We start from the raw sequence: 53853 nt of genomic DNA, 5'->3' as shown, positions 1-53853 counted from the left end.
AAGCCGCAAAGGCGATGGGAGCGAAAACAACCACGATTATTTTTAAAGTGCTCATTCCCGAATCACTGCCTGCCCTTGTTTCGGGGATTACGGTGACAGCGATCGCCCTTGTTGGTTATACGGCCATGGCAGGAGTTGTCGGCGCGGGCGGACTTGGAAACTTAGCGTATTTAGAAGGATTTCAACGCAACCATAACGATGTCACGTTCGTTGCGACTGTATTGATCTTAATCATTGTTTTTGTCATTCAGTTTGTAGGTGACTTTGTCACTTCCAAAATAGATAAACGATAATCAAGGAGGTTGGGAGATTATGAAAAAATGGTTTTCTCTTTTTGTAGCAGCAATGATTCTCGTTGCGCTTGCTGCGTGCGGTCAAAAAGAAAACGCAGAAGAAAAAACAAATAAGCTTGTCGTTGGAGCATCGAATGTACCGCATGCAGAAATTTTGGAACAAGCAAAACCGATTTTGAAAGAAAAAGGAATTGAATTGGAAATTGTCACATTCCAAGATTACGTATTGCCAAACAAAGCGTTAGCAGATAAAGAAATCGATGCAAACTACTTCCAGCACATTCCTTACTTAGAATCACAGAAAAAAGAGCATGGTTATGATTTTGTGAACGCTGGCGGCATTCACATCGAACCAATCGGGGTGTATTCAAAGAAATATAAAAGCCTTGAAGAGCTTCCAGAAGGCGCAAAAATCATTATGAGCAACTCTGTCGCCGATCATGGCCGCATTTTATCAATGCTTGAAGAAAAAGGACTTATTAAGTTAAAAGAAGGTGTTGATAAAACAAAAGCAACGATTGATGATATCGTTGAAAATCCAAAAAAACTTGTATTTGAAGCAGACGTTGAAGCTGGATTGCTTCCGCAAGTGTATAAAAACAACGAAGGAGATGCGGTGCTTATCAACGCCAACTATGCGCTTGATGCAGGATTAGATCCGGCGAAAGATCCGATTGCGATTGAGTCTCCAGAAAACAACCCATATGTCAACATCATCGCGGTGCGCAAAGGAGATGAAAATCGCAAAGAAATTAAAACACTTGTTGAGGTATTGCAATCAAAAGAAATCCAAGACTTTATTTTAGAAAAATATAATGGTGCTGTCATCCCAGCAGCGAAGTAAACGAAAAAGTGCCTCGATCACCGAGGCACTTTTATAATTTTACGCTTAACGATACATATTAATGATGAAATGCCGTTAAGCGAGGAGGGAATGGGATGCAAACATCGACTGAACAAGCGTTGCGTCATTATAAACAAGGATTAGGAACGTTTACGCAAAAATTACCGCAAGTCGCACAAGCCTTTAACGCGTTTACAGAGGCATGTTTTGACGAGGGAACACTGTCGAAAAAGGACAAACAATTGATTGCGCTTGGAATTAGTTTAGCGCAGCAAGACGAATATTGTACCATTTATCATACGAAAGGATGCCTTGATCAAGGGGCAACCGAGCAAGAAATTTTAGAAGCATGCGCGGTCGCGGCTGCGTTGGCAGGGGGAGCGACCATGAGCCAAGCGGTGACAATTGTTCAAGAATGCATTAACGAATTTCGGCCAATTCATTAGAAAAAGGATAGAAGTTTTTCTATCCTTTTTCATTATGTGTGATAATGATTACATACTTTTTAAACAAAAATGTATACAAATGTTTGTAAATGGTTGCTAATACTTTTCATTTGTTATAAGATTGTAATGAGAATAAAATGAGAATAGAATGCAAGTCCATAAGATAAACAAATTTTTTTGTAAAACTGGAGGTATTTTGCATGGCAGTGTTAACAATCAAAGATCTTCACGTATCGGTTGAAGGAAAAGAAATTTTAAAAGGGGTTAACCTTGAAATTAAAGGCGGCGAATTCCATGCCATTATGGGACCAAACGGAACAGGAAAATCAACGCTATCTGCTGCGATTATGGGGCATCCAAAATATGAAGTAACAAAAGGAAGCATCACGTTAGACGGACAAAACGTGTTAGAAATGGAAGTAGACGAACGCGCTCGCGCAGGTCTTTTCTTAGCGATGCAATATCCGAGCGAAATTAGCGGTGTGACAAATGCGGACTTTCTCCGTGCAGCGATCAACGCTCGTCGCGGTGAAGGAAACGAAATTTCATTAATGAAATTTATCCGTCAATTAGACGAAAAAATGGCGTTTCTTGAAATGAATCCAGATATGGCGCATCGTTACTTAAATGAAGGATTTTCTGGCGGTGAAAAGAAGCGCAACGAAATTCTTCAACTCATGATGTTGCAGCCAAAAATTGCAATTTTAGATGAAATTGACTCTGGTTTAGATATTGACGCATTAAAAATCGTGGCAAAAGGCGTCAATGAAATGCGCAGCAACGATTTTGGCTGTTTAATCATTACACACTATCAACGATTGCTCAATTACATTACTCCGGATTATGTTCATGTCATGATGCAAGGCCGAATCGTCAAATCTGGTGGACCAGAATTAGCACAGCGTTTAGAAGCAGAAGGATATGACTGGATTAAAAAAGAGTTAGGCATTGAAGATGAAGTCGTTGAGCAAGAAGCGTAAGCGTTAGGAGGATTAAACGATGATTGAAACGAAACTACCTTTTGACCAACAATATGTGCGTTCGTTTTCAACGGAACGCAACGAACCAGACTGGCTTTTAAACGTTCGCTTACAAGCTCTTGCGAAAGCAGAAGAGTTGCCATTGCCAAAGCCAGATAAAACGAAAATCGATCAATGGAATTTTACGCAGTTTACGAACCATGTTGTCGAAAGCGCTCCGCTTTCATCATTAGAAGAACTTCCAGAAGCGGTGAAAGCACTCATCAACCTAAATGAAGAGCAAAAAAACTTATACGTTCAGCGCGATAACACCCCAGCCTACCTTTCCTTATCAGAAGATTTAAAAGCAAAAGGCATTATTTTTACAGATATTTTTACGGCGGTACGAGAGCATAGCGACCTTGTGAAAAAATATTTTATGGATGGTGTGAAAGTGGATGAACACCGTCTTGCTGCTCTTCACGCTGCTCTTTTCAATGGCGGAGTGTTCGTCTACGTACCGAAACATGTTCAAGTCGATGTACCGCTTCAAGCCGTATATGTTCATGAACGTGCGGAAGCGTTGTTTAATCATGTTATCATCGTTGCAGATGAAGGAAGTAAAGTCACATACGTGGAAAACTACATTTCCACATGTGAAACAGCGAATTCGGTTGTTAACATTGTTGCTGAAGTGTTTGCCAATGACAATGCACACGTCTTTTTCGGCGCGGTAGATAGTTTAGCAAAAGGGGTCACTACTTATGTGAACCGCCGCGGAATCACAGGGCGTCACGGTCGAATTGAATGGGCGCTCGGCTTAATGAATGATGGAAATACGGTATCTGAAAATATTACTCGCCTGATCGGTGACGGTTCATACGGTGATACGAAAACGGTTGTTGTCGGCCGCGGTGAACAAATCCAAAACTTTACAACAAGCGTTATTCACTACGGAAAGCATACAGAAGGTTACATTTTAAAACATGGTGTTGTGAAAGATAAAGCTACATCGATTTTCAACGGAATTGGAAAAATTGAGCACGGCGCTTCCAAATCAAATGCGGAACAAGAATCGCGCGTGTTAATGCTAAGCCCTCACGCACGCGGAGATGCAAACCCAATTCTTTTAATCGACGAAGACGATGTTACTGCTGGACATGCCGCATCCGTTGGTCGTGTAGATCCGAACCAATTGTACTATTTAATGAGCCGAGGCATTCCAAAAGAAGAGGCAGAACGCTTAATCATTCATGGCTTCTTAGCGCCAGTCGTGAATGAAATCCCGATTGAAAGCGTGCAAAAACAATTAATCGAAGTGATCGAAAGGAAAGTTAAATGATGGACGTAAAAGAGCTTCGTAAACTGTTTCCGATTTTAGATCAAGAAGTGAACGGTAAGCCTTTAGTCTATTTGGATAGTGCAGCCACTTCTCAAAAGCCGCTTCCTGTTATTGAAGCGGTGAACAACTACTATCGCGAATACAATTCGAACGTCCATCGCGGCGTTCATACGCTTGGAACGAAGGCAACAGATGCTTATGAAGGGGCACGCGAGAAAGTGCGCCGTTTTATCGGGGCGAAATCGACGGAAGAAATCATTTTTACGCGCGGTACAACGACCGCAATAAACTTGGTGGCTGCAAGTTATGGCCGCGCGAATTTGCGCGAAGGCGATGAAATCGTCATTACGTATATGGAGCATCATAGCAACATCATTCCATGGCAACAGGTTGCGAAACAAACGGGAGCAACGCTGAAATACATTCCGCTTCAAGAAGATGGAACGATTCGTCTTGAAGATGTGGAAAATACCGTAACGCCGAATACGAAAATTGTTGCGGTTGTGCACGTTTCAAACGTGTTAGGAACGATTAATCCTGTGAAACAAATCGCGGAAATTGCTCACCGAAACGGTGCAGTGATCGTTGTCGATGGAGCGCAAAGCACGCCGCATATGAAAATTAACGTTCAAGAGTTGGATTGTGACTTTTTCGCGTTCTCAGGCCACAAAATGTGTGGACCGACTGGCATCGGCGTTTTATATGGAAAAAAAGCCTTGCTTGAAAAAATGGAACCTATTGAATTTGGCGGGGAAATGATCGATTTTGTCGGATTATACGAGTCTACATGGAAGGAACTTCCTTGGAAATTTGAAGGCGGTACTCCGATTATTGCAGGAGCGATTGGATTAGGTGCGGCGATCGATTTTCTTGAGGAAGTTGGATTAGATCAAATCGCTAAGCATGAACATAAACTAGCACAATACGCATTAGAGCAAATGTCGCAAATTGAAGGAATTACGATTTATGGTCCAAAAGAGCGGGCGGGACTCGTTACATTTAACCTCGATGACGTTCATCCGCATGATGTCGCAACGGTATTGGATGCGGAAGGAATTGCTGTCCGCGCAGGTCATCATTGCGCTCAACCGTTGATGAAATGGTTGAACGTTACGGCGACAGCCCGTGCAAGTTTTTATCTCTATAATACAGAAGAAGAAATTGACAAACTCGTCTTGGCATTAAAGAAAACAAAGGAGTATTTCAGCCATGTCTTTTAACAATCATTTAGACACGCTCTATCGTCAAGTGATTATGGATCATTATAAAAATCCGCGCAATCGCGGTGTGCTTGAAGATGAAAGTGTCGACATTAATCTGAATAACCCAACATGTGGCGACCGTATTCATTTAACGATGAAAGTGGAAGACGGCAAAATTGTCGATGCGAAATTCGAAGGGGAAGGCTGTTCCATTTCGATGTCTTCCGCTTCGATGATGACGGAAGCGATTAAAGGAAAAACGATCGAGGAAGCGTTACAGCTTTCGAAAGTTTTTTCCGATATGATGCAAGGAAAAGGTTACGACGATTCACTCGATTTAGGGGATATTGAAGCATTGCAGGGAGTATCGAAATTTCCTGCACGCATTAAATGTGCAACGTTAGCATGGAAAGCGATGGAAAAAGGATTGCGTACGGAAGAGTAGTGCATCAAAAGGAGGGAAACGAAATGGCGAAAAAAATGCCGGAAATTGGTGAATATAAATATGGTTTTGTCGATAAGGATGTGTCCATTTTCCGCGCCAAACGCGGATTAACGAGAGAAATCGTAGAAGAAATTTCTCGCATGAAAAATGAGCCACAGTGGATGTTAGAGTTTCGTTTAAAGGCATTGGATATTTTCTATAGCATGCCGATGCCGCAATGGGGTGGCGACTTATCTAGTTTAGATTTCGATGAAATTACGTACTATGTCAAACCAACGGAAAAGTCTGAGCGTTCGTGGGATGAAGTACCTGCTGAGATTAAAGCGACATTCGATAAACTTGGTATTCCAGAAGCGGAACAAAAATATTTAGCAGGTGTATCGGCCCAATACGAATCCGAAGTCGTTTATCACAACATGAAAGAAGATCTTGAAAAATTAGGGGTTATTTTTAAAGATACGGATTCAGCGTTGAAAGAAAACGAAGATCTGTTCCGTGAACATTGGGCAAAAGTGGTGCCGCCAACAGACAATAAGTTTGCCGCTCTAAACTCAGCCGTTTGGTCTGGCGGTTCGTTCATTTACGTTCCAAAAGGAGTCAAAGTTGATACGCCGCTGCAAGCGTATTTCCGTATTAACTCTGAAAACATGGGACAGTTTGAGCGCACGTTAATTATTGTCGATGAAGGAGCGCACGTTCATTACGTGGAAGGTTGTACGGCGCCGGTTTACACAACAAACTCACTGCATAGTGCCGTTGTTGAAATCATTGTTAAGAAAGGCGCTTACTGCCGCTATACAACGATTCAAAACTGGGCGAACAACGTCTACAACCTTGTTACGAAGCGTGCGGTTTGCGAAGAAAACGCAACGATGGAATGGATTGACGGAAACATCGGTTCGAAATTAACAATGAAATATCCAGCTGTGATCTTAAAAGGAGAAGGCGCACGCGGTCTCACGCTTTCAATCGCGATTGCCGGAAAAGGCCAGCATCAAGATGCTGGTGCGAAAATGATTCATCTTGCGCCAAATACGTCTTCGACGATCGTTTCTAAATCCATTTCGAAACAAGGCGGTAAAGTAACGTATCGCGGTATTGTTCATTTTGGCCGTAAAGCATCAGGTTCACGCTCAAACATTGAGTGCGATACGCTCATTATGGATAATCAATCCACTTCAGATACGATTCCATACAATGAAATTTTAAATGACAATATTTCATTAGAGCATGAAGCAAAAGTATCGAAAGTATCTGAAGAGCAATTGTTCTATCTCATGAGCCGCGGCATTTCTGAACAAGAAGCGACAGAAATGATCGTAATGGGCTTCATCGAGCCATTTACAAGAGAATTACCGATGGAATATGCAGTCGAAATGAACCGTCTGATCAAATTTGAGATGGAAGGTTCAATCGGATAATGAAGAAGCCGATTATTCGCAGGGAGCGGGTAATCGGCTTTTTATCATCACGTGCTCAAATTGTGATAAGATGGAAGTAGTAGGTGATAGCAATGATTTATGTTGGATTAACCGGATGGGGGGATCATCCTACCATTTATCCATCTGGCCTAGCGGCAAAAGATAAACTACAAGCATATGCGGCACATTTTCCGACAGTGGAAGTAGATTCCTATTTTTATGCGATTCAGCCGCGGAAAAACGTTGAGAAATGGGTGAAAGAAACGCCGCGTTCGTTTCAATTTATTGTGAAGGCTTATCAAGGAATGACAGGGCATCAGCGCGGTGAAATCCCATACGAAAGCAAAGAAGAAATGTTTGCTGAGTTTTTGGAATCCATTCAACCGTTTATGGAAGCGGGAAAACTAGCCATGGTTCTTTTCCAATTTCCGCCTTGGTTCGATTGCAAAAAAGACCATGTGCGTTACTTGCGCTGGTGTCGTGAAAAAATGGGCGACATTCCGGTTGCCCTTGAATTTCGGCATCGCTCTTGGTTTTCTCCATCATTTTATGAAAAAACGTTGAAGTTTATGGAAGAGGAGCGATGGATTCATAGCATTTGTGATGAACCGCAAGCGGGAGAAGGCTCCGTTCCAACGGTTCTTCATCCAACAGATCGTGAAAAAACGTTGGTCCGTTTGCATGGACGCAACGTATACGGCTGGAATAAGCGCGATGAAGAAAATTGGCGGTCTGTCCGCTATTTATATCGTTATAACGAAAAAGAATTGAGCGAATGGGTCGAACACGTGCAAACATTGCAGAAAACATGTAAACATATTTATGTGTTATTTAATAACAATTCTGGGGGAGACGCTGCTGATAATGCGAAGCAATTTTTACAGCTTTTAAACATTGAATATACAGAGCTTGCACCGCGACAATTAGATTTCTTTTCATAATGGGGGATTGTTTGAAATGGAATATGCACTATTGATCGTCATCGGTTTTTTAGCAGGTACCATTGGAAGCCTCGTCGGTTTAGGGGGAGGGGTCATTATTGTTCCATCGTTATTATTTTTAAGCGCTGCTCATATTTTGCCATCGATTTCTCCACAAGTGGCGGTTGGTACGTCGCTTGTTGTCATCATTTTTAATGGATTGTCTTCAACTTTAACGTACATGAAACATAAAATGGTTGATTATAAAAGCGGATTAGCATTTTTTATCGGCAGCGGCCCTGGAGGCATTTTTGGGGCATGGATCAATCAAAAGCTGCATCTTCATCATTTTTCGCTTTATTTCGGTCTATTTCTTATTTTTACATCTTTTTTGTTAATGATCAGATCGCGCTTATCTCCACTTCAGCGTCAGAAAGAATTTAAAGTAAAACGCACCTATATAACGAATGAAGGAGAAGAAATCGTTTATGGATATCATCCATGGATGGCGATTTCGATCGCATTTGCTGTTGGTTTTTTTGGGGGGGTATTTGGCATCGGCGGCGGTTCATTAATGGTTCCGGCGATGATCTTGCTGTTTTTATTCCCGCCGCATGTCGCTGTCGCTACGTCGATGTTGATCGTCTTTTTATCAGCGCTTGTTAGTTCGTTGACGCACATCGCGATGGGAAATGTCGCATGGTTATTTGCTTTCGCATTAATTCCGGGCGCATGGTTTGGCGCGAAATGCGGTGCATGGATTAACCGCAAATTAAAAGGAAACACCGTTGTAACTGTATTGCGAATCGTTTTAATTTTGCTTGGCGTTCGTTTAATTTATCAAGGAATCGTATCGTAACAGTGAAAGGTGTGTTACCAAAATTGAAGGAAATCGTTTATATTTATCATACCAACGACGTTCACAGTCATTTTAAACATTGGCCAAAAATCGCTCATTTGTTGCGTGAAAAACGAAAGGAACATACACAAAAAAATGAACATGTTCTCATTTTCGACATTGGCGATTTTGTCGATCGTGTTCATCCGATTACGGAAGCGACAAATGGAAAGGCGAATGTCCATTTGTTAAATGATATTCCGTATGATGCGGTAACGATCGGCAATAACGAAGGGATTACATTGCCTCACGAACATTTGAATACGTTATATGAACAAGCAACCTTTTCTGTTCTTGTTGCGAATTTGTTTTATCCAAACGGCGAACGTCCGCCGTGGTTAAAGCCGTACGTACTTTTTAAGCTTGGAAATGTTCGTCTCGCCGTGATTGGCTTAACGGTTCCATTCCAAAAATTTTACGAACTTCTCGGTTGGCGTGTGGAAGACCCTTTTGCAATATTGAAAGAAATCTTATCGGAACTTAAAGGAAAAGCGGATGTCATCGTTTTGCTTTCCCACCTCGGAATCAATGAAGATGAAAAAATTGCTCAATTATTTCCGGAAGTTTCGCTTATTCTTGGAGGACATACTCACCATCTTTTAGAAAATGGAAAAATGATCGGTTCCACTCTTTTATGCGGAGCGGGAAAATTCGGCCGTTACGTCGGCGGCGTCAAGCTTATGATTGATTCTGAACAGAAAAAAGTGGATAAGGAAGCGTTTGTCATTCCTGTTTCCAATTTAGTCGGTGAGTGTCAAGAAACAAAAAGAACATTGCGGCGTTTTAAGCAAGAAAGCGAGGTCATTCTTTCTGAACCAATCGTGTACTTGCCGCATGATTTAGCGCTTGACTGGTTTGCTCCATCTCCTTTTGCGAGTTTGCTTGCTGAGGCATTGAATGAATGGTGCGAAGGAGATGTAGCGATGGTCAATGCAGGGGTATTGTTAGAGCCGCTGCAAAAAGGAATCGTGACAAAAAAGGATTTACATCGCATTTGCCCTCATCCGATCAATCCGTGCAAAGTATATTTACGCGGCAGTGAATTAAAAGAAGTCGTTTTACAAGCGAATACGGAAAAAATGAAAAGATTAGAAATCAAAGGCTTTGGTTTTCGCGGCAAAGTGATGGGACAGATGGTATACGATCGTTTACAAATCGAAACAGAAATATTGAGTGACGGCTCGGAACATATTCGCCGCATTTTTGTCGATCATGAGCCTTTACAAGAACAAAAACTATATGCGGTCGCAACGATTGATATGTTTACATTTGGACATTTGTATCCAGAAATTTATCGGGCAGCGAAAAAAACGTATTACATGCCTGAAATGCTGCGCGATCTATTGGAGTGGAAACTGAAAAAACTGTATGGTTGCTAGGCACGCTTTTTTTCTCTATTCATACATTGAATAGAGGAAAGGAGCGTGATCAAATGATTCATATGACACCGCTGTTGATTGATGGAGAGTCGTTTACAGCCATTTCCGTACAACTTCCCAAAACGACGCTTCTCGCTGTTGCCAGTGAAAAAGGCTATATTATGTGCGGGGCATTAGATGTTGCGCTTTTAAATGAAAAATTAAAAGATCGCGGCATTGTTGCGGCGAGGGCGATCGGAGTAAGAACGATTGACCAGCTTCTTGAAGCGCCATTAGAATCGGTCACTGTTGCCGCTGAACAGTTAGGGATTTACCCAGGCATGAAAGGAAAAGATGCGCTGCTGCGCATGAAATAAGCCTAATAATTCCCCCCTTTACGGCATACATATAAACTGTAGAGGGGGGATTTCGATTGGCAACGTTTCGCGGTCGCTTATTGCGAAGAAGGCCTTTGCCGATTCGCTACGTATTTTTATTGACATTTATTTTTTTTATTTTATCGACGGCCGTTAGCCTTTGGGTGATTAATAGAGGAATTGAACCAACGTTAATGGCGATCGCGGAAAAGGAAACGAGGCGGTTAGCCAATTTAGTGATCACCAGTGCTATTAATCAACAAATTGCGGAAGACGATTTCGATGTTGAGAACTTTATTAAGGTTCAGCAAGATGAAAGTGGAAAAATTTCTTTTGTCGATTTTAATACCGCGGTTGTCAATCGAGTATTAGCAAAGACAACGAATCGAGTACAAAAGAATTTGAAAGCAGCAGCAGCAGGAAATTTAACAGAATTAGAATTTCCAGATGTACAAATTGAAACAAACCAAGCAAAAAACAAAGGAATTATTTATTATATTCCGCTTGGACAAGCAACAAATAATATTTTACTAGGAAACTTAGGACCGCGCATTCCTGTCCGTTTCTATGTCATTGGCGATGTAAATTCGGATGTGAAAAAAAATATACAGCCATTTGGAATCAATAATGCTTTAGTGGAAATATCTATTCATATTGAGGTGAATATCCAAATTATTATTCCGTTTGCGACGAAAACAGCAACGGTACAAAACGATATTCCAGTTGCTATACAAATTATCCCAGGAGAAGTTCCTGATTTTTACAATAATAATGATGGAGTCAATCCGTCATTTGAGGTCCCTTCAGAATAGAAAATTCTATTTGAAAATAAACAAACGGTTATACCTAGGGAGCAAATGGATGATGATTGTCGGAATGTTCATGATTTGGGGCGGGTTTATTGGCAGTGTTGCTCATGCTGTGAAAAAGAGCAAGGCAAAATCATCATAGATGAAAAAATGAGACCGAGCGAGGTCTCATTTTTTCTTTAAACGTTCTAACCGTTCCCAATGTTTTAAGTGAGGATATGGATCGAACGACCATTCTGTATATCCATTGTCTTTATACATTCCGTAATGAAGATGAGGTGGAAATTTCCCCGATGTGCCAGGAGGCCCATAGCCCGAGCTTCCAACGGAGCCAATGAGCATGCCGGGTTCCACCATTTGGCCTTCATGCAAGTCTTTCGAAAAGCCGTTTAAATGTCCAAAGTAGTGGTACGTATTATTAATATCACGAATGCCGACACGCCATCCTCCGTATTTGTTCCATCCTTTTAATTCAACGATCCCATAACAAGTTGAACGAACAGGCGTCCCATAATTCGCAAAAATATCTGTCCCTTCATGAATTCGGCGTCCTCCCCATCCGCGCGCATCACCCCATGTGTTTTTGTAACTATAGTTGAAGCGAATCGGAATTGGGAAGGCGTGACCCTCAAGATTCAACCGTCCGAAATGTTTATATATTTTTACTTTCCCTAAAATAATGTCGACGGTTTTGCTTCGCTCATAATAATTCCATAATGCGATTTTTAAGTCAGCGTGATCATTGCCGTAAGAGCGAAGAAAACGAGCGATAGAAAAAAGGATATCTTCATCATTATTTCGGTCGGCGATGCCATCGTCATTTCCGTCCGTCCCCATGCCGCCAAATTGGGAGATGGTAAATGGGTTTGTATCTTCTTTATTTTTGTTGAGCGGACCTGCCCAACGCTCTGGGGGAATGTAAATGCTTATGATTCCTTTGGCTTCAGGAAGATCCCGTCGCACTTGACGGATATTTCGCTCATACTGATCGATTGCTGCGAAATAATACCAAGGAATGAGCGAAACGGCTTCCGCTTTTTGATATAGCTCCATTCGTTTCGCGTATATATCCTCATTTTCTGCCGCAAATACTGGAAGAGGAAAGATGATGAGTAAAAAAATGAACAATAACTTTTTCACACGAGACGCTCCTTTCAACAAAGCTCATATCGTTAGTTTGAGGAAATTATTTGTTTTCATAAACAAAAAATGTTGGAAATGATGATGAAAAACAAACTTTTTTGTATTGTGTTTGTAGAATCCGTATAATGAAGATGTACATTAATCATTGGAGTGTGAAAAAGATGTCAACAAAAGAGCAACATATGCGTAAACCGGAATGGCTCAAAATAAAGTTAAATACAAACGAGAACTATATAGGCTTAAAAAAGATGATGCGCGAAAAAAAACTGCATACGGTATGTGAAGAAGCGCGTTGTCCAAATATTCATGAATGCTGGGCAGTAAGAAGAACGGCAACGTTTATGATTTTAGGGGATGTTTGCACACGCGCTTGCCGCTTTTGTGCAGTAAAGACAGGATTGCCGACGGAATTGGACTGGAAAGAGCCAGAGCGAGTCGCTGAATCTGTTCGTTTAATGAACTTAAAACATGTCGTCGTTACTGCCGTTGCGCGCGATGATTTAAAAGATGGCGGGGCAGCTGTGTTCGCTGAAACAATCCGCGCCATTCGCCGCAAAAATCCGTTTACAACGATCGAAGTTCTTCCTTCCGACATGGGCGGGGTATATGAAAATTTAAAAATTTTAATGGATGCTCGACCTGATATTTTAAACCACAACATCGAAACGGTGCGACGCTTAACGCCGCGCGTTCGCGCTCGCGCAACGTATGAACGTTCGCTTGAGTTTTTGCGCCGTGCGAAAGAATTGCAGCCTGATATCCCGACAAAGTCCAGTATCATGGTCGGTCTTGGCGAAACGAAAGAAGAGATTATTGAAGCGATGGATGATTTGCGTGCCAACCATGTGGATATTTTAACGATCGGTCAATATTTACAGCCAACGAAGAAGCATTTAAAAGTGGAAAAGTACTATCATCCACACGAGTTTATGGAACTGAAAGAAATCGCCCTCAGCAAAGGATTTAGCCACTGTGAGGCAGGGCCGCTTGTTCGCTCTTCGTATCATGCCGATGAACAAGTGCAGGCGGCAACGAAGCAATTGAACGGATAAGAAAAGCAGGTCCTAACCCACGTCAAAGGATTAGGACCTTTTTGTTATTGCGCTGTCCGATTGCGGAAATCGCGATCAAGTCGATCGTTCATTTCACCGATTGCTTCGCCGTTTTCATTTTCTCCTTTATTCAACTTACGCCCTTGCGGCGATTTTAACATTTCTTTAATCGTTGGATCGATGATTTGATCAATATTGCGGCTGTTGGAGTCTAGACGGCCATACCGCTCAATTTCTTGAAACATGCGCGGGTTATCCGAAACATACACATGATAGTATCTCGGAACGACGGAAATGGCCGTCTTTTTCACTTGATCTGCCGTTTCAAAACGATTCGTTGAATCGGTTTTGTAAACGATTAGCACCTCTTCATCGGTAACGAGCGTTCCAACATCATGAACGTTTGGCAATTGCGTGCACAGTTTGCTAATTAAGTCGGCGACATTTTCACGATTTAATGTTGGCATTGTTCCATATTGAGTCCTATTTCCAGGAATTGGACTTCCTTGGTGACGAACGTAGCCAAAATTGGTCAGACGAGAGTCCGTTCCATTACGCACTCCTTGTGTGTTATATAAATCATTTCGATCTCGAACATTAATCGTTGTTCCATTTCGCTCATACAATGATTTCGATTCATTCATTCCGTAAGCACAACCCGATAAAAGAGCGGCAAAACTTAAGCCAATCACCATCCATGTTTTTCGCAAATGAATCCCCCCTTATCTTTAGCATTCCTTATCTTCTTTCGCTCATAATAGTGATTGCTTGGGAATCGGACATGCTTTATGATAAAAGTGGAAAGAAGAGGTGAGAGCGATGATTTGGATTAATAATACGTGTTATGAATTGGTGGAAAATTTTAGAAATGGATTTAATGAAGAGGCATTTCGCGCTCGATATAGCGACATTTTAAATAAATATGATTACATCGTTGGAGACTGGGGATACAATCAATTGCGCTTGCGCGGTTTTTTTGACGATCATAATCAAAAAGCAACGTACGATACGAAAATTAGTACGCTTTCGGAATATTTGTATGAATATTGTAATTTTGGTTGCGCTTATTTTGTGTTGCGGAAAGTGAAAAAATAGGTCAGAGATTGCTCTGACCTATTTTTTATTCAATATGATCCGCTTTTTTCTTCATCGTCATGAACAGGATGGGATCCAGGATCTTGTCGCGGAATGTCTTGGTGAAGCGATTTATATTCATAGTTGAATGCGCTGTAATGCCGCTGTCCTTTTTGCCAAGGGGTGCTTTTATTTTGAACAGGTTCCTCTTTCCCGCGTGGTGCCCCGTATGGACCTTCTGGAAACGTTTCAGGAACAAGAAAATTTTTTATCTTTTCGACGGTGGAAAAATCGCTATATTTTTCTTCAGTCATGATGGTTCTTCCTCTCTTTTTTGCGTAGTTTTCCACCGATTCAAAAATTCATCCGACGATTTCGTAAAGAAATGAACGCAATTCATTCGCATCTTCTTCATTTAAGCCGTAAGCATGTTCAATATATCCAGGCTCATCGAGGTCGTCTGAACCGATAATCGCAAAGCGATTGCTTTGTAAATCAAGAACGAGTAATTTTCCATAAAAGCGATCGGTATGCAAAATGGCTAAGTCGAATCGCTGATTTTTTCCGACAAAGCTAACGAAGCGCGTTTTCGTATCAACCGTATCGTCATATAAAAATAGTCTTTCTTCCATTGAAATCCCTCCATTTGATGATGTTACCATTTTATCTTAACAAATTTCGAACGTATGTGTAAAAGAACGCCATATGGTAAAATGAAAACAAACGTGATAAAGGGGAGATCGGGATGTATTTTGTCGATCGGCGAAAAATAGAAGAAACATTACAGTATATGGAGAAAATGATGACCTATTTACAAAAAGAAACATCCTTTCAAACCGATCTGGAAAGATTGGCGTTAGAGCGATTGGCTCACGTCTTAATCGAAGCGATCATTGATGTTGGAAATGCGATGATCGATGGATTCATCATGCGTGATCCGGGAAGCTACGAAGATATTATTGACATTTTGACGGATGAAAAGGTCATTCGTCCGGAAGAAGCAAAACAATTGAAAGCGATTGTTCAGCATCGAAAAAATCTCGTTCAACAATATATTCATGTTTCGCACGAACAGCTGCTCAGCATATTGCGAGAAAATTTAGCTGCTCTTCAATCATTTCCAAATGCAGTACGAACGTATTTGCATAACGAATTAGGTCCTGTTTCCGCTTTTCGAAATTAATTTGTTTATAAATTGTCTCAATAGGGGAAATAGGATAAAATGGAAGAGGGTGAAAGCAATGAGAAAAAAGACCTCTTCCACAAAAGAGCAAATTTTAAAGATGTTAAAGGTGCAAAAGCGCTTAACGGTTAGTGAGATGGCCAAACAGCTGAACATTACAGAAATGGCTGTACGCCGTCATCTAAACGCATTAGAACGCGATGAGTTAGTACAAACAACGCTTGTTCGGCAACCGCTGGGGCGGCCGACAAACGTTTATGAATTGACCACTAAAGGAGAACAGCGCTTTCCACGCCATTATCAACAGACGATGATCGACTTTTTGGCAGATCTTGAGCAAATGGCTGGAAAGGAAATGGTTGATCAACTGTTTAAAAATCGACAAGAACGAATGAAGCGAATGTATGAAGCCAATTTTTTAAATAAATCATTTGCAGAAAAAGTAAAAGAGCTTGTCGATTTACAGAACGAGCATGGCTACATGACTGAATTGAAAAAAAAGTCGGATGATCTATTTGAATTAGTGGAACATAATTGTCCGATCGCTGAATTGGCTCAGGTTTATCCGATTGCATGCGAATGCGAGCGAGGATTGTTTGAAACGTTGATTCATGAAGCGGAGGTTGTGCCAAAAACGTGTTTAGCGGCCGGCGATGATGCGTGCCGTTACGATATTAAGCGAAAAAAATGAACAATCATTGAACACTCCCGTTCATTTTTTGACAACAAAGACGGTTTGCGCTAAAGTTTGAAACGTGCATGTTTTCAAAGGGAGTGTGGGTCGTGAAAACGTATAAAGGCTATTTAATTGACCTAGATGGAACAATGTATCGAGGCACAGAGCGAATTGAAGAGGCTTGTGCATTCGTTCAAGTACTTCATGAAAAAGGAATTCCTTATTTGTTCGTGACAAATAATTCGTCACGGACACCTGAACAAGTAGCAGAGAAATTGCGTAAGTTTGGCATCCCGGCAACAAAAGATCAAGTATTTACAACGAGCCAAGCAACAGCGAACTATATTTTTGAACGAAAGCCGGATGCTACGGTTTATGTGATCGGCGAAGACGGCATTCGCCAAGCGCTTAAAGAAAAAGGGTTTACGTTTGCCAATGAAGATGCCGAATTTGTTGTGATGGGAATTGACCGAAGCATTAACTATGAGAAATTGGCCATTGCTTGTTTAGCCGTTCGCAACGGTGCGACATTCATTTCAACCAATGGCGATATTGCGATTCCGACGGAGCGAGGATTGCTGCCAGGAAACGGTTCACTTACGTCTGTTGTGGCTGTGTCAACGCAAACAAAACCAATTTTTATCGGAAAACCAGAAAAGATTATTATGGAACAAGCGCTTGAAGTGCTTGGTGTACCAAAAGAAGAAACATTAATGATCGGCGATAATTATGACACGGATATTATGGCGGGCATGAATGCGGGAATTGATACGCTGCTCGTTCATACAGGTGTTACAACAAAAGAAATGTTAAAGACATATGAAAAGCAGCCAACCTATGTTGTAGATTCATTAAAAGAATGGATGGATCGAATTTAAAAAGGTGTCTCCAAAAGGAGACACCTTATTCTATATTTGCGGCGCGATGAGCGAGCCGGCTCGATGCAGCCGCTGCGATGGCACCGACGATATCATCTAAAAACGTATGGCATTTTCCGGTTGATTTATCGTTTAAGTATTTTAAAATGCCTGGTTTTTGTTTATCAATATATCCGTAGTTTGTAAATCCGATGGATCCGTACACATTGACGATTGATAAGGCTAAAATTTCATCGACCCCATATAATCCCTCATCCTTCGCGATAAATGATTGCAATGGTTCATGAAGCATTCCTTTTTCTGCTAAAAGATCAAGCTGAATGCCAGTGAATAGTGCATTTTGTACTTCACGCTTTGCGATGACGCGATTCACGTTATGAATACATTCTTCTTTTTGTAAATTCGGATGGTATTTTGACTGTAAATAATAGACTAAATCCGCAATATCCTCAATGGTCACACCGCGTTCGGCAAGCCATTGTCTTGCGATTTGCTCCATCTTGCCCATTTTTTCTTCCTTCATTCGCTTCACCTATTTCTTGTTATTTCATTCATTATACTTTCCATAGTTTAAGTTTATGTAAAAAAGATAAGAAACGTTCTCTTTTTTCATCTTTGCCTCTGAAAAGAACTTTATACAGATTTTTTATTTTTCTGTCATATACATGGGATAAAAGAGGGGGGAGAAAGGTGAACAAAGAGATTGAACAACAATATGGATTGCGCGTACGACAGATCGAAAACCGAGCACGCTATAGGACGTTTACTCAAGGCAATGCTTTATATATCATCGCACCAACAACAGAATCCGAAATGGAATTGCAGGAACTTTGGCAAATGGGAACGTATTTGCTTATGAAAGGAGATCATACCGTTGCTTCACTCTTGCCGACACGTTCAGGAAATATGGTAGGAAAGGTGAATGGAGAAACGGTCACGCTTTGGAAAGGATCTGTACATGAAAGAAATAAACAAATGGCTAAAGAGCTTGCGAAACTTCATCAACGCGGTCGAACCTATCCTTATCCCGTTCAGTTTCACAAGCGCATCGGGGAGTGGAAGGATTTATGGAGCCGTCGCTTAGATCAACTTGAACAGTTTTGGAAAAATAAAATGAAAAAACATCCAGAAAATGAGTTTGACAAACAGTTTTTTGAATCATTTCCATACTATTTAGGTCTAACAGAAAATGCCATTCAATATTTAGTCGATACAGAATTAGATGATTTCCCGCAACCTGTTGATTCAGCAACGATTTGTCACCATCGCTTTCGTTCTTCTATATGGGAAGACATGATTGTAAAAATTCCGCTTGATTGGGTATATGATCACTGCGCGCGCGATCTAAGCGAGTGGATTCGCGAGCAATGGCTGCATTCGAGCGATGAAGCAGAGATTCATTCGTTTTTGAGCGACTATGAACGAATCAGTCCGCTCAGTCGTTTTTCTTGGCGGTTAATCTATGCTCGTTTGCTATTTCCGCTTCATTATTTTGAATGTGTCGAAGGATACTACTTAGCAAAAGATGAAAGGGAACGGAAAAGATACGAAATCGAGCTTTATAACATCTTGGACAAAACAAATGAATACGAGCGTTGTTTAGGTCGTTTTCATGACTTGTTGAAACATCGTGCAATGAGCTTTCATCTTCCTACCATTCATTGGCTGAAAAACTAATGTAAGCGAAAAAAAGAAAAAATGAATCTTTTTATGGTAAAATTACATTGTGACATTTTTTGGTTGCGAAAGGGGTCGAAGCAATGAATCAACCATACGTCTTTATTACGAGAAAACTACCTGAAGAAGCAATCGCGCCACTACGGGAAAAGTATAACGTTCATATGTGGCCACATGAGGATATCGCTGTTCCTCGAGATGTGCTTTTGGAGGAAGCGAAAAAAGCGGATGCGTTACTAACGATGCTGTCGGATCGAATCGATCGCGAAGTAATAGAATCGAGCGAAACATTAAAAGTCATCGCCAATTTAGCGGTCGGCTTTGATAATATCGATATTCAAGCAGCAACAGAAAAAGGGATCGCCGTTTGCAATACGCCTGATGTGTTAACAGATACAACCGCTGATTTAACGTTTGCTCTTCTTTTGGCGACGGCAAGACGACTCATTGAAGCAGCAGAGTTTGTCAAAGCTGGAGAATGGAAAAGTTGGAGTCCGCTTCTTTTAGCCGGACATGACGTTCACCATAAAACGATTGGAATTGTAGGAATGGGAAAAATTGGTCAAGCCGTGGCGAAGCGGGCAAAAGGCTTTGATATGGAAATTTTATACCATAATCGTTCGCGAAACGTCGAGGCTGAACAGACATTGGGAGCTGTGTATTGTTCGTTTGAAGAGTTGTTAAAGCGCTCAGATTTCGTTGTATGTCTCACGCCGCTCACAAAAGAGACGTACCGAATGTTCGATCGAGAAGCGTTTCGAATGATGAAAAAATCCGCGATTTTTGTGAATGCTGCTCGCGGTGCGGTTGTCGATGAAGAAGCGCTGTATGAGGCGCTCGTTCACGGAGAAATTGCTGCTGCTGGATTGGATGTTTTCGTCCAAGAACCAATCGATCCAACCCATCCTTTATTAAAATTAAAAAATGTGGTGGCTTTGCCGCACATCGGCAGCGCAAGTACAGAAACGCGCTTGGCGATGATGGATTTATGCTGCCGGAATATTATGGCTGTTTTACAAGGAGAACATCCAGAAACACTCGTCAATGAGGAATGGAAATGGAGCCGTTAAGCGGCTCCATTTTTAATTTTTTAGAAAAATAAGACATAAAGAGCTTTCAAATGGTATGATAGTAAAAATGAGGATTGTAAAAACGATGGATATCCTCTATAATGTCTACTATACAAAAACAAATGTTTATTACAGATAAACACAAGGGGTGGAGAGGATGGCAAAGCACGTTTCAGTAGGACTTTTAGGATTAGGAACGGTTGGCAGCGGCGTCGTGAAAATTATTGAAAATCATCAAGATCAGCTCATTCACCAAGTGGGCTGCCCAGTGAAAATAAAAAAAGTATTAGTTAGAGATTTATATAAAAAGCGTGAAGTTCAATTGGATTCATCGTTGTTAACGACAGATGTCAATGAGGTCATTCAGGATCCTGATATCGATGTTGTTATCGAAGTTATGGGCGGAGTCGAAGAAACGCGTCAATATTTGTTGACAGCATTAAAAAACGGAAAACATGTTGTAACGGCAAACAAAGATTTAATGGCGCTATATGGAACCGAGTTGCTAGCCGTCGCATCGGAAAATGGCTGCGATTTATTTTATGAAGCGAGCGTGGCAGGAGGAATTCCAATTTTGCGCAGCCTTGTGGATGGATTAGCATCCGATCGCATTACAAAGATGATGGGAATTGTCAACGGAACAACCAACTACATTTTAACGAAAATGAGCAAGTACGGCCGTGCGTATGAAGAAGTATTGGCGGAGGCGCAAGCGCTCGGCTATGCGGAAGCGGACCCGACTTCCGATGTCGAAGGATTGGATGCGGCACGCAAAATGGCCATTTTGGCCCGCTTAGGTTTTTCGATGAATATCGATTTACAAGACGTGTATGTTAAAGGAATTACAGGGATTACGGAAGAAGATTTGAATTACAGCAAACGATTAGGCTATACAATGAAGCTCATCGGCATGGCTCATCGCGACGGCGAGAAAGTAGAAGTGAGCGTGCAGCCAACGTTATTGCCGGATTCACATCCGTTGGCCTCCGTGAATGATGAGTACAATGCGGTTTATGTTTACGGTGAAGCGGTTGGCGAGACGATGTTTTACGGGCCTGGGGCAGGCAGTTTGCCAACAGCGACGGCGGTCGTATCGGATTTAGTTGCTGTCATGAAAAATATGCGCCTTGGGGTAAATGGAAGAAGTGCCGTCATGCCGCAGTATAATAAGAAGTTAAAAACGAATAGCGAAATTTTCTCGAAATATTTTTTGCGCATTCATGTCAAAGATCAAGTCGGTGCCTTTGCCAAAATCACATCGCTCTTTTCTGAACGCGGGGTAAGTTTTGAGAAGATTTTACAATTGCCATTAAAAGAGAAGGATTTAGCAGAAATTGTACTCGTCACACATAAAGCGTCGCTCAAAGACTATGAAGAAGTATTGCAACAATTGCGTGATTTGGAAGTGGTTGCTGAAGTGAAAAGTTCGTATCGTGTGGAAGGGGACGGTGTTTTATAATGTGGAAAGGTCTTATTCATCATTATCGCGACTATTTGCCTGTGACGGACAATACGCCGCCTTTATCGCTAAATGAAGGGAATACGCCGCTTATTCCCCTTCCGCATCTGTCCGAGAAGCTCGGGATTGAGCTTTATGTTAAAACGGAAGGTGCCAATCCGACAGGTTCGTTCAAAGATCGCGGGATGGTCATGGCGGTCGCCAAAGCAAAAGAGGAAGGAAGCAACACGATTATTTGTGCTTCGACTGGAAATACCTCTGCTGCCGCAGCCGCTTATGCAGCGAGAGCAAAGATGCGATGCATCATCGTCATTCCAGATGGCAAGATCGCGTTGGGCAAGTTGGCACAAGCAGTGATGTACGGCGCAGAAATTTTTGCGATTCAAGGAAATTTTGATCACGCGTTAAAGATGGTGCGACGCTTAAGTGAAATCGCTCCAATCACGCTTGTAAACTCTGTTAATCCATATCGAATCGAAGGACAAAAAACAGCCGCTTTTGAAATTTGTGAACAGCTTGGGCAAGCACCGGATGTATTAGCGATTCCAGTCGGAAACGCTGGAAATATTACCGCTTATTGGAAAGGGTTTAAAGAATATCACGAAAAACACCGTACGGGGCTTCCGCAAATGCGCGGATTTGAAGCAGAAGGAGCGGCGGCAATCGTTCGGAATCAGGTCATTGAAAATCCTGAAACGATCGCAACGGCCATTCGCATCGGTAATCCAGCAAGCTGGGAACATGCGGTTCGCGCTGTCCATGAATCAAATGGGAAGATCGATGAAGTATCAGATGAAGAAATTTTAGAAGCGTATCGTTTGCTTGCGCGCGAAGAGGGCGTTTTTGCTGAACCCGCTTCATGCGCGTCGATTGCTGGAGTGATCAAACAACGGAAAAGTGGAGAAATTGCGAAAGGAAGTCGAGTGGTTGCCGTTTTAACGGGAAATGGCTTAAAAGATCCGACGGTGGCAATGGAGGCGACATCGATTCAGCCAATCGTGTTGCCAAATGATGAAAAAGTCGTGTTTTCCCACATTCAAGGGGTTGTTTTTCAGTGAGAGAAGGAGAGATGTTAAAAATCGTTGTTCCTGCTAGTACGGCGAATCTAGGCCCGGGATTCGATTCCATCGGTCTAGCTGTTTCACGTTATTTAACATTGGAAGTGATGTTGAGCAACAAGTGGGAGTTTGTTCCGAAAACAGACGAAGTGAAAGAGATTCCAACGGGAAAAGAAAATTTGATTTTCAAAGTGGCAGACAAGCTGGCGAAACAATACGACGTAGAGCTTCCTCCGTGTCTTGTTTATGTTTATAGCAATATTCCTTTTACACGCGGGCTTGGAAGCAGCGCAGCGGCGATCGTGGCAGGAATTGAGTTGGCGAATGAGCTTGGAGGTCTTTGCTTGTCACAGCAAGAGAAGCTAAGATTTGCTAGCGAGTATGAAGGGCATCCTGACAATGTTGGAGCATCGCTATATGGCGGGCTTGTGATCGGCAGCCACCGCCAAGATGAAACAGATGTTGTCCATGTTCCGATGATTGATTTAGATCTTGTTGTCGTGATCCCTCCTTATGAAATGGAGACAAAAAAAGCGCGAAATGTGCTACCAAATGAATTTTCTCGCTCTTATGCGGTTGAAGCAAGCGCTGTGAGCAACGTATTAGTCGCTGCGTTATTGATGGGAAATTGGGAGTTAGCAGGAAAAATGATGGATCTTGATTTGTTTCATCAACCTTATCGCTCTCCGCTTGTTCCTGAGCTTGACAGCGTTCGGGCAGTGGCAAAACAACATGGAGCGTTTGGAGTGGCGTTAAGTGGAGCAGGTCCAACGGTCATTTGCTTTGCGGAAAAAGGGAATGGTGCTCGTTTATATGAAAAGCTTGCAACGATGTTTCCAACTCACCAAGTTGAGCAGCTATCTGTTGAAACACAGGGAAGTCGATTATATAAAATGGCATTAGAAAAATAGGCTAGCTTTCCAAAGAAAGCTAGCCTATTTTTTAAAATACTTGCTCTACTTCAACGACGCCAGGCACTTCTTCTAACAACGCGCGCTCAATTCCAGCTTTGAGCGTAATGGTTGAGCTTGGGCAGCTTCCGCATGCGCCAAGAAGGCGAAGTTTGACAACGCCATCCTCAACATCGACTAATTCGCAATCTCCGCCGTCGCGAAGCAAAAATGGGCGAAGTTTGTCTAATACTTCTTGTACTTGTTGTTTGATATCTTGATCTGACATTTCAATCGACTCCTTTCGTTAACTTTATTATAATCATGATAAAGAAAAAAATCTATTGACACGGCTTAACTTTTTTCCAGCCATGGAAGGGGGATGAGGATGAAAACAATTGAAATATGTGTGTACGGTGCTGAAACCGTTTGCGCTTCTTGCGTTCAATTGCCGTCAGCAAAAGAAACATATGAATGGCTAGAAGCGGCTATTTCGCGAAAATATCCAAATCAATCGTTTCGCATTTCATACATCGATATTTTTAATCCACCAGAAGAGGAAGAGAAGAAACGGTTTGCTCAGAAGGTGATCGATGAAGATTTGTTTTATCCTGTTGTCGTCATTGAAGGAAAAATCGTCGGTGAAGGGAATCCGAAGTTAAAAACCATTTACGAAGAGATGGAGAAATATGGATATAAATCGTGAAAAGGGCGAGAAATCTTGCCCTTTTCTTGTTTAGCCTCAAACGAGCATTTTTCGCTTTCTTTGTGGACGTTTCCATACTTGTTGAATGATTCCTTCGCATTCACCAAGGATCATTAATAACCATTGTGATATTTATACATCCAAAGAACGCCCGATTTTAACAGTCGAGGAACGCGACCGGTCAACGGACGGTCAGCGACTAAGCCAAATCCATGTTTTTTGCCGAGAGAGCCAAGAATGCCTTTTAGTTTAATTGGCGGGAATTCGCTAGGAGGCTCTTCCCCTTTCCACCGCTTTTGAAGCACTTGAACGATTTGTTCGGCTTGGCCTTCTGCAAGTTGGGCGCTTGGTGCGTGCGGAAGACTTGCGCAGTCCCCGACAACGTATACGTTTTCATAACCAGGAATGTGATGACGAGGTGTTAAAACCACTCGTCCTTGTGCATCTTTTTCGACATTCATCTTACGAACAACTTTGTTTGGCTGAACGCCTGCGGTCCATACAATGGCATCGCAATGAATCGGTTGGCCATGGTTAAACACGGTATGTTCTTCCACTTTTGTGATGTTGGATTCCCGAATAATTTCGACGCCATGCGAATCAAACCAATTCTCGACATAATTGCTTAATCGTTCTGGAAACATGGATAAAATTCGTTTGCCGCGATCGAATAGTTTTACGTGTAAATCTGGCCGGCTTTCGACGAGCTCGCTTGCTAATTCGACACCGCTTAAGCCCGCTCCAACAATGCCAACGATGCTATTTGGCGGAAGATTGTTCAGCTTTTGATACGTTTCTCTTGCTTTATCAATGGTTTGGATGCTATAAGTAAAAACGTCTGCGCCTGGTATATTATGATACTTATCCTCGCAGCCTAAGCCGATGACTAAATCATCGTAAGAGATGCGAGTGCCATCTTGCAGATGAACAACCTTATGTTGTAAATCGATTTCAGTCACTTCGCCGAAAACGTATTGAAGGCGAGGATGTTCAGGAAAAGGAACACGAATATGCTGGTCGCTAATGGTTCCAGCAGCAAGCGCATAATATTCTGTTTTTAAACAGTGATAAGGAACACGATCAACAAGGGTAATTTGTACATTTTCTGGTAAATTGTTTGGAAGTAGGCGGAGCAAAATGCGCATATTTCCGTATCCGCCACCGAGCAGTACGAGGTTTCTCATGGAAGCTTTCCCCTTTTATTAAAATTCACTCAAATTCGCCATTAAAAGTATAGCGAAATTGTGACAAAATAACAACAATTTTTCGAAAAAGAGTGATAATAAACCGGGAAGATCTCAATAAATGTTACATATTGTTTTTGAAAAATGATATAATAATAAGATTGAGAAAATGATATAGAGGTGACGGTTTTGATTAAACCAATCGTTGAATTTTGTATAAGCAATTTAGCTAATGGATCTCAACGCGCTCTAGAAAAGCTCGAAAAAGATCCAAATTTAGATATTATCGAATACGGCTGTTTAGGATACTGCGGAAAATGTGCTCAATCGCTGTTTGCGTTGGTCAACGGGGATGTAGTGACTGCGGAAACAGCGGAGGAGTTAGTGGAGCGAGTGTACGAATATTTAGAAGAGAACCCAATGTTTTAAAGGGGCACACAGAAGCGTGCCCTTTTATTCTTGGCGAGCTTCGCGAATTTCTTGCCAACGCTCGTAAGCCATGTTGACAATTCCTTTTTCGATCGTTTCATTTCGTTTGCCGATGACTTTTGAAAAATACAAAATCGCCTGTTTTTCATTATTTAAGCGGCGATACAACTCTCCGATTAAATAAAGAAGGCGCACTTCAGACATATGTGTATGGGCGAAATCATCCGTTTGATAAGAGGCGAGGTATTCTTCTAACGCTAGGCGCATAAACCGCTCTTCTTCAGCTTTCATTTCTTTAGAACGGTATAACCAAGCGAGACGTATATATAATCCTGCGATTGTAATATGCTTTTCTTTTTTTAATGTAGCAGAATAGATGCCGAGTTTATATGTATTGGTTGCCTCTTGAAATGTTCGTTTTCCTCCGTAATTTTTCCCAGACCACTGGGCACAAATTTGCTTTTCAATCGTTTCTAGCGTCGTTGGCGGAAAATAAGGTGAAAATTCTTCCGTCGCTGCAAAGCCGCAATGCGGGCAAACATGAACATAATATAAAAGCGGATTGGTTTCTTCGCTTTCATAATAGGAACAAAAATCTGTATCGTGCCGAATGGGACGAATAAAACGAGAGCGTACTTTTTTTGTCGTATAGTTTTTTTTACAAACAAGACATGTTACGTTGCGGTCATATAAAACGTCCATCGTTCTCCTACCTCTTGATGTTGATTGTTTTTTTATTGTGATAATCCTGGTTCTATTATACTACTTTTTTGTGATAAACGTTCTATGACTTTTGGTTAATAACATACATTTTTCACAAAAAAACCCGCAAAAGCTTTTCAATGAAGAAGAAGCTTTTACGGTTTGGGGGATATATATATTGTCACCATGTTTTATTATCGGTATACTCAAAGCAAAAGAAAATGTTGGAGGCGCTTATGAGAAGTTTTGCGTTTACAAAAATGCATGGGTTAGGGAATAGTTATATTTATGTCAATATGTTTGAGGAGCAACTAGAAGAGGAGAAATTGTCTGAAATTGCGGTCAACGTGTCGAATGTTCACACAGGGATCGGCTCTGATGGATTAATCTTAATCTGTCCTTCTGATGTAGCACCGGTAAAAATGCGCATTTTTAATAGCGATGGATCCGAAGGAAAAAATTGCGGAAACGGACTTCGTTGTGTGGCTAAATATGCATATGAGCATGGAATCGTTAAAGACAAAACATTTTTCATTGAAACGTTATCTGGGCTCGTTCAGGCGGAAGTTTTTGTCGAGAATGGAAAAGTGACAAGTGTAACCGTTGATATGGGGGAACCTCGTTTATATCGTAAAGATTTGCCGATGGTTGGAAACGAGAATGATATGATTGTGAATGAAGAAATTGAATTTGCGGGGAAAACCTATCGAATGACAGGGGTATCAATGGGAAATCCGCATGCGATATTTTACGTAGAAAATATTGATCATGCTCCGGTGACCACGCTCGGCCCAATTGTTGAAAAGGATGAGCGTTTTCCAGAAGGAATTAATGTTGAATTTGTGGAAGTCGTGAGCGATGATGAGCTTCATTTTCGCGTTTGGGAGCGCGGTTCAGGAGTGACGCAAGCATGCGGAACAGGAGCTTGTGCAGCCGTGGTTGCTTCCGTTTTAAATGGAAAAACAAAACGGAATAAAGAAACCGTGGTCCATTTGGCTGGAGGCGATTTATATATCACTTGGACGGAAGAAGGAAATGTGCTTATGAGAGGACCAGCCGAAACGATTTGTACAGGAATTTATTATTATTAAACAAGGAGGAATCAAAATGAGCGAGATTGTAATTTTAACGGAATCAGCGGCATCACAAATTAAACAAATGATGAAAGAAAGCGGAGAGGAAAACGCTTATTTTCGAATCGGTGTTTACGGTGGAGGATGCAGCGGCCTTTCGTATGCGATGGGCTTTGATCATGAAAAAAGGGAAAAAGATCATGAATCGGTCCAACATGGCGTCCGCATTTTAGTCGATAACGAAAGCGCACTCGTTTTAAAAGGAACGGTTATTGACTATAAGGAGGCAGCAATGGGCGGCGGATTCACGATCAACAATCCGAACGCGATTGCTTCTTGCGGTTGCGGCTCCTCCTTTAGAACGGCAACGAATGCAGGGAAGCCGGAGGAATGTTAAACGGCGATATAATAGGCGATATAATATGTGTTCAAAAATGGGAGCCGAATCTTTCGGCTCCCATTTTGTGATCCATTCATTATTTACCGATAAACATTTGTGTCCAGTGTTTTCCAGTTTGTTCAAAACCTACTTCAATGTGAGTGAATTAGCGTTAAGGTGCTTGGAACGTTCGTGCACATAGGGGCGGGTGCGCAAGCTCATCGGCATAATTGGCGGTGCCCCCTTCGTGGAGCCGTGGATTGTAGTAACAATCGCGGTTGTGCAAGAGCCATCATAAGTCCGTCGGCCTTGACGTAAAGCCATAAAAAGACGCAAGTTGCAGACGGTTAATGATTATAGCGATTTCAGTGAATTGTTCTTTTAAATAGCGAAGTGCGTTAAGAGATTCAAGATCTTCTTTAACTTTTTCGGGCGGAAGCTTAGCTGCTTTAAGTTGATTGTGAATGAATGCAAGTATGTAAACGTCAAACGGATCATGAAGTACGTTCTTTCCTTCGCGCTTGAAACGGAAATACTCTGAATATGTTCCGTCAATCCAATCAGCAGATGCAGTTTGTGGACAACCCGTTGTTTTTATTAATTGGCTCCTTGTGATGGTGTATTGCACCGGTCTCATTCTCCCTTTTATTCCGACTTATATAGATTTTAGCGTTAACCGGAACGGCACTCAATCGAAAAATGTAGTTTGGTCTCATTTACCTCTATTTACATAATTTTCAAGATTGATTCGAAAGACATGATGACGGCAGCATCAGCGTGAGTTATTAATGGGTAAAGACGCGACTTCGCTTGCTAATTCCGAAGAACCTTATTCGGCATGTGTTCAAAAATGGGAGCCAAAGTATATTTTGGCTCCCATTTTGTGATCCATTCATTATTTACCGATAAACATTTGTGTCCAGTGTTTTCCAGCTTGTTCAAAACCTACTCCAATGTGAGTAAATTGTCTATTCAAAATGTTTGCTCTGTGACCAGGGCTATTCATCCAAGCTGTAACAACCTCTTGCGGAGTACGTTGGCCTTGGGCAATGTTTTCACCCGCTGTTTTGTAAGTAACCCCAAAGTTTCTCATCATATCAAATGGAGAACCATAAGTCGGGCTTGTATGTGAGAAATAATGGTTTTGTTGCATATCCTGGGATTTCCTTTGAGCCACAGCACTTAGCTGAGTATCCGCTCTTAAAGCAGGAAGGCCCGCTCGAGCTCTTTCTCTGTTCGTTAAGTCAATGACTTGTTGAGCATATTGACTGATCCCTGCGGAAGGCTGAGTTTGTTGTTGCTGAGTCGGTGCCTGCTGTCTAGGTTGAGTTGGTTGCTGTTGTATTGGCCTTTGCGTTTGTTGCTGTTGTGTTGGCGTTTGTATTTGATTTGGTGGCATTGTATATTGTCTTCTCTGCTGATTCAATTGTTGCTGAATTCTTGCTTGCCACTCAGCTGCTTGTCTAGGGTCTATTTGGACAAATTTGTACTTTGCATCTTGGACCAGTACGGCTCTTGTATAAGGATAGTTGTCGCTTGATAGCGATGTATACGAAGCTGAAATATCCATGTTTTCATTATCATCATTGTCATTACGGCCTGTATCCATTGCGTTGCACGCTGTAAGTCCCATTACTAGGAAAAAAGCTGCGAGAAAGCCAGTCATTTTCTTTATCAATCGTAACACCTCCTAAAGGTAGTATTTTTACACCCTTAGTTTTTATATTTTTGACAAAAATAAAGATGGGAATAACTGTGATAAATGGAAGGTGCGGAGAATAAAAATGAGTTACTTGTGGGCAAAGTACGGAGTCAAATGCAATTCAGTGGTTGATGATAGGAAAATCTGCTAAACATAACGGCGGATTCACGATCAACAATTCGAATGCGATTGCTTCTTGCGGTTGCGGATCCTCCTTTAGAACATTGAAAAAAAGGGTGCGCGTTGGCACCCTTTTTTATTCAAACATAGAAGTAGAGTGAAGCGGCTGTACTTTTGCGTTTGGATCGATGTATGCTTTGGCATTGTTGACAGCTGTTGGAGCTTCTCCAAAGCCGCAAGCGATTAGTTTTACTTTTCCTTCATATGTACAAATATCCCCTGCTGCGTACACACCAGGAATATTCGTTTCCATTTTTGAGTTGACCTTAATGGAGTTTTTCTCAATTTCCAAGCCCCATTCTTTAATTGGACCAAGCGAAGAAACGAATCCGTAGTTGACGATGACCGCATCGACATCGATCGTTTCGCGTTTTCCTGTTTTCACTTCCTCAAGTACAACTTGTTTAATACGATCTTCATCGCCGATGAGTTCAACTGGAACAAACGGTGTTTTCACTTCAACAGAGGATTTCATTAAGTTTTCAACGCTATGTTCATGAGCGCGGAATTTATCACGGCGGTGAACGATCGTTACTTTTTCAGCGATCGGCTCGAGCATAAGCGCCCAGTCAACCGCGGAATCTCCGCCGCCGCATACGAGCACTTTTTGTCCGGCGAATTTATTTAAGTTATCGACAAAATAGTGCAGATTTTTTCCTTCGTATTGCGCAGCGTTCTCTAATTCTAAACGACGCGGCTGAAATGCACCGTTTCCAGCGGTAATAATGACTGCTTTTGAATAGTGAATTTCTTTATTGGTTGTTAATTTAAATGTCCCGTCTTCTAACTTTTCAAGCTTCTCAACGGATTGTTCTAGACAAATCGTTGGGTTAAATTTCGACATTTGTTCTTTTAAATTGTCAATTAATTGTTGGGCGCGAATTTTCGGGAATCCTGCTACGTCATATATGTATTTTTCAGGATAAAGAGCAGATAATTGACCACCTAGCTGTGGAAGGCTTTCAATAATTTTGACGCTCGCTTGCCGCATGCCGCCGTAAAATGCTGTGAACATGCCTACTGGTCCACCGCCAATAATCGTAATATCATACACTTTTTGATCTTCTTTCACGTCTATTCCTCCTAAACAGGTAATTTTTCATACATTTATCATACCATAAAAATAAGAGAATATCGTCTCCTATTTCGAAAATTCGGACATGTCGTTTTGGGAAAAAGGAAGTTTAAAAAATGAGTTTTTCCTCTTGAAAAACATTAAAAAAAAGAATAAGATGTTAAAGTAGAAAGATTGTTAAGATTTTATGACAATTTTTTTACAAATTATTGTATTTTTTTGAGATTATTCGTGAATGAATTCACAAACTTTTGAAATGATAAAAAATTGCAAAGAGCAGAAGCTAAACAAACAAAAAATTAAGAAAAGGTGGAAGTGATTCACTTGAAGAAGCCAAATGTTGTTGTTCTAGGTGCTGGTTACGGTGGTCTTATGACGGTGACACGCCTACAAAAGATGGTGGGCGTCAATGAAGCAAACATTATTTTAGTGAACAAATATGATTACCATTACGAATCAACATGGTTACATGAAGCGGCAGCAGGTACGCTGCATCACGACCGTGTCCGTTATCCAATTGTGGATGTGATTGACCGCAACAAAGTTCAATTCATTCAAGATACGGTTGTCAAAATTGTTCCGCAAGAAAAGCGTGTGCTTTTGCAAGATAATGGCGAATTGACGTACGATTATTTAGTTGTTGCGCTTGGTTTTGAATCCGAGACGTTTGGAATTAAAGGTTTGAAAGAATATGCATTTGCGATCGCAAACGTCAATGCTGCTCGTCAAATTCGCGAGCACATTGAATATCAATTTGCGACGTATAGCACAGAAGAAGAAAAACGTGAGGAGCGCTTAACGATTGTTGTTGGTGGTGCTGGATTCACAGGTATTGAGTTCCTTGGCGAACTTGTAGACCGCGTTCCTGAACTTTGCCGTGAATATGATGTGGATCCAGATAAAGTGCGTATTATCTGTGTGGAAGCCGCTCCAACTGTGCTTCCTGGATTTGATCCTGAACTTGTTGAATATGCGGTAAATGTATTAGAGAAAAAAGGTGTCGAATTCAAAGTTGGTACAGCGATTAAAGAATGCACGCCAGAAGGAATTATCGTTGCGAAAGATGATCAAGTTGAGGAAATTAAAGCTGGTACGGTCGTTTGGGCAGCGGGTGTGCGCGGTAACCATGTCATTGACGAGTCTGGTTTTGAAGCGATGCGCGGTCGTGTAAAAGTCGACCCGTTCTTGCGCGCGCCAGGTTATGACGATGTATTTATTGTTGGTGACTGCGCGTTAATTATTAATGAAGAAACAAATCGTCCATATCCACCAACTGCGCAAATTGCGATGCAGCAAGGAGAAACATGTGCGAAGAACTTAGCTGTGCTCATTCGCGGACAAGGTGAACTTCAGCCGTTTAAACCAGATATCAAAGGAACTGTTTGTTCGCTTGGACACGATGATGCGATTGGCGTGGTATTCGGTAAGAAAATTTGGGGAACAAAAGCAAGCTTCATGAAGAAAATGATTGACAACCGTGCCCTATATTTAATTGGCGGTCCAACGCTTGTAGCGAAAAAAGGAAAATTCAATCTTCTCTAACTCTTTTAGAGCAAAGGCGTTTGTGCCTTTGCTCTTTTTTGTGTGATTATATATGATAAGCTTAATTTTTCGACATAAACAAGCTTTTCTGCCACTTCTCCGAACGAAAACGCCATCAGACAAATGAATTTGTCTGTCATGCGTTTTACGTTCGGAATCGGCATGCTTTTAGCATGCTGGGGCGGCAAGAGAAATCTTGCCGCCTATGGCAGAAAAGCGGTCTTCTATTCATGATGAGGTATGTCGGAAACTCAACTTGAATCTATATCAATAAATAATAAATTACATTGATTATGAAAGATGGAGGTTAAAAAAACGTATTGCATCATCATTGTTTTTTTGTTATATTTATCAGAAAATTAAGAAAAAAGAGGTGAATGATGATGCACGAAAGTAAACCGTGTGCTTATTGTTCCGGAAACGGATATGTGTACGTTGTTTTAGGAGGTTCAGAAACATGTTATTGTTGTAAAGGAACAGGGGTTGAACAGCAAAAAGTGGAAGCGGTCACGAAGTGAAGATTGACTCATTTTTTCCGATTCAGTACACTTAGATTGGTGTACTGGAGGTGATTCGGATGGAAATGAGCATTCCTGTTTTACTAATTTCGATGTTATTATTTTTCGTTTTGTTTTTTGGAATCGGCTTTTTGTTAAACATGATTTTGCGAACAACTTGGACAATGGCTGTTTTGAGTCCGTTTGTCTTTATTTTTTTTATTGACCAAATTCCATTTGTTGAATATTTCACCGCTCCTGTAGCTTCGTTTGGTCACGTGAAAGAACGAGTATTATCACTTGCTTTAGCTGATTTGCTCATTTTAAGCAGCGGATTTGTTGGAGCTGTTGCTTCAGGGCTCGTTATTCGAGCATTACGGGCAAAAGGATATCGAATGTTCTAAAGCTTTCACCGATGTTGGTGAAGGCTTTTTTATTTATTCTCCTAGCGGTTCATGTATATTTCTTTTCAATGTTGGAAAGAAATAGAACCGTGGGAGGAGTGAGGTAATGAGTTTTTTATGCATTTGGTTAAGACGAACGACGATGGTCGTATTGTTTGTTTTCGCTTTGTTGACGACTTTCCAATCACTATCAGGAGTTGAGGCGAAAGCACTTTCGGATTGGCTAGCGCATTCTCGCATTTCATTTTTTTCTCCTAAGTATATCTTTTCTTATGATTTATATGACCATGCGCTAGAGCGTTTTCAACGAAAACAGCAAGCAAAAACAAAAATTTCTTCTCAACAAACATTAAATGAATCATTGACGTTGGAAGAGGCCGTTGATTGGTCAAAATATCCATCAACAACGGTCGTTGCGACTGGATATACAGCTGGAGTGGAATCAACAGGAAAAACCCCAGATCACCCTAGCTATGGAATTACGTATTCAGGAGTGCGAGTGAAGCGAGATTTGTACTCGACGATCGCGGCTGATTTAAATGTATTTCCGATTGGAACCATTTTGTTTATTCCTGGATACGGCTACGGTGTTGTTGCTGATAAAGGTGGAGCGATTAAAGGAAACAAAATTGATTTGTATTATGAAACGGTTGAAGACGTCTATAGGTATTGGGGGAAAAAGAAGCTGGATGTGTATGTCGTGAAGCGAGGAGAAGGAACGTTGTCCGAGCAAGAGCTTATTCGTCTAAATGAAAATGAAGCGATGCAAGTGTTTCGTCAACAATACATTCGAAAAAAAGATGAAAATGGAGTAGGGCTATGAAACCTTACTCCGTTTTTTATATGAATGTAAATGTTTTGTTAAGTTTGTGTAAATTTTATTTCAACGAATTGTAAATTCGACAAAAGTTGATAAAATAGGACAGGGCGGCTCTAGAAAATTAAAAATGATGGGGGTTTTCATATGATTTTTTCGCCAAAAAAAGATGTATTTTTTGAACTTCTGTTTACCATTTCTGAAAATGTAAAAGAGGCAGCTCAATATTTTGTCGATTTCAAAATTAATAATTTAAGCGATTTGAAAGAATTTACAAGAGTGATGAAGGAATACGAAAAGAAAGGCGATTCGTATATCCACGAGCTGATCGTTGCTTTAAATAAAACGTTTATTACGCCAATTGAACGAGAAGATATTCATCAATTAGCGATGAAAATGGATGATGTGTTAGATGGATTTGAACAATTTGCTGCCCGTTTAGAAATGTTTTCATTTACCGATATTGATGAACATATGAAGAAGTTTTTTGACCAAACCTACAAAAGCACAATTGAAATTGCCAAAGCGTTGGAGTTGCTTGCGGATAAAAAATTATTAGACATGAGAACACACGCGATTCAAATTAAGGATTACGAGACAAAATGTGATGAAATTTTACGTGCTTCGATTAAAAATTTATTTGTGACTCAAAAAGATCCAATCAAAATTATTCAGTATAAAGAACTATACGAAATGTTGGAAAGCATCGCTGATAGCTGTGAAGATGTCGCAAATACAATCGAAACAATTATTATGCGCAATGCGTAAGGGGTCTTAGGAGATATGGATACAGTATTAATATTAACGATTTTAATTGTTATTTTTGCGCTAGCATTTGATTTTATTAACGGGTTTCATGATACGGCGAATGCCATTGCGACATCGGTTTCAACGCGGGCGATGTCACCGAGACAAGCCATCATATTAGCAGCGGTGATGAATTTCATCGGTGCTTTGACGTTTACTGGTGTAGCCAAAACCATTAGTAAAGATATTGTGGATCCATATACGCTTCACGATGGTTCAGTTGTCATCTTGGCAGCGTTGATTGCTGGAATTGCGTGGAACCTTATTACTTGGTATTATGGAATACCGAGCAGTTCTTCGCATGCACTGATTGGTTCGATTGCAGGTGCAGCGATTTCTGCTGCAGGGTTAGATATTTTAAATTACAAAGGATTTTTAAAAATTTTACAATCTCTTATTCTCTCGCCTTTTCTCGCATTTGGGGTCGGTTTCTTGGTGATGTTTATTTTTCGTTTCCTTTTCAAAAACTCCAACTTGTCCAAAACAAATAAAGGGTTTCGCTTATTTCAAATTGTAACGGCCGCTATGCAAGCCTATACACATGGTACGAATGATGCCCAAAAAGCAATGGGAATTATTACGATGGCATTAATTGCAGGAGGATATCACACTTCCACTGACATTCCGCTTTGGGTTCGTGTTTCCGCGGCTGTTGCGATGGGACTTGGAACGTCGGTTGGCGGTTGGAAAATTATCAAAACAGTCGGCGGAAAAATTATGAAAATCAAACCGATTAATGGTGCAGCAGCGGACTTATCATCGGCACTCATTATTTTTTCAGCTACGACGTTGCACTTACCTGTCAGCACCACACATGTTATTTCTTCAGCGATCATGGGGGTTGGTGCCGCACAGCGTGTTAGAGGAGTTAAATGGGGAGTCGCTCAACGTATTGTCATGACTTGGATTATTACATTACCAGCGTCTGCGATTATTGCTGGGGTTGTATATCAACTGCTTCATTTGTTCTTTTAAATAAGAGGTGCGCAGCGAATTGCGCACCTTTCTTCGTTTTCAGAATTCTAAACGAGATTCAAGCGGTTCGCTGTGAATAGGAAGAGCTTTTTTGTAATGCTGCATAAATGCGTGGAGAAATGACTCCGGCGATGATCGATAAAATGATGTCTTTTGGCAGCGGAACAAGCATCCAACTCCATACCATCGCGTACGAAAACCCTTCTGGAGCTTCTGCCCAAAAACGATACGCAACATACATCCAATTTGTACCGATCACATAGTTAATCGCCATTCCGACAAGCGTTGCAACGATAAAGCGAGCGACAGAAGGAGTGTCGTTGCTTTTTTCGATGATGAATCCTGTTACATAAGCAGCGATAATGAAAGACAAGATGAAACCGAATGTTGGCATCATCACGCTTGAAAATCCGCCATCAAGTCGCGCAAAAACAGGAGCGCCAAAAAGACCGATCAGCATGTAGACAGTCATTGCCAGTGCACCGATTCTTCGGCCGAGTAAAGCGCCAGCTAGAACGCAAAAAAAGGTTTGCAATGTAATCGGTACGCCACCGATGACAAGAAACGGAACCCACGAGGTGATGTTTGCGCCAATGGCCATTAGTGCCGCGAACATTCCAATGAAGGTAAGATCGATCGTACGAAATTTCGTTTTTGTCATTTGTAAACCCCCTGTGAATAGTAAGTTAACAAAATCGTAACGAATCGTGTAAAAAATGTCAATATATTCTTTTGTGTTCATACATAAACATTTTTTTATTGAACAAGATAAATAAAAAGTTCAATGAATGTGAGGAATTTGAATATGGTCAATGAACGTGATGAACAACAACTTATTCGCGCGAATCGTCTTGGGGCAAAAGAAGATATCATTCATATAAGCGAAATAGATGATGGCCATGATTTGCGCGATGCAGCTCAAATTGGTGAAAAGCAAATGTCATCTCCTAATTATCGCCAATAAAGGAGAAAGGTGAGTTGGCAACAAGCAAATTCCCCTTTTTTCGGCGACAACGTAACATGAATGGTATTTGGGTTGAATGAAACTTCCAGCTCCGATTGAATGCCGACGGAGCGAAGAAGACGTTTGACTTCATCTTTTTTTGATTGTTGAGCTGCAGACATCACTTGACGGGCAAACGATGGCGATGTCGCTAGCTTATTTGTAATCGAGGCAGCGTCTTTTAAAAGTTTTGGCATAGAAGTAGCCGATTTAGTAAACAACGTTGCATCTACTTCTGGATACAAATGGGATCACTCCTTTTTTCACAGTATATGTTGTGCAGAAAAAAAACGCTCAAGGCGAGCACGGCCCGCTTTGAGCGTTTTTTTACATTAAATAGCGAATGAAAATGTAGGCGTGAGAAATAAGCAAAGCAATGAAAGTAAGTGGCGCTCCTATTTTTAAGAAATCAAAATAGCTAAATCCGTGGCCTTCACGTGAAGCCATTCCCGCTACAATCACGTTCGCTGAAGCGCCGATTAATGTGCCGTTTCCGCCCAAGCATGCTCCGAGCGCTAATGACCACCATAATACGTCGATTTGAGGAGAATCCGGTGATAATCCCATTCCAACCGCCATATCTTGAATAAGCGGAATCATCGTCGCGACGAATGGAATATTATCAATGGTTGCTGAAGCGACCCCAGACACCCAGAGAATGAGATAAGATGCAACGGCGATATCGCCACCTGTTACCTCTAATGCTTTCTCCGCTAGGCTTTTAATTAAGCCGATATCGACTAAACCGCCGACTAACGTAAATAGTCCGGCGAAGAAGAAAATCGTCACCCATTCAACCGAAGCAAACACATCTTCTAAATCATGCTCTTTCACGCCGATTAACATGAGTATAATAGCGCCTGTCATGGCAATGACAGCAGCATCTACATGAATGAGCGAGTGAAGAATGAACCCTAAAATCGTCAATCCAAGCACGGAAACCGATTTCTTTAAGAGGACAGCGTCTTTAATGTACTGTTTTTCATCGAGTTTCATTAGTTGTTCAATAAGTTTTGCGTCTGTTTTTAACTGTTTACGGTAAATAAAATATAAAATGACGATGGTTACAGCCATAATCACTAAAACAATCGGTCCTAAATTAACTAAAAAATCATTAAAATCCAAATGTTTGTTAGCGGAACCGATCATGATATTTGGCGGGTCACCGATTAATGTGGCCGTTCCGCCAATATTCGAAAACAGCACTTCAGAAATTAAAAACGGAACCGGATTGACATGGAGCATGCGCGTAATTGAAAATGTCACCGGCACAATTAATAAAACGGTTGTGACGTTATCAAGGAATGCTGAAAGAAAAGCGGTAAGAAGCGATAAAATCACTAAAATGTTAATCGGATTTCCTTTCGCCATTTTCGCTGCTTTAACGGCTACATATTGGAAAAAACCCGACTTGCTCGTAATTCCAACAAGAATCATCATGCCGATTAAAAGTGTAATCGTTCCCCATTCAATATGATGGGTGTACGCTTTATGAAGATCAACAATACCGAAAATAATCATGAGTGCTGCGCCGAGTAAGGCGATGATGGCACGGTTCACTTTTTCAGAAATGATAATTGCGTAGGCCCCTAGGAAAATAGCGATTGCTAAGTAATACTGGAAGTTGCTTATTTCATGTGTGACAGATTCATGCAAGGTTTCTCATTCCTTTCTTTATTATGTTAAATCAGTGCTAGAACAATTAGGGCATTTTAGATGGCTTGTGTCAACATTTACATTGCGAATGTAGAAAGAAAAGCTACAATTTTGACACTGAATTTGCAATAGACGATCGATAAATAGCTTCGTTGATTTTTGTCCTGTTTTCTCTGTATCAATGACTTCAATATGAATATCTTCTCTCGATTCATCTTCAGCGAGGACAAATCCTTCCGTTTCCTCTTTTGTTCGCCATCCGTGGTTTAAAATGTGCTGCTCTAATTGGCTATGTGATGAATTTTGAAGCATAGTTTCCGCTAATGTCATAAGCTGTTCATATGTAAGCGATTCAAATGGGATTTGCTGCTTTTGTCGATTCCAATATCCCCTTAATTGTTCCTCTGTAAATACAAACGTAACCACTTTGTGAATAATGACGTTTTTCAATCTCCCTTACCCCCTTTTATAGTTTATGAATAAATTATATTGTTTTTTGCCAAAGGACACAATTCCATTTATCATATATAATTGATATAACAATCGATAGAGAGGTTGAGTTTATGATCAACGGTGTGTTAGGATTGTTTTTATATTTCCCCGAAGACAAAACCGAGTATATTCCAGCAGCCATTTCGTTTACGATTTTCTTTATTGCAGCTATTTTGACGATGCGACTGATTATTAAAGTTTCAAAACGTCAAGAGGAAAAAGCGAAGCAACTGGAGGAGCAACTAAAGAAAGAAAAGTGGTTGACGGATGAACATAAGCCGTTATAAACCTTCGCCAATTTGGAAACAATAAGCCTTAAAAATGTTTCGTTTTGGAGGGCTTATTGTGCGGAGAAGTGCGTTGATTGCAGTATCAAGCTTTTTTTTGCTTGGCGGCTGCGCTGAAGCAAAACCAACAAAAATAGATGTTAAGATTTTCAATCGCGTCGGCGATTCATTAGGAACGGCCAAATTATCACAACAATCAGAAGGAGTCAAAATTGAATTAGACCTTGAAGGGCTTCCGCCTGGAGAGCATGCGATTCACATTCATGAAAAAGGAAAATGTGATCCGCCTGACTTCACTTCAGCAGGAAACCATTTCAATCCTGAAGATAAAAAGCACGGACTTCTTCATCCGGAAGGTTCTCATGCAGGGGATTTGCCTAATTTAATTGTCAAAGATGATGGAACGGTTAAGGCAGAATTAATGGCACCAAAAGTGAGTTTAACGGAAGGGAAAGGAACATTATTGACTCGAGAAGGAACTTCTCTTGTCATTCACGAAGGAAAGGATGACGGAATGTCACAGCCGGCGGGAGATGCGGGAGATCGTATTGCCTGCGGAGTCATAAAGAAAAGCAAAGAATAGAAACAAGAGCGGGAAAAAGCAGGAGAAAGTAAAGCTGGCAAAGAAGAACAGAAGATCTGTTATTCATTATTTATATCTAAAACTCATAAGTAGCTTTCCTGCTGAAGTCAGCTAAGCGTTTTGCTTAGCTGACTGTATGAACCCGAACAGCAGAAAAGCATGAATCCCCGAGAAATCAACATTCGTGATCTACAACTCCCCCAGTGCTGTTGCTAACCTTTTTAATGCTTCTTGCAATGTTTCCCGAGTGCAAGCGACATTTAAACGAATAAAGCCGGTGCCGCCTTCACCAAATTTGTTTCCTGGTTCAACAGCAATTTTCCCTTTCTGTAAAAGAAGCTGTTTTAGTTCTTGATCGCTTTTTTGCAGCTCGCGGCAATCAATCCAAACAAGATAGGTGGCTTCCGGTTTGATTACCTTCAATTTTGGTAAGTGTTTTTCGATGAAGGAACAAGTGAATTCAACATTTTCCGCAAGATATTTCAATAAATCGTTAAGCCATTGGTTGCCGTGCCGGTAAGCTGCTTCTGTCCCGACGACTGCGAACGTATTGAGGGTGAAAAAACCTTGCCGCTGTTGAACGCTATCAAATTGTTTTTTTAATGTCCGGTTTGGAATAATCGAGATCGCGGATTGTAAACCAGCTAAATTAAATGTTTTTGTTGGAGCGATACAGGTGACGGATATTTGGGCAAACTCCTCGGAAATCGAAGCAAACGGTGTATGACGGGAACCGGAAAAAACTAAATCGGAATGAATTTCATCGGAAACGACAATGACATTGTGTTCCAAACATAACTCTCCCAACTTAGTCAACTCTTCTTTTGACCATACTCGTCCCCCGGGATTATGCGGACTGCAAAGCAACAACAATTTTGCTCCTTTTATCTTTTCTTTCAGGTCAGCGAAATCCATTTCATATTTTCCATTTATCAGCTGAAGCGGGTTTAGTACAAGTTCACGGTTGTTTTTCTCGACGAGCTGAAAAAACGGATAATAAACAGGAGTCTGTACGATCACTTTATCACCGGGAGAGGTAAACGCTTGAATCGCCGTTGCTAAAGCAGGTACAACTCCGGGAGAAAAGGAAAGCCATTTGCTGTCAATCTGCCATTCGTGCTTGTTGACCATCCAGTCGCAAACAGCTTGTTTTAGCGAAGCAGGAATGGAAGTATAGCCAAAAACGCCATGCTCCACTCTTTTTGCCAAAGCTTCAAGCACTTCCGCAGGAGCTTTAAAATCCATATCAGCTACCCACAACGGCAACACATCTTTTACACCAAAAATGCGCTCCGTTTCATCCCACTTGACAGAATAAGTGTTTCGCCGTTCAATAAAATCGTCAAACGAATACATCAAACATCTCTCCATTCTCATATGCTAAGGTGATGAAGATGAATATGAATATGCAAAAAATGAATATGATGCTATTAGACATGATTCAACACTGGGATCCGTTTGGTTACGGCAGCGACGCTTACGAAACAGAGGCGGTTGACGTTTTGCAAGCCGTTCATGAATACGATGAAATTAGACCATTAGCCGAAAAAATTCAAGCTATTTATGAATTTTCGTTTGAGGAAGTTATTCCTTTTGAAAAATGTGTAAAGATGGCTGAACAATTACTAAAAGCGAAAAATGAAGTAGAATGTGGGTTCTGACCTATAACTGATTTAAAGTAAGATGGGATGAATTATAGCAGAAAGTGATTGTATTTAACCCATGAGCAATGGCAAATTTTAAGCTGTTTTTATGAAAAAGACGGGCAAACACAAAATATATAGCAAATAAATATTGTGAAATTCACGTGGGGCTAGACAGGTGCTTATCGGCCAGTTTTATTTTATACATTATAATTTTATCATTAGCTGAAATCATTGAACAATGAGAGAGTAAAAAGCCAAAAGAGGCTGACCCAAAATTGTCAGACCCAGAGCACAATATATAGGGGATATATTGTGCATGCGTGAGGTCAGGCATATGGGTCAGTCCTTTTTTCATTTGTGCATCGTAAAACGGCTGCTTATATTCTTTATGTATTTCTTCGTGAATTTTATGAAAATTTTTCGTGCAAATTTATTTAAATTATGTGAAAATTTATGGCAGGGGGGATTCACATGAAATTATCGGAGAAAGAAATTGAAATTGTCGAAATTCTCGAAAAAAACGCGCGGCTCCCGGTTGAAACTATCGCCAAAATGGTGTCGCTGACGGTAGAAGAAACGGAGCAGATCATTAAAAAACTAGAAGAAGCAAAAGTGATCGTTCAGTATGCGACCATTGTGGATTGGCGCAAAATTGACGGACATGAAGGGGTAACAGCGATGATTGATGTGAAAGTGACACCGAAACGCGGCGTCGGTTTTGATGAAGTCGCTGAACGAATCTATCGTTTCCCAGAAGTGAAATCGGTGTATTTAATGTCAGGAGCATATGATTTATCGGTTGTCATTGAAGGACGCTCCATGTCTGAAATTGCTCATTTCGTTTCTGAAAAATTGTCGACGCTCGATTCCGTCATTTCAACGACGACCCATTTTATTTTGAAAAAATATAAACATGACGGCACGGTGTTTGAACAAGGCGATCAAGATCGACGGATTGTGGTGGCGCCATGATGCAAAAGACGAAAACGTACTTATCTGAAACGGTCATGAATTTAAAGCCATCAGGCATTCGCCGCTTTTTTGATTTAGCAGCGAGCATGGAGGGAGTCATTTCACTCGGGGTCGGTGAACCAGATTTTGTTACTTCCTGGAGCGTTCGTGAAGCGTGCATTTTATCATTAGAACAAGGCTACACGTCTTACACGGCAAATGCGGGATTATTGGAGTTGCGCGAAGAAATTAGCCGCTACTTAGCGCGTAACTTTCAAATTTTATATGATCCAAATAGCGAAATTGTTGTGACGGTTGGGGCAAGCCAAGCACTCGATTTAGCATTAAGAGCGATCATCAATCCAGGTGATGAAGTCATTGTTGTTGAGCCGAGCTTTGTTTCTTATGCACCGCTTGTTTCTTTAGCGGGAGGCGTTCCTGTTTTCGTACAAACCGATGGAAAACAAGAATTTAAACTTCAACCTGAACAAATCGAAAAAACGATTACTTCGCGAACGAAAGCGATGATTCTTTGTTCGCCGAACAATCCAACAGGAACGGTGCTAAATCGGCGAGAACTTGAGGCGATCAGCGCCATTGTGCAAAAATATGATTTGATTGTCATTTCCGATGAGATTTATGCGGAATTAGCCTATGATGAGCCATATACAAGCTTTCCGTCCATTCCTCATATGCAAGAACGAACGATTTTAGTAAACGGTTTTTCGAAAGGGTTTGCGATGACGGGGTGGCGCCTCGGATTTATTGCTGCGCCGAAAGAATTTGCTCAAGCGATCCTTAAAATTCATCAATATGCGATGATGTGTGCTCCAACCATGGCGCAATATGGCGCCATCGAAGCGTTGAAAAACGGTGAAAGCGATGTTGAGGAAATGAAGAAAAGTTATCGCCGCCGCCGCAACTATTTTGTTCAATCATTAAATGAACTAGGGCTTTCTTGTCATTTGCCAGGGGGAGCGTTTTACGCTTTTCCATCCATTCAGTCAACAGGTCTCACTTCCGAACAATTTGCTGAGAGGTTGCTGATGGAAGAGAAAGTGGCTGTCGTTCCAGGAAACGTATTTGGGCAAAGCGGAGAAGGGTATATTCGCTGCTCATACGCTTCATCCATGGAGCAATTGCAAGAGGCCATTCGTCGCATGAAGCGATTTTTAGAGCGGCTTTAACATAAAAAAGCTGACCAATGTGTCAGCTTTTTTGTTCACTTTTGGTCTTTGTTATATTTTAGTTCATAAAGCATTTGCATCACACGTAAAAAGTCTTCTTCGCTAAATTCTTTTGCTTTTCTTAAAATGAGCTTTGCTCGTTTTACGCCAATTTCCTTTATTAAATACTCAATTTCTGGATCGATTCCGGATGGATTCGATAAATCGGCTCTTTCTAACAGTTCCGATGCTGGGACATCAAGAGCTGTACATATTTTTAAAATGGTTGACGTGTCAGGGATTTGTTCGCCTGCCTCATATTTTTGAATCGTCGCTACCCCTACGCGTACTTTCAGCGCCAAATCTTGTTGGCTCATTTTCCGTTGCTCGCGATACATGCGAATGTTTTCGCCGATTGTGCTCATCATTTCTCCCACCTCGCTGCAATATTTATGTATTTATCATACCATGTTCTTTTTAAATATTTGTATAGAAAATTAACACTTTTCTTATTTGTTATGTTACAATTTTTCAAAAAGATATTTGGATTATGATTATGATCGGAGTGTTTTTGTTGGTAAAGTGGAAGGTAGGAGCGATTGTAACGGGGAAAGTAACAGGGATTCAGCCATATGGTGTGTTTGTTTCGTTAGATGAGCATACACAAGGATTGGTCCACATCTCTGAAATTACAGAGGGATTTGTAAAAAACATTTACGACTATGTGCAAATTGGCGAGAAAGTGAATGTAAAGGTGATTGCAGTCGATGAAAAAACAAATAGAATTAGTCTTTCGTTAAAAGAGGCTAACATGATCCGTCATAAGAAAATAGAAACTTCTTTAGGATTTCAAACATTAAAAGAGAAATTGCAACAATGGATTGAACAAGCTCAGAAGGAAAAACAGTAAAAACTCACCCGAAAGACTCAGGTGAGTTTTTATGTTATGTTCTTGAAGCTTTTGGCTCTGTTCGCCCGAGTTCTTCAGTTGGTTTGAATAGAATAGCAAGATTGATCAAACCCGCGATTCCGACAAGACCGTAAACAATGCGGGCTAATCCGGAATCTTGTCCTCCAAAAATCGCTGCGACTAAATCAAAACGGAAAAAGCCGATTAGTCCCCAATTTATCGCTCCAATAATAGTAAGTAATAGTGCAATTCGTTGCAGTGTGCTCATGATAGTCCTCCTTTTAGATTAGCGTTCACTTATAGGTTGAGTGGCAAACGGAAAAAATATACATCAATAATTGAGAAAAAATGCAAGTCGCTTTACTTTTCCATGTTTTATTGTCAATAATGAAGAAAAGGAGGTAATTTTATGGAAAATTTCATTTTTCATAATCCAACGAAACTGATTTTTGGGAAAGGACAACTTGAACAACTTAAAAAAGAAATTCCGTTATACGGAAAAATTCTGCTTGTTTATGGCGGAGGCAGCATTAAACGAAATGGATTGTATGACGAAGTGGTAGAAATTTTACGCGAATTGAATGTAAGATGGGTTGAATTATCAGGTGTCGAGCCAAATCCGCGCCTTTCAACCGTTCGAAAAGGAATTGAAATTTGTAAGCAGGAAAATATTGAATTTTTATTAGCCGTAGGCGGCGGAAGCGTTATCGATTGCACAAAAGCGATTGCGGCTGGAGTCAAATATGATGGAGATCCATGGGATTTTATTTCTCGAAAAGCAACGGTGAAAGAAGCGCTGCCATTCGGAACCGTGTTAACGTTGGCCGCGACAGGTTCAGAAATGAACGCGAATTCCGTTATTACAAACTGGGAAACGAAAGAAAAGTATGGATGGAGCAGTCCGGCGGTATTCCCGAAATTTTCGATTCTGGATCCGACCTATACCATGACGGTTCCGAAAGATCATACGATTTACGGAATTGTTGATATGATGGCTCACGTGCTTGAGCAATATTTTCACCATGTACCAAATACACCGCTGCAAGATCAAATGGGCGAGGCTGTGTTGCGCACAGTGATGGAAGCCGCTCCGAAACTAGTCAATGATTTGCAAAACTATGAGTTGCGCGAAACGATTTTATATTGTGGAACGATTGCGTTAAACGGCTTTTTAAGAATGGGCTTGCGCGGTGATTGGGCGACGCATAATATTGAACATGCGATTTCGGCAGTGTATGACATTCCTCATGCAGGAGGATTAGCGATTTTATTTCCAAACTGGATGAAATACGTGCTTGATGAAAATGTTGAGCGCTTTAAACAGTTAGCGGTCCGCGTATTTAACGTTTATCCTGAAGGAAAAGGCGATCGGGAAATTGCTCTCGAAGGAATTGAAAGACTGCGCAAATTTTGGAGTAGTTTAGGTGCGCCTTCACGTCTAGCGGATTACGGAATTGGCGAGGAGTCTCTCGAATTAATTGCTGATAAAGCGATGGCATTTGGACCGTTCGGCAATTTCAAGAAGCTGCATCGTGAAGATGTTCTTGCCATCTTGAAAGCATCTTTGTAATAAAAAGTAAGAAAAATGTCATAATGAATCCGTTTACATTTTTCGTGTCAACTTGATTATCGTTGTTCGTTTCGTTAAAGTGGAAGTGGTAAAACCATTATGATTTGGAGGAACGAATGTATGACGCATATTCGTTTTGATTACTCAAAAGCGTTATCGTTTTTTGGCGAACATGAACTTACATATCTGCGTGACGCTGTAAAAGTGGCTCACCATGCGCTTCATGAAAAAACGGGACAAGGAAACGATTTTTTAGGTTGGATTGATCTTCCTGTAGACTACGATAAAGAAGAATTTGCCCGCATTCAAAAAGCGGCAAAGAAAATCCAATCTGATTCTGATGTGTTGCTTGTGATCGGAATCGGCGGTTCTTATTTAGGTGCGCGCGCGGCGATTGAAATGTTGCAACATTCTTTTTACAACGCGCTACCAAAAGAAAAAAGAAAAACGCCGCAAATTTTATTCGTTGGTAACAACATTAGCTCCACATACATGCGCGATGTCATGGATTTATTAGAAGGAAAAGATTTTTCAATTAACGTTATTTCAAAATCAGGCACAACGACGGAACCGGCGATCGCTTTCCGTATTTTCCGCAAGCTGCTCGAAGAAAAGTACGGAAAAGAAGAAGCGCGCAAACGCATTTATGCAACAACAGACCGCGCGCGTGGAGCGCTTAAAACATTGGCGACAGAAGAAGGATACGAAACATTTATTATTCCGGATGATGTCGGCGGACGCTACTCCGTATTAACAGCTGTCGGTCTTCTTCCAATTGCGGTGAGCGGAGCAAACATTGAAGAAATGATGAAAGGGGCAGCGCAAGCGCGCGAAGACTTCAGCAAATCTGAGCTGGAAGAAAACATTGCGTATCAATACGCAGCGGTGCGCAACATCCTTTACAACAAAGGAAAAACGATTGAAATGCTCGTTAACTATGAGCCTGCATTGCAATATTTCGCGGAGTGGTGGAAACAATTATTCGGCGAAAGTGAAGGAAAAGATCAAAAAGGAATTTTCCCAGCATCTGCAAACTTCTCAACAGACCTTCACTCATTAGGCCAATATGTGCAAGAAGGTCGCCGCGACTTATTTGAAACGGTATTGAAAGTGGAAAAACCGCGCCATGAATTAGTCATTGAAGCAGAAGAAAACGATTTAGACGGCTTGAACTATCTAGCAGGAAAAACAGTGGATTTCGTCAATACAAAAGCGTTTGAAGGAACGTTGTTAGCTCATACAGATGGAGGAGTACCGAACTTAGTCATCACTCTTCCGCAATTAGATGAGTATACATTCGGTTATCTTGTTTACTTCTTTGAAAAAGCATGCGCAATGAGCGGTTACCTTTTAGGTGTGAATCCGTTCGATCAACCAGGGGTTGAAGCATACAAAGTCAACATGTTCGCCCTTTTAGGCAAACCTGGATATGAAGAGAAAAAAGCGGAGCTTGAAAAACGCTTGAAATAATGCAGAAGAGCTTTCCTTTTTGCGAGGAAAGCTCTTTTTTTTTGGGTATTCTACATAAAAAGGAGGGATCTATATGATTGAAATTCCTTCAAAGCTAGAAGGACAAACCTTTAAGTTGTATACGCTCGAGCAACAATTAAAACCGCTTGGCTATGTCATTGGCGGCAATTGGGATTATGATCACGGTTCGTTTGATTACAAAATGGCGGATGATGGCGGTTATCAATTTTTGCGCATTCCATTTGTTGCAGTGGATGGGCAACTGGATTCAAACGGCGCAACAGTCGAATTAGGACGGCCGTATTTGCTATCGCATCAATATCAAAGAGGATTGGATGATCATGCGCACGTTGGAAATATGAATGCATCGGTTAACCAGTTTTCAGAACCGGAAGATCCGGATGCAACGTTTCCAGAAAAATATATTTCCGTTGGCAAAACGCTTGTCCGCGAGCTAGAGGCTCGATTAATCGAGTAGCACGAAAAGTTGATCGTTTCTCTCGATGAGAAGAGGAGGAGAAGGATTGATCCATAGCTCTTCTTCACGCATAACGCCAATTAACAAAATGCGATTGGAACGCAAAAGAGAAAGAGCTTCATCAAACGATTTTCCGATCCATTCCTCCTCTGCTTTTAAAAAGGAAAAACGGTTTCCTTCTCGTTGATTAAGCAATTGTTCCAGCACGAAGACGACACGCGGTGCTTCAATGCTGTTGGCCAACATAAAGCTTGTTAATTTATTGGTTTGAACAATTTCGTCTGCGCCTGCTCGTTTCGCATTCTCCACTTGTTGAGCGGTTAAAATTTCAATAACCGTATAAACGGAAGGATTGAGCGCTTTAATCGTGAGTAGTGTAACAATCGACGATAAATCGGCTTCCGTTTCGTTTTTATGCTGATTCGCCGTGATCATCACACAATGAGCTTCATGAATGTTTGCTTTACGCAAAATATCATCGTGGGTCGGGTTCCCTTTTATAAAATGAATATTTTTGGGAACTTCCCATCGTTTTAATGTTTCATCAATGATGACGCATGGTTTTTCGGGATGAATGACCGAAATTTGCTTTAATAATTCTCGAACACGCTCGTTCCAACCGATGAGAATGATATGGTTATTTTTTGTATAAGGAAGTTCACCAGCGAATAAAGCATTTTCTCTCGAAACGGTCTTCGCTGATAATGTCACAAAATAAGTGGAAACAAAGCCTGTCCCAAGCAAAATAAGGGCAATCGCAGCGATTTTCCCTAACAATGTATGAGGGACAAGATCTCCATAGCCAATGGTAGTCGTTGTAATCAACGCCCACCATATCCCATCAAACCACGTTTGATAGGTGGTTGGTTCAATAATATGAATGACTCCACCAAACAACAAAATGAAGAGAGTGATCGTTGATAAAATGCGAACAAATGGCGATAGGCGCCAATAGGAAGCAAGAAAAAAATACCGTTTCATATAACATCCTCCGAAGCGGAATGGTTATCCTATAGTTTAGTCTAGACTGACGATTTTCTTGCATATTTTTTCTAAAAAAAGAAATGATAACAGTGAAACGAAGCAAAGGAGGGAACGAACATGGATATGAAACGAGTAAAACAAATTCTTTCATCACCGCAGGAGATTACGGTTCATTATAATGGCGTGTCAGTGTGGATTGACAGCTATGATGAACAAGGAAATACCGCCACTGTACATATGCGTGGAAATGAAAAAGAGAGGTATACCGTGCCTGTGGAAGCGTTACAAGAGGTATAACAAAAGGGGCTGCCCAAAAAGAGATGGGTCAGCCTCTTTTTTGTCAGGCCAGCAATTCCTCGAACAAAAACATACGATTCCAAACACGGACGAACAAAAGACGATTGACGAAATGACCGTTCGAGAACTGCGAGAAGTTAAGAAAGCGCTGAAAGAAGAGCAAGAACGACGAGAAAGAGCGGAACATGAAGTCGAAGAATCACGTAATAGATCATCGAAAGTCAAAGTCAAAAACGACGAAAAAATTACTCGACAAGTTACGTCGGAAAATAAAAAGGTGGCTCGTTGCGTTACGAGCCGCTTTCGTGTTTTCGAAAATTTTTCGGGCGTGTGTGCATTTTTTAGAGATAACTTGAAAAGATACTAATAAAAGGGTTGATTTTATGGATAATAGGCAGAAAGATGTAGATAAATACATAGAGGAACAGGAACTCAAGGAAAAGGACGAAAATAATTTAAATGACACCGAAGTGATCTAAAATATCAAGTCGATGGGTGACATCGATTAGCAAAGTGAGGTTGATTAGACCTCCCTTTTTTCATGCACAATTTCAAATTGTGTGCAGGGCCGTTACAAGTTAAGAACGTCGTTGTCGGCGTTTCCCGTCGGCCTTGACGCTGGGATTAAGAAATTATTAAATAGAGAAGGCCTTTTATTAGACGAACATCAACGCTCTAAAAACTAATTCGTCAACAACTCACTAAAAAATGCCTTGTGAGGGCAAACAAAAAACCCTTGCATAGCAAGGGTTTTTTCAATGGAGCATACCGGGCTCGAACCGGTGACCTTCGCGCTGCCAGCACGACGCTCTCCCAACTGAGCTAATGCCCCGTACAATATCATTTTAAAAATTTTATACAAATTCGTCAATTGCTGTATTCGTGAGCATAAAAAATGATGCTCACGAAATGAGGGGGATGTTTTGCAAAATGGATTGGCTATCGCGATGAATCGGGATCGTATGCTCTTCCATCCATTTTAAAAATAAAGTTGTTAACGATGGATCGAATTGTGTTCCTTTTCCTTTTTTGATTTCATCATAAGCCTCTTCCCAGCTTAATGGCGAGCGGTATGGGCGAATCCCGGTCATTGCCTCAAGCGAATCCGCCAACGCTAAAATACGTGCGAATTCAGGAATTTCCTCTCCTTTTAATCCATATGGATAACCTTTTCCATCCCATCGCTCGTGATGATGTAATACAATGTTCATCACATGTTTGTTTACATGATAATTTCGTAAAATTTCAACGCCAAACTGCGGATGTTTTTTCATTTCAAGAAATTCTGTTTCAAGAAGCTTCCCTTTTTTGTTAAAATAGAGGCAGGGATCTTCATTTTTCCGATATCGTGAATTAACGCTCCGAGCTCTAAATCTTTTAGCTCAAACGGAGACAGTCGCAACAATGATGCGAAAGAAAGAGCGATTTTCGTCACGCGATAAGAATGAAGGAACGTCAATTCATCTTTTTGCCAAAGCTGACGCATCAAAAGGCATAGTTCCATGTTTCTGAGTGAAGATGACATACATATTCGCCACCTGTTCAAAGTATTTTATACATATATTAATGAAAATGAGAATCTTTGTCAAATAGAATATCTAGATGTTTTCAATGTCAATGCTGCGAACGGCTGGGATGTGGTGAATTGAATAGTAAACATCTGTCGTCGCTCGTTTTTGATCGACGGAGACTTTTAATTCGATTAAATGGCTGCCGTCGTCTAAATCTTTGATTCGAACGGTTTTAATGCTAATTTCTCGCATTTTAATCGCAGCGATGACTTCAGCGATTTTGTTTATATCAGAGACGATTAATTTCAAAAAAAGTTCTTTTTCGCGCAACTGTTTCGGACCGAATACGTTCGTTGCAAGAGGAATGAACTCGACGCTAGCAATTAACAAAATAACTCCAATGATGGCTTCTACATAAAATCCAGCGCCGACAGCTACTCCCATTCCAGCAGCTCCCCAAATTAACGCAGCTGTTGTCAATCCGGAGATGCTGTCGTTTCCACGGCGCAAAATGACGCCAGCTCCTAAAAAGCCGATGCCGGAAACAATTTGCGCAGCGAGGCGGAGCGGGTCCATATTGATATGACTTTGCTTTGGGAAAATGTAAGCGGATTCGATTGAAACGATCGTTAGCAAACAGCTGACAATCGAAATGACGAGGCACGTTTTCAATCCGACCGGCTTTCTTTTCAACTCGCGTTCAAGTCCGATAATTAATCCTAAAATAGCAGAAATACCCAATTTTATGAAGGTATGCATTTCCATATCCCTTACCCCCTTTATCCTTTAATCATTAATCGAAAAACTAGAAAGGAGAAATAACAATGCAATTGAAAGCGTACGTTGCTTTAGCCGTTGGGGCTTTTGCAATTTCGACATCAGCGATCTTGGTAAAATGGACAGATGCTCCATCAGCGATTACAGCATTTTATCGTCTTTTTTTTGCCGTTCTTTTTATGACGCCTTTCTTTATTGTAAAAAATATTTCTGAAATTCGCACGTTCCAAAAACGTGATTGGCTTTTTTCGTTCCTTTCCGGTACGTTGCTAGCCTTTCACTTTATCTTTTGGTTTGAGTCGCTTCGTTATACGTCTGTTGCCAGCTCGGTCGTTTTAGTAACATTACAGCCTTTATTTGCCTTTATAGGCGCTTATTTGTTTTTTAAAGAACCGATTACAAAAAGTGCTTTACTTAGCGTTTTTTTAGCGATTGGAGGCAGCGTTTTGATTAGCTGGGGAGATTTCCGGGTAAGCGGGAAAGCTTTATATGGAGATCTTTTAGCATTGCTTGCATGCGCGATGGTGACGGGATATTGGTTGGTTGGCCAAAACTTGCGGCAAAGATTTTCATTAATTGCTTATACTTATATCGTTTACGGAATGGCCGCGGCTATTTTATGTGTCTATGCTCTTTTATTTCAGTATTCGTTTTTGTCTTATCGCCCAACAGATTGGCTATGTTTTATTCTTTTGGCGATTGTTCCAACGCTATTGGGGCACTCTCTTTTTAATTGGGCGATGAGATGGGTGAGTGCAGCAATGGTTTCAATGGCTATTTTGTTTGAACCAATCGGTGCCATTATTTTAGCTTACATATTATTAGGAGAAACCGTTCAGCTTTCGCAAACAATCGGAGCGTTTTGCATTATGGTTGGAGTGGGGATTTATTTATTTGCTCAACATAAGAAACATTCATTCATACAAAAACAAGTTGTTTCCGACAGCAGCAACGATGAAGCGATGAAGTGAAGGATGAGCAAACGGGAAGAGCGATGAAAACTGAATACGTGTCGTTTGTTCAAGCAAATAGGCAGACTTGGTGGCACCTGGTTTTCGAAGTCGATTTAATACTCTAATCATTTCTTGTTTGGAACGAATGCCAATCCCGTGGCCGAAATACAGATCTTCACCTAAATAAATCGCATTCTCCCCTTGCCAGTGAGGTGTTTTTGGATCAACATCAGGATTATCGAAATATAAACAGTCACCAGGGATGTAATCCGTTCCATAGCGTGTTTTGATGCTCAAATCTTGATCGTAGTGCCAATCATACAAATAAACATTAGCAAAAAGGTGATCGAAATGTTTTTTCTCAATTAAATGAAGTACAGCCTTATAAAAGATAATAACGATTGCTGTAGCACATTCAAACGCATAGAGATGGCTGTTCAGAAAGATATCTTCAATTGCGATAGAAGGTTTATGGTTTTCTTTTAATAGAAAGCCGCCGTTAGGAGTGCGAGACCAAAATTTTTCATTGCATCGCGAATATTCAAAGGTTGTAAATCTTGCTTGACTATGTGCTAGATCTTTTGCGGCTTGTATAATTTGTTGACGTCCAAAGAGTTCAAATTTTAAATGGAGCATATTAGGGAATTCGTACACTTTTTCATTTTTTAATAAGTGATTTAAAATCATTCGTTCGGTTGGTGAGAAAACACCAGTGAAATCCTCTTGCTGCTTCAAAATCATTAGACCGATTTTAATCATAATGATTTACACAACCTTTACGCTTCGTTTTTGAACTTATTTAAAAATGTATGGGCTCATTTTGTTATTTATGAACGGATATATAGGTGATAAAAAATTTTTTTAGAAAAAAGTAGTTGCATTTTAAAAATAAACATGATATATTTTCATGTGTCGTCGATGGAACGACACGAACTGATAAAAATACGTCGTTGATGAAACGGCACAAGCTGATAAAAAGGTGTTGACAACGTTAAGTTGATGATGATAAAATGAACGAGCCGTCGGTTGACGGTGATGATCAATGTTCCTTGAAAACTGAACGAAACGGAAGCGTGAAAGCTAGTGAGAAAACTTTCTATGGAGAGTTTGATCCTGGCTCAGGACGAACGCTGGCGGCGTGCCTAATACATGCAAGTCGAGCGGACCGAATGG

At 41.0% G+C, this 53853-nt stretch carries 71 protein-coding genes, 1 tRNA gene and 1 rRNA gene (1 of these 73 only partly in view); 48 read left to right on the top strand and 25 right to left on the bottom strand.

All coding sequences use genetic code 11. From position 1 onward, the window contains the following. The 14 genes from EDD69_RS11240 to EDD69_RS11175 form a co-directional block, all read left to right on the top strand. Positions 1-293, top strand: partial view of a methionine ABC transporter permease gene (locus EDD69_RS11240; RefSeq protein ID WP_132949083.1) — the final stretch only. The gene continues 307 nt to the left of window position 1, outside the view; only the last 293 of its 600 coding nucleotides appear in the window; its start codon lies off the left edge, out of view; it ends in the stop codon at positions 291-293. A 19-nt stretch (positions 294-312) separates the two neighbouring features. Continuing rightward, positions 313-1137 (top strand): MetQ/NlpA family ABC transporter substrate-binding protein, encoded by an 825-nt coding sequence (locus EDD69_RS11235; RefSeq protein ID WP_132949052.1) that lies wholly within the window; start codon positions 313-315, stop codon positions 1135-1137. Positions 1138-1232: 95 nt separating this feature from the next. Continuing rightward, the gene (locus EDD69_RS11230; RefSeq protein WP_132949051.1) at positions 1233-1583 is read left to right on the top strand and encodes a carboxymuconolactone decarboxylase family protein; all 351 of its coding nucleotides are present in this window, start codon (positions 1233-1235) and stop codon (positions 1581-1583) included. Between the two features lie 200 nt (positions 1584-1783). Then, a complete protein-coding gene (gene sufC, locus EDD69_RS11225; RefSeq protein ID WP_132949050.1) occupies positions 1784-2563 on the top strand; it encodes a Fe-S cluster assembly ATPase SufC in 780 nt (259 codons plus the stop codon). Positions 2564-2582: 19 nt separating this feature from the next. Beyond that, positions 2583-3884 (top strand): Fe-S cluster assembly protein SufD, encoded by a 1302-nt coding sequence (gene sufD, locus EDD69_RS11220; RefSeq protein ID WP_132949049.1) that lies wholly within the window; start codon positions 2583-2585, stop codon positions 3882-3884. Further along, complete coding sequence (locus EDD69_RS11215) at positions 3884-5104, top strand: cysteine desulfurase (RefSeq protein ID WP_132949048.1); 1221 nt, start codon at positions 3884-3886, stop codon at positions 5102-5104. Before sufD ends, EDD69_RS11215 begins: the two co-directional genes overlap by 1 nt. After that, positions 5094-5531: a Fe-S cluster assembly sulfur transfer protein SufU gene (sufU, locus tag EDD69_RS11210; RefSeq protein ID WP_132949047.1), complete on the top strand. Its 438-nt coding sequence runs from the start codon at positions 5094-5096 to the stop codon at positions 5529-5531. The genes EDD69_RS11215 and sufU overlap by 11 nt, the downstream gene beginning before the upstream one ends. A gap of 23 nt (positions 5532-5554) precedes the next feature. Further along, positions 5555-6952 (top strand): Fe-S cluster assembly protein SufB, encoded by a 1398-nt coding sequence (gene sufB, locus EDD69_RS11205; protein ID WP_132949046.1) that lies wholly within the window; start codon positions 5555-5557, stop codon positions 6950-6952. 92 nt (positions 6953-7044) lie between these two features. Further along, positions 7045-7893, top strand: a complete 849-nt coding sequence (locus tag EDD69_RS11200) for a DUF72 domain-containing protein (protein WP_132949045.1) — start codon at positions 7045-7047, stop codon at positions 7891-7893. A 16-nt stretch (positions 7894-7909) separates the two neighbouring features. Beyond that, a complete protein-coding gene (locus tag EDD69_RS11195) occupies positions 7910-8731 on the top strand; it encodes a sulfite exporter TauE/SafE family protein (RefSeq protein ID WP_132949044.1) in 822 nt (273 codons plus the stop codon). Positions 8732-8754: 23 nt separating this feature from the next. Continuing rightward, the gene (locus EDD69_RS11190; RefSeq protein WP_132949043.1) at positions 8755-10149 is read left to right on the top strand and encodes a bifunctional metallophosphatase/5'-nucleotidase; all 1395 of its coding nucleotides are present in this window, start codon (positions 8755-8757) and stop codon (positions 10147-10149) included. Positions 10150-10202: 53 nt separating this feature from the next. Beyond that, positions 10203-10505, top strand: coding sequence for a YunC family protein (locus EDD69_RS11185; protein ID WP_132949042.1), 303 nt, complete (start codon positions 10203-10205; stop codon positions 10503-10505). A 56-nt stretch (positions 10506-10561) separates the two neighbouring features. Beyond that, positions 10562-11317: a sporulation protein YunB gene (gene yunB, locus EDD69_RS11180; protein ID WP_243643103.1), complete on the top strand. Its 756-nt coding sequence runs from the start codon at positions 10562-10564 to the stop codon at positions 11315-11317. Positions 11318-11366: 49 nt separating this feature from the next. Continuing rightward, the gene (locus EDD69_RS11175) at positions 11367-11456 is read left to right on the top strand and encodes a MetS family NSS transporter small subunit (protein WP_132949041.1); all 90 of its coding nucleotides are present in this window, start codon (positions 11367-11369) and stop codon (positions 11454-11456) included. A 26-nt stretch (positions 11457-11482) separates the two neighbouring features. Here EDD69_RS11175 and EDD69_RS11170 read toward each other — a convergent pair whose 3' ends face one another. Further along, a complete protein-coding gene (locus tag EDD69_RS11170) occupies positions 11483-12454 on the bottom strand; it encodes a M23 family metallopeptidase (RefSeq protein ID WP_424565355.1) in 972 nt (323 codons plus the stop codon). A gap of 164 nt (positions 12455-12618) precedes the next feature. Here EDD69_RS11170 and lipA point away from each other — a divergent pair, with 164 nt between their 5' ends. Next, positions 12619-13509 carry a lipoyl synthase gene (gene lipA, locus EDD69_RS11165; protein ID WP_132949040.1) on the top strand — a complete coding sequence of 297 codons (891 nt, stop codon included), beginning with the start codon at positions 12619-12621 and terminating at the stop codon, positions 13507-13509. 44 nt (positions 13510-13553) lie between these two features. On the opposite strand, the gene EDD69_RS11160 is transcribed toward lipA, so the two are convergent. Next, a complete protein-coding gene (locus EDD69_RS11160) occupies positions 13554-14204 on the bottom strand; it encodes a YhcN/YlaJ family sporulation lipoprotein (RefSeq protein ID WP_424565358.1) in 651 nt (216 codons plus the stop codon). Positions 14205-14328: 124 nt separating this feature from the next. Between EDD69_RS11160 and EDD69_RS11155 the strand changes: the two genes are divergently transcribed. Next, the gene (locus EDD69_RS11155; RefSeq protein ID WP_132949038.1) at positions 14329-14604 is read left to right on the top strand and encodes a YutD family protein; all 276 of its coding nucleotides are present in this window, start codon (positions 14329-14331) and stop codon (positions 14602-14604) included. A 29-nt stretch (positions 14605-14633) separates the two neighbouring features. Here the strand turns inward: EDD69_RS11155 and EDD69_RS11150 are convergent, their stop codons facing one another. Next, complete coding sequence (locus EDD69_RS11150; protein WP_132949037.1) at positions 14634-14897, bottom strand: cytosolic protein; 264 nt, start codon at positions 14895-14897, stop codon at positions 14634-14636. A 48-nt stretch (positions 14898-14945) separates the two neighbouring features. Then, the gene (locus tag EDD69_RS11145) at positions 14946-15215 is read right to left on the bottom strand and encodes a DUF3055 domain-containing protein (protein WP_132949036.1); all 270 of its coding nucleotides are present in this window, start codon (positions 15213-15215) and stop codon (positions 14946-14948) included. Positions 15216-15328: 113 nt separating this feature from the next. On the opposite strand from EDD69_RS11145, the gene EDD69_RS11140 reads away from it, so the two are divergent. From EDD69_RS11140 to EDD69_RS11130, 3 genes are all read left to right on the top strand, one after another. Next, positions 15329-15766 (top strand): DUF86 domain-containing protein, encoded by a 438-nt coding sequence (locus EDD69_RS11140; protein ID WP_132949035.1) that lies wholly within the window; start codon positions 15329-15331, stop codon positions 15764-15766. A 58-nt stretch (positions 15767-15824) separates the two neighbouring features. Next, positions 15825-16457 carry a helix-turn-helix transcriptional regulator gene (locus tag EDD69_RS11135; protein ID WP_132949034.1) on the top strand — a complete coding sequence of 211 codons (633 nt, stop codon included), beginning with the start codon at positions 15825-15827 and terminating at the stop codon, positions 16455-16457. A gap of 92 nt (positions 16458-16549) precedes the next feature. Further along, positions 16550-17320, top strand: a complete 771-nt coding sequence (locus tag EDD69_RS11130; RefSeq protein ID WP_165871778.1) for a TIGR01457 family HAD-type hydrolase — start codon at positions 16550-16552, stop codon at positions 17318-17320. A gap of 25 nt (positions 17321-17345) precedes the next feature. Here EDD69_RS11130 and EDD69_RS11125 read toward each other — a convergent pair whose 3' ends face one another. Next, the gene (locus EDD69_RS11125) at positions 17346-17843 is read right to left on the bottom strand and encodes a phosphatidylglycerophosphatase A family protein (protein WP_132949032.1); all 498 of its coding nucleotides are present in this window, start codon (positions 17841-17843) and stop codon (positions 17346-17348) included. Between the two features lie 167 nt (positions 17844-18010). On the opposite strand from EDD69_RS11125, the gene yutH reads away from it, so the two are divergent. From yutH to thrB, 5 genes are all read left to right on the top strand, one after another. After that, entirely contained in the window at positions 18011-18997 is a 987-nt protein-coding gene (gene yutH, locus EDD69_RS11120) for a spore coat putative kinase YutH (protein WP_165871777.1), read from the top strand. Between the two features lie 83 nt (positions 18998-19080). Further along, positions 19081-20067, top strand: a complete 987-nt coding sequence (locus tag EDD69_RS11115; RefSeq protein WP_132949030.1) for a 2-hydroxyacid dehydrogenase — start codon at positions 19081-19083, stop codon at positions 20065-20067. A 157-nt stretch (positions 20068-20224) separates the two neighbouring features. Then, a complete protein-coding gene (locus EDD69_RS11110) occupies positions 20225-21526 on the top strand; it encodes a homoserine dehydrogenase (protein ID WP_132949029.1) in 1302 nt (433 codons plus the stop codon). Then, entirely contained in the window at positions 21526-22584 is a 1059-nt protein-coding gene (thrC, locus tag EDD69_RS11105) for a threonine synthase (RefSeq protein ID WP_207893280.1), read from the top strand. The genes EDD69_RS11110 and thrC overlap by 1 nt, the downstream gene beginning before the upstream one ends. Beyond that, complete coding sequence (gene thrB / locus EDD69_RS11100) at positions 22581-23495, top strand: homoserine kinase (protein ID WP_132949027.1); 915 nt, start codon at positions 22581-22583, stop codon at positions 23493-23495. Before thrC ends, thrB begins: the two co-directional genes overlap by 4 nt. Before the next feature lie 31 nt (positions 23496-23526). Here the strand turns inward: thrB and EDD69_RS11095 are convergent, their stop codons facing one another. Continuing rightward, positions 23527-23763, bottom strand: coding sequence for a NifU family protein (locus EDD69_RS11095; protein ID WP_044748558.1), 237 nt, complete (start codon positions 23761-23763; stop codon positions 23527-23529). A 93-nt stretch (positions 23764-23856) separates the two neighbouring features. Here EDD69_RS11095 and EDD69_RS11090 point away from each other — a divergent pair, with 93 nt between their 5' ends. Beyond that, positions 23857-24180 carry a YuzD family protein gene (locus EDD69_RS11090; protein ID WP_132949026.1) on the top strand — a complete coding sequence of 108 codons (324 nt, stop codon included), beginning with the start codon at positions 23857-23859 and terminating at the stop codon, positions 24178-24180. A 113-nt stretch (positions 24181-24293) separates the two neighbouring features. Here the strand turns inward: EDD69_RS11090 and EDD69_RS11085 are convergent, their stop codons facing one another. Next, positions 24294-25364 (bottom strand): NAD(P)/FAD-dependent oxidoreductase, encoded by a 1071-nt coding sequence (locus EDD69_RS11085; protein WP_132949025.1) that lies wholly within the window; start codon positions 25362-25364, stop codon positions 24294-24296. A gap of 189 nt (positions 25365-25553) precedes the next feature. Here EDD69_RS11085 and EDD69_RS11080 point away from each other — a divergent pair, with 189 nt between their 5' ends. Beyond that, complete coding sequence (locus EDD69_RS11080) at positions 25554-25793, top strand: YuzB family protein (protein WP_132949024.1); 240 nt, start codon at positions 25554-25556, stop codon at positions 25791-25793. Positions 25794-25817: 24 nt separating this feature from the next. On the opposite strand, the gene EDD69_RS11075 is transcribed toward EDD69_RS11080, so the two are convergent. Continuing rightward, positions 25818-26495: a DUF2225 domain-containing protein gene (locus EDD69_RS11075; protein WP_132949023.1), complete on the bottom strand. Its 678-nt coding sequence runs from the start codon at positions 26493-26495 to the stop codon at positions 25818-25820. 236 nt (positions 26496-26731) lie between these two features. Between EDD69_RS11075 and dapF the strand changes: the two genes are divergently transcribed. Both dapF and EDD69_RS11065 read left to right on the top strand, forming a co-directional pair. After that, positions 26732-27586, top strand: a complete 855-nt coding sequence (gene dapF, locus EDD69_RS11070) for a diaminopimelate epimerase (protein WP_132949022.1) — start codon at positions 26732-26734, stop codon at positions 27584-27586. A gap of 16 nt (positions 27587-27602) precedes the next feature. Further along, positions 27603-27965 (top strand): HesB/IscA family protein, encoded by a 363-nt coding sequence (locus tag EDD69_RS11065; RefSeq protein ID WP_132949021.1) that lies wholly within the window; start codon positions 27603-27605, stop codon positions 27963-27965. 274 nt (positions 27966-28239) lie between these two features. Here the strand turns inward: EDD69_RS11065 and EDD69_RS11060 are convergent, their stop codons facing one another. The 3 genes from EDD69_RS11060 to yumC all read right to left on the bottom strand — a co-directional run bounded on the left by EDD69_RS11060 (position 28240) and on the right by yumC (position 30901). Continuing rightward, a complete protein-coding gene (locus EDD69_RS11060; protein ID WP_132949020.1) occupies positions 28240-28575 on the bottom strand; it encodes a hypothetical protein in 336 nt (111 codons plus the stop codon). A gap of 267 nt (positions 28576-28842) precedes the next feature. Next, positions 28843-29625 (bottom strand): CAP domain-containing protein, encoded by a 783-nt coding sequence (locus tag EDD69_RS11055; RefSeq protein WP_243643102.1) that lies wholly within the window; start codon positions 29623-29625, stop codon positions 28843-28845. A 280-nt stretch (positions 29626-29905) separates the two neighbouring features. Continuing rightward, the gene (yumC, locus tag EDD69_RS11050; protein ID WP_132949019.1) at positions 29906-30901 is read right to left on the bottom strand and encodes a ferredoxin--NADP reductase 2; all 996 of its coding nucleotides are present in this window, start codon (positions 30899-30901) and stop codon (positions 29906-29908) included. A gap of 318 nt (positions 30902-31219) precedes the next feature. Between yumC and EDD69_RS11045 the strand changes: the two genes are divergently transcribed. Beyond that, positions 31220-32446, top strand: a complete 1227-nt coding sequence (locus EDD69_RS11045; protein WP_165871776.1) for an NAD(P)/FAD-dependent oxidoreductase — start codon at positions 31220-31222, stop codon at positions 32444-32446. 5 nt (positions 32447-32451) lie between these two features. On the opposite strand, the gene EDD69_RS11040 is transcribed toward EDD69_RS11045, so the two are convergent. After that, positions 32452-32634 carry a hypothetical protein gene (locus EDD69_RS11040; protein ID WP_132949017.1) on the bottom strand — a complete coding sequence of 61 codons (183 nt, stop codon included), beginning with the start codon at positions 32632-32634 and terminating at the stop codon, positions 32452-32454. 195 nt (positions 32635-32829) lie between these two features. Between EDD69_RS11040 and EDD69_RS15395 the strand changes: the two genes are divergently transcribed. From EDD69_RS15395 to EDD69_RS11020, 5 genes are all read left to right on the top strand, one after another. Next, a complete protein-coding gene (locus EDD69_RS15395) occupies positions 32830-32964 on the top strand; it encodes a YuiA family protein (protein WP_165871775.1) in 135 nt (44 codons plus the stop codon). A 59-nt stretch (positions 32965-33023) separates the two neighbouring features. After that, complete coding sequence (locus tag EDD69_RS11035) at positions 33024-33347, top strand: YuiB family protein (RefSeq protein WP_132949016.1); 324 nt, start codon at positions 33024-33026, stop codon at positions 33345-33347. 106 nt (positions 33348-33453) lie between these two features. After that, positions 33454-34170: a 3D domain-containing protein gene (locus EDD69_RS11030; protein WP_132949015.1), complete on the top strand. Its 717-nt coding sequence runs from the start codon at positions 33454-33456 to the stop codon at positions 34168-34170. A gap of 141 nt (positions 34171-34311) precedes the next feature. After that, positions 34312-34932, top strand: a complete 621-nt coding sequence (locus EDD69_RS11025) for a DUF47 domain-containing protein (protein ID WP_132949014.1) — start codon at positions 34312-34314, stop codon at positions 34930-34932. A 15-nt stretch (positions 34933-34947) separates the two neighbouring features. After that, a complete protein-coding gene (locus EDD69_RS11020; RefSeq protein ID WP_132949013.1) occupies positions 34948-35946 on the top strand; it encodes an inorganic phosphate transporter in 999 nt (332 codons plus the stop codon). 58 nt (positions 35947-36004) lie between these two features. Here the strand turns inward: EDD69_RS11020 and EDD69_RS11015 are convergent, their stop codons facing one another. Beyond that, positions 36005-36607, bottom strand: coding sequence for a biotin transporter BioY (locus EDD69_RS11015; RefSeq protein WP_132949012.1), 603 nt, complete (start codon positions 36605-36607; stop codon positions 36005-36007). A gap of 144 nt (positions 36608-36751) precedes the next feature. On the opposite strand from EDD69_RS11015, the gene EDD69_RS15390 reads away from it, so the two are divergent. Then, entirely contained in the window at positions 36752-36910 is a 159-nt protein-coding gene (locus EDD69_RS15390; protein ID WP_165871774.1) for a hypothetical protein, read from the top strand. On the opposite strand, the gene EDD69_RS11010 is transcribed toward EDD69_RS15390, so the two are convergent. From EDD69_RS11010 to EDD69_RS11000, 3 genes are all read right to left on the bottom strand, one after another. Next, on the bottom strand, positions 36898-37194 hold the full coding sequence (locus EDD69_RS11010; protein ID WP_132949011.1) for a YuzC family spore coat inner layer protein: 297 nt from the start codon (positions 37192-37194) through the stop codon (positions 36898-36900). The two genes, EDD69_RS15390 and EDD69_RS11010, sit on opposite strands and share 13 nt — an antisense overlap. A gap of 82 nt (positions 37195-37276) precedes the next feature. Continuing rightward, positions 37277-38605, bottom strand: coding sequence for an ArsB/NhaD family transporter (locus tag EDD69_RS11005; RefSeq protein ID WP_132949010.1), 1329 nt, complete (start codon positions 38603-38605; stop codon positions 37277-37279). A 21-nt stretch (positions 38606-38626) separates the two neighbouring features. Then, positions 38627-39055 (bottom strand): hypothetical protein, encoded by a 429-nt coding sequence (locus EDD69_RS11000; protein ID WP_132949009.1) that lies wholly within the window; start codon positions 39053-39055, stop codon positions 38627-38629. A gap of 113 nt (positions 39056-39168) precedes the next feature. On the opposite strand from EDD69_RS11000, the gene EDD69_RS10995 reads away from it, so the two are divergent. After that, on the top strand, positions 39169-39384 hold the full coding sequence (locus tag EDD69_RS10995) for a hypothetical protein (protein WP_132949008.1): 216 nt from the start codon (positions 39169-39171) through the stop codon (positions 39382-39384). Between the two features lie 34 nt (positions 39385-39418). After that, the gene (locus tag EDD69_RS10990) at positions 39419-39967 is read left to right on the top strand and encodes a superoxide dismutase family protein (protein WP_132949007.1); all 549 of its coding nucleotides are present in this window, start codon (positions 39419-39421) and stop codon (positions 39965-39967) included. A gap of 189 nt (positions 39968-40156) precedes the next feature. Here EDD69_RS10990 and EDD69_RS10985 read toward each other — a convergent pair whose 3' ends face one another. Beyond that, positions 40157-41323, bottom strand: a complete 1167-nt coding sequence (locus EDD69_RS10985) for a MalY/PatB family protein (RefSeq protein WP_132949006.1) — start codon at positions 41321-41323, stop codon at positions 40157-40159. 38 nt (positions 41324-41361) lie between these two features. Between EDD69_RS10985 and EDD69_RS10980 the strand changes: the two genes are divergently transcribed. The 3 genes from EDD69_RS10980 to EDD69_RS10970 all read left to right on the top strand — a co-directional run bounded on the left by EDD69_RS10980 (position 41362) and on the right by EDD69_RS10970 (position 43751). Next, positions 41362-41628 carry a DUF1871 family protein gene (locus tag EDD69_RS10980; RefSeq protein ID WP_424565354.1) on the top strand — a complete coding sequence of 89 codons (267 nt, stop codon included), beginning with the start codon at positions 41362-41364 and terminating at the stop codon, positions 41626-41628. 456 nt (positions 41629-42084) lie between these two features. Further along, positions 42085-42585 (top strand): Lrp/AsnC family transcriptional regulator, encoded by a 501-nt coding sequence (locus EDD69_RS10975; protein ID WP_132949005.1) that lies wholly within the window; start codon positions 42085-42087, stop codon positions 42583-42585. After that, positions 42585-43751 (top strand): aminotransferase, encoded by a 1167-nt coding sequence (locus EDD69_RS10970; protein WP_132949004.1) that lies wholly within the window; start codon positions 42585-42587, stop codon positions 43749-43751. The genes EDD69_RS10975 and EDD69_RS10970 overlap by 1 nt, the downstream gene beginning before the upstream one ends. Before the next feature lie 35 nt (positions 43752-43786). On the opposite strand, the gene EDD69_RS10965 is transcribed toward EDD69_RS10970, so the two are convergent. Beyond that, on the bottom strand, positions 43787-44155 hold the full coding sequence (locus EDD69_RS10965; protein WP_132949003.1) for a helix-turn-helix domain-containing protein: 369 nt from the start codon (positions 44153-44155) through the stop codon (positions 43787-43789). A gap of 131 nt (positions 44156-44286) precedes the next feature. Here EDD69_RS10965 and EDD69_RS10960 point away from each other — a divergent pair, with 131 nt between their 5' ends. Further along, entirely contained in the window at positions 44287-44640 is a 354-nt protein-coding gene (locus EDD69_RS10960; RefSeq protein ID WP_132949078.1) for a CvfD/Ygs/GSP13 family RNA-binding post-transcriptional regulator, read from the top strand. Positions 44641-44674: 34 nt separating this feature from the next. Here EDD69_RS10960 and EDD69_RS10955 read toward each other — a convergent pair whose 3' ends face one another. Continuing rightward, positions 44675-44908, bottom strand: a complete 234-nt coding sequence (locus EDD69_RS10955; protein WP_132949002.1) for a DUF378 domain-containing protein — start codon at positions 44906-44908, stop codon at positions 44675-44677. A 141-nt stretch (positions 44909-45049) separates the two neighbouring features. Here EDD69_RS10955 and EDD69_RS10950 point away from each other — a divergent pair, with 141 nt between their 5' ends. The 3 genes from EDD69_RS10950 to EDD69_RS10940 all read left to right on the top strand — a co-directional run bounded on the left by EDD69_RS10950 (position 45050) and on the right by EDD69_RS10940 (position 48158). Further along, on the top strand, positions 45050-46210 hold the full coding sequence (locus EDD69_RS10950) for an iron-containing alcohol dehydrogenase (protein ID WP_132949001.1): 1161 nt from the start codon (positions 45050-45052) through the stop codon (positions 46208-46210). Between the two features lie 120 nt (positions 46211-46330). Further along, positions 46331-47680 (top strand): glucose-6-phosphate isomerase, encoded by a 1350-nt coding sequence (locus tag EDD69_RS10945; RefSeq protein WP_132949000.1) that lies wholly within the window; start codon positions 46331-46333, stop codon positions 47678-47680. A 73-nt stretch (positions 47681-47753) separates the two neighbouring features. Then, a complete protein-coding gene (locus tag EDD69_RS10940) occupies positions 47754-48158 on the top strand; it encodes a YugN-like family protein (RefSeq protein ID WP_132948999.1) in 405 nt (134 codons plus the stop codon). On the opposite strand, the gene EDD69_RS10935 is transcribed toward EDD69_RS10940, so the two are convergent. Continuing rightward, positions 48147-49139 carry a potassium channel family protein gene (locus EDD69_RS10935; protein WP_132948998.1) on the bottom strand — a complete coding sequence of 331 codons (993 nt, stop codon included), beginning with the start codon at positions 49137-49139 and terminating at the stop codon, positions 48147-48149. The genes EDD69_RS10940 and EDD69_RS10935 overlap by 12 nt on opposite strands. A gap of 120 nt (positions 49140-49259) precedes the next feature. On the opposite strand from EDD69_RS10935, the gene EDD69_RS10930 reads away from it, so the two are divergent. Together EDD69_RS10930 and EDD69_RS10925 are read left to right on the top strand one after the other, a co-directional pair. Next, entirely contained in the window at positions 49260-49439 is a 180-nt protein-coding gene (locus tag EDD69_RS10930) for an H-type small acid-soluble spore protein (RefSeq protein WP_132948997.1), read from the top strand. Positions 49440-49479: 40 nt separating this feature from the next. Beyond that, positions 49480-49806: a hypothetical protein gene (locus tag EDD69_RS10925; protein ID WP_132948996.1), complete on the top strand. Its 327-nt coding sequence runs from the start codon at positions 49480-49482 to the stop codon at positions 49804-49806. Between the two features lie 392 nt (positions 49807-50198). On the opposite strand, the gene EDD69_RS10920 is transcribed toward EDD69_RS10925, so the two are convergent. The 4 genes from EDD69_RS10920 to EDD69_RS10910 form a co-directional block, all read right to left on the bottom strand. Next, positions 50199-50271 (bottom strand) — tRNA-Ala (locus EDD69_RS10920). A gap of 70 nt (positions 50272-50341) precedes the next feature. Next, entirely contained in the window at positions 50342-50713 is a 372-nt protein-coding gene (locus tag EDD69_RS15815; protein WP_279388145.1) for an HD-GYP domain-containing protein, read from the bottom strand. Beyond that, the gene (locus EDD69_RS15810; RefSeq protein WP_279388144.1) at positions 50710-50964 is read right to left on the bottom strand and encodes an HD-GYP domain-containing protein; all 255 of its coding nucleotides are present in this window, start codon (positions 50962-50964) and stop codon (positions 50710-50712) included. The genes EDD69_RS15815 and EDD69_RS15810 overlap by 4 nt, the downstream gene beginning before the upstream one ends. Before the next feature lie 73 nt (positions 50965-51037). Then, a complete protein-coding gene (locus EDD69_RS10910) occupies positions 51038-51715 on the bottom strand; it encodes an MgtC/SapB family protein (protein WP_132948995.1) in 678 nt (225 codons plus the stop codon). Positions 51716-51774: 59 nt separating this feature from the next. On the opposite strand from EDD69_RS10910, the gene EDD69_RS10905 reads away from it, so the two are divergent. Then, on the top strand, positions 51775-52698 hold the full coding sequence (locus EDD69_RS10905) for a DMT family transporter (RefSeq protein WP_132948994.1): 924 nt from the start codon (positions 51775-51777) through the stop codon (positions 52696-52698). Here EDD69_RS10905 and EDD69_RS10900 read toward each other — a convergent pair. After that, positions 52642-53439 carry a protein-glutamine gamma-glutamyltransferase gene (locus EDD69_RS10900; RefSeq protein ID WP_132948993.1) on the bottom strand — a complete coding sequence of 266 codons (798 nt, stop codon included), beginning with the start codon at positions 53437-53439 and terminating at the stop codon, positions 52642-52644. The two genes, EDD69_RS10905 and EDD69_RS10900, sit on opposite strands and share 57 nt — an antisense overlap. A gap of 336 nt (positions 53440-53775) precedes the next feature. Between EDD69_RS10900 and EDD69_RS10895 the strand changes: the two genes are divergently transcribed. Next, positions 53776-53853 (top strand): 16S ribosomal RNA (locus EDD69_RS10895); the annotation flags it as partial.

Origin of the sequence: Thermolongibacillus altinsuensis, from assembly GCF_004341205.1 — a bacterium.
Classification (GTDB): domain Bacteria; phylum Bacillota; class Bacilli; order Bacillales; family Anoxybacillaceae; genus Thermolongibacillus; species Thermolongibacillus altinsuensis.
The sequence above is the reverse complement of the archived record's forward strand: the minus strand, read 5'-3'. Positions and strand labels throughout refer to the sequence as shown.

What these genes read in the sequence shown, in the direction of transcription:
- EDD69_RS15815 (WP_279388145.1), bottom strand. Translation starts at nt 50,713, where the DNA reads ATGAAAAAACATCCGCAGTTTGGCGTTGAAATTTTACGAAATTATCAT.
- EDD69_RS10975 (WP_132949005.1), top strand. Translation starts at nt 42,085, where the DNA reads ATGAAATTATCGGAGAAAGAAATTGAAATTGTCGAAATTCTCGAAAAA.
- EDD69_RS11140 (WP_132949035.1), top strand. Translation starts at nt 15,329, where the DNA reads ATGTATTTTGTCGATCGGCGAAAAATAGAAGAAACATTACAGTATATG.
- EDD69_RS11145 (WP_132949036.1), bottom strand. Translation starts at nt 15,215, where the DNA reads ATGGAAGAAAGACTATTTTTATATGACGATACGGTTGATACGAAAACG.
- EDD69_RS10940 (WP_132948999.1), top strand. Translation starts at nt 47,754, where the DNA reads ATGATTGAAATTCCTTCAAAGCTAGAAGGACAAACCTTTAAGTTGTAT.
- sufC (WP_132949050.1), top strand. Translation starts at nt 1,784, where the DNA reads ATGGCAGTGTTAACAATCAAAGATCTTCACGTATCGGTTGAAGGAAAA.
- EDD69_RS11185 (WP_132949042.1), top strand. Translation starts at nt 10,203, where the DNA reads ATGATTCATATGACACCGCTGTTGATTGATGGAGAGTCGTTTACAGCC.
- dapF (WP_132949022.1), top strand. Translation starts at nt 26,732, where the DNA reads ATGAGAAGTTTTGCGTTTACAAAAATGCATGGGTTAGGGAATAGTTAT.
- EDD69_RS10980 (WP_424565354.1), top strand. Translation starts at nt 41,362, where the DNA reads ATGAATATGAATATGCAAAAAATGAATATGATGCTATTAGACATGATT.
- EDD69_RS10960 (WP_132949078.1), top strand. Translation starts at nt 44,287, where the DNA reads ATGATCGGAGTGTTTTTGTTGGTAAAGTGGAAGGTAGGAGCGATTGTA.
- EDD69_RS11155 (WP_132949038.1), top strand. Translation starts at nt 14,329, where the DNA reads ATGATTTGGATTAATAATACGTGTTATGAATTGGTGGAAAATTTTAGA.
- EDD69_RS11235 (WP_132949052.1), top strand. Translation starts at nt 313, where the DNA reads ATGAAAAAATGGTTTTCTCTTTTTGTAGCAGCAATGATTCTCGTTGCG.
- EDD69_RS11125 (WP_132949032.1), bottom strand. Translation starts at nt 17,843, where the DNA reads ATGAAGGAAGAAAAAATGGGCAAGATGGAGCAAATCGCAAGACAATGG.
- EDD69_RS10985 (WP_132949006.1), bottom strand. Translation starts at nt 41,323, where the DNA reads ATGTATTCGTTTGACGATTTTATTGAACGGCGAAACACTTATTCTGTC.
- EDD69_RS11215 (WP_132949048.1), top strand. Translation starts at nt 3,884, where the DNA reads ATGGACGTAAAAGAGCTTCGTAAACTGTTTCCGATTTTAGATCAAGAA.
- EDD69_RS11030 (WP_132949015.1), top strand. Translation starts at nt 33,454, where the DNA reads ATGAGTTTTTTATGCATTTGGTTAAGACGAACGACGATGGTCGTATTG.
- EDD69_RS11115 (WP_132949030.1), top strand. Translation starts at nt 19,081, where the DNA reads ATGAATCAACCATACGTCTTTATTACGAGAAAACTACCTGAAGAAGCA.
- EDD69_RS11015 (WP_132949012.1), bottom strand. Translation starts at nt 36,607, where the DNA reads ATGACAAAAACGAAATTTCGTACGATCGATCTTACCTTCATTGGAATG.
- thrC (WP_207893280.1), top strand. Translation starts at nt 21,526, where the DNA reads ATGTGGAAAGGTCTTATTCATCATTATCGCGACTATTTGCCTGTGACG.
- EDD69_RS15395 (WP_165871775.1), top strand. Translation starts at nt 32,830, where the DNA reads ATGCACGAAAGTAAACCGTGTGCTTATTGTTCCGGAAACGGATATGTG.
- EDD69_RS11110 (WP_132949029.1), top strand. Translation starts at nt 20,225, where the DNA reads ATGGCAAAGCACGTTTCAGTAGGACTTTTAGGATTAGGAACGGTTGGC.
- EDD69_RS11020 (WP_132949013.1), top strand. Translation starts at nt 34,948, where the DNA reads ATGGATACAGTATTAATATTAACGATTTTAATTGTTATTTTTGCGCTA.
- sufD (WP_132949049.1), top strand. Translation starts at nt 2,583, where the DNA reads ATGATTGAAACGAAACTACCTTTTGACCAACAATATGTGCGTTCGTTT.
- EDD69_RS15390 (WP_165871774.1), top strand. Translation starts at nt 36,752, where the DNA reads ATGGTCAATGAACGTGATGAACAACAACTTATTCGCGCGAATCGTCTT.
- EDD69_RS11095 (WP_044748558.1), bottom strand. Translation starts at nt 23,763, where the DNA reads ATGTCAGATCAAGATATCAAACAACAAGTACAAGAAGTATTAGACAAA.
- EDD69_RS10965 (WP_132949003.1), bottom strand. Translation starts at nt 44,155, where the DNA reads ATGAGCACAATCGGCGAAAACATTCGCATGTATCGCGAGCAACGGAAA.
- EDD69_RS10950 (WP_132949001.1), top strand. Translation starts at nt 45,050, where the DNA reads ATGGAAAATTTCATTTTTCATAATCCAACGAAACTGATTTTTGGGAAA.
- EDD69_RS11195 (WP_132949044.1), top strand. Translation starts at nt 7,910, where the DNA reads ATGGAATATGCACTATTGATCGTCATCGGTTTTTTAGCAGGTACCATT.
- sufB (WP_132949046.1), top strand. Translation starts at nt 5,555, where the DNA reads ATGGCGAAAAAAATGCCGGAAATTGGTGAATATAAATATGGTTTTGTC.
- EDD69_RS11075 (WP_132949023.1), bottom strand. Translation starts at nt 26,495, where the DNA reads ATGGACGTTTTATATGACCGCAACGTAACATGTCTTGTTTGTAAAAAA.
- EDD69_RS10955 (WP_132949002.1), bottom strand. Translation starts at nt 44,908, where the DNA reads ATGAGCACACTGCAACGAATTGCACTATTACTTACTATTATTGGAGCG.
- EDD69_RS11065 (WP_132949021.1), top strand. Translation starts at nt 27,603, where the DNA reads ATGAGCGAGATTGTAATTTTAACGGAATCAGCGGCATCACAAATTAAA.
- EDD69_RS10945 (WP_132949000.1), top strand. Translation starts at nt 46,331, where the DNA reads ATGACGCATATTCGTTTTGATTACTCAAAAGCGTTATCGTTTTTTGGC.
- EDD69_RS11135 (WP_132949034.1), top strand. Translation starts at nt 15,825, where the DNA reads ATGAGAAAAAAGACCTCTTCCACAAAAGAGCAAATTTTAAAGATGTTA.
- EDD69_RS11035 (WP_132949016.1), top strand. Translation starts at nt 33,024, where the DNA reads ATGGAAATGAGCATTCCTGTTTTACTAATTTCGATGTTATTATTTTTC.
- EDD69_RS11150 (WP_132949037.1), bottom strand. Translation starts at nt 14,897, where the DNA reads ATGACTGAAGAAAAATATAGCGATTTTTCCACCGTCGAAAAGATAAAA.
- EDD69_RS10970 (WP_132949004.1), top strand. Translation starts at nt 42,585, where the DNA reads ATGCAAAAGACGAAAACGTACTTATCTGAAACGGTCATGAATTTAAAG.
- EDD69_RS10905 (WP_132948994.1), top strand. Translation starts at nt 51,775, where the DNA reads ATGCAATTGAAAGCGTACGTTGCTTTAGCCGTTGGGGCTTTTGCAATT.
- EDD69_RS10910 (WP_132948995.1), bottom strand. Translation starts at nt 51,715, where the DNA reads ATGGAAATGCATACCTTCATAAAATTGGGTATTTCTGCTATTTTAGGA.
- EDD69_RS11230 (WP_132949051.1), top strand. Translation starts at nt 1,233, where the DNA reads ATGCAAACATCGACTGAACAAGCGTTGCGTCATTATAAACAAGGATTA.
- EDD69_RS11175 (WP_132949041.1), top strand. Translation starts at nt 11,367, where the DNA reads ATGATGATTGTCGGAATGTTCATGATTTGGGGCGGGTTTATTGGCAGT.
- EDD69_RS11085 (WP_132949025.1), bottom strand. Translation starts at nt 25,364, where the DNA reads ATGAGAAACCTCGTACTGCTCGGTGGCGGATACGGAAATATGCGCATT.
- sufU (WP_132949047.1), top strand. Translation starts at nt 5,094, where the DNA reads ATGTCTTTTAACAATCATTTAGACACGCTCTATCGTCAAGTGATTATG.
- EDD69_RS10900 (WP_132948993.1), bottom strand. Translation starts at nt 53,439, where the DNA reads ATGATTAAAATCGGTCTAATGATTTTGAAGCAGCAAGAGGATTTCACT.
- EDD69_RS11200 (WP_132949045.1), top strand. Translation starts at nt 7,045, where the DNA reads ATGATTTATGTTGGATTAACCGGATGGGGGGATCATCCTACCATTTAT.
- EDD69_RS10930 (WP_132948997.1), top strand. Translation starts at nt 49,260, where the DNA reads ATGGATATGAAACGAGTAAAACAAATTCTTTCATCACCGCAGGAGATT.
- EDD69_RS11090 (WP_132949026.1), top strand. Translation starts at nt 23,857, where the DNA reads ATGAGGATGAAAACAATTGAAATATGTGTGTACGGTGCTGAAACCGTT.
- EDD69_RS10990 (WP_132949007.1), top strand. Translation starts at nt 39,419, where the DNA reads ATGTTTCGTTTTGGAGGGCTTATTGTGCGGAGAAGTGCGTTGATTGCA.
- EDD69_RS11160 (WP_424565358.1), bottom strand. Translation starts at nt 14,204, where the DNA reads ATGGTGATTGGCTTAAGTTTTGCCGCTCTTTTATCGGGTTGTGCTTAC.
- EDD69_RS10995 (WP_132949008.1), top strand. Translation starts at nt 39,169, where the DNA reads ATGATCAACGGTGTGTTAGGATTGTTTTTATATTTCCCCGAAGACAAA.
- EDD69_RS15810 (WP_279388144.1), bottom strand. Translation starts at nt 50,964, where the DNA reads ATGTCATCTTCACTCAGAAACATGGAACTATGCCTTTTGATGCGTCAG.
- EDD69_RS11025 (WP_132949014.1), top strand. Translation starts at nt 34,312, where the DNA reads ATGATTTTTTCGCCAAAAAAAGATGTATTTTTTGAACTTCTGTTTACC.
- EDD69_RS10935 (WP_132948998.1), bottom strand. Translation starts at nt 49,139, where the DNA reads ATGAAACGGTATTTTTTTCTTGCTTCCTATTGGCGCCTATCGCCATTT.
- lipA (WP_132949040.1), top strand. Translation starts at nt 12,619, where the DNA reads ATGTCAACAAAAGAGCAACATATGCGTAAACCGGAATGGCTCAAAATA.